Here is a 57,671-nt window from a genome sequence, read left to right as displayed (position 1 = left end):
GAATTTTTTCTTTTACATCTTCTGGAATTTCAGTGTCGCTAGCTTCCTGGACATCTCTGCCATAAATACCAAAAGCTGGAATACCTTTTTGAGCGTGTGAAGCCAATACTGCAGCGAGATAAACAGCTCCTGGCCGTTCAGTGCCATTGAAGCCCCAGATTGCATGTGGAATATCTGGTGACATATCCATGGTTTCACTACCATAGCACCAGCATGGTGTCACTGTGATAGTCGCGCAGACATTTGATTTTTTGAATAATTCATGTGATGCGGCTGCCTCAGGCACACGACCGATGGTAGATGGCGAAATAACACATTCAACAGGCTGACCGTCAGGATATTTCAAGGTTGAGCTAATCAAGTCAGCCACACTTTTAGCCATATTCATGGTTTGTACTTCTAGTGATTCCCGAACACCTTGGCGACGTCCGTCAATAGTTGGACGAATTCCAATACGTGGATGTTGAGTCATAATCATTTCCTCCGATGTTTCTTATTCTTTGATGCTTCCGTCACCATTATATTTGCGATAACCAGGGTGACGGCCTGTGACTTTATAATTGGCCCGCATTGCAAATAAGCGTTCCAAGGTTGGACGAGAAATCTCTTCCTCCTCAACCCCCTTAGTGGAAAGCAACATGCGTCCGTGGAAGGTGGTCTTAGCAACCAGCTCCAAGGTTTCCATCCGATAGTAAGCTGTAATTACATCACTTCCTACAGTCAATGCACCATGGTTTTCAAGTAACATGACATCATGTTCTGGTAAGTATGGGGTGATAGCATCTGGCACTTCCATGGTAGATGGCACACCAAAGGGAGTGATAGGAATTGCTCCTACTACAATGGCACTCTCGATTAAGGAATAGGTATCAAGCGGAATATGAGCCAGTGCAAAGCCAGTCGCAATTGGCGGATGCGCGTGGACGACAGCATTCACATCCTCCCGTTCTTCATAGCAGCGAATGTGCATCTTGATTTCACTGGACGGACGATAGCCGTCCTGAGCCTCAATAATCTCCCCTTTTAGATTGAGCTTGACGAGTTTTTCAGGCGTGATAAAGCTCTTACTGATACCTGTTGGCGTTGCAATAATGGTATCTTGGTCTAGACGGACTGAAACATTGCCGTCATTAGCGGCTACCCAGCCTAATTGCCACATTTTGTGGCATACATCACATATTTGTTCGCGGATTATTTCTTCTTGATGATCCATAATCTCACTCCTTTCTGGATTCATCATAGTATTTTTTGTAAGCGCATTCAATACCTATACCTCTAATTGATAAATAGCCAACTTTTATATAACAATATAGCCAAAACTGTTCATAATCGTTCAATCTAATGGTTACTATATTGATTTTTTTTCGTTTATTGTGTTATAATGTGACCATAAATGTTCATCTTTGTTCATCGGTGGAGGTCACTATGGTTTCTTTGGAACGAATGAGTCGAATTATAGACATTCTCAGCAAGCGAAAGATTATTGCAACCGCCCAACTTGAAGAACTTTTGTACTGTTCTACATCAACACTTCGACGGGACTTGATTGAGCTAGAAAAAGAGGGGAAAATCATCCGCTCTCATGGTGAGGTCATGCTGATTACGGCCAACAATGTAGAATATGTGTATTCTGCTCGCGCCCGTGAAGAAGAAAAAAGCAAGCAGCAAATTGCTGAAATTGCTTCAACCTTTATCACTCATAACCAGTCTATCTTCATTGACAGCTCTACGACTGCAGCCATGCTCATTCCGCATTTGGCACCTTTCCAGAACCTACGTGTCATAACCAATGGTATTGAAGCAGCCCGCCAGCTAAATAATTTTGAAAATGTCACCCTCTTCTTATCAGGCGGACATATTGGCTGCGGGACCAATTCTGCGCTGGGCGATTTTGCAGCCAACTTCATCAACAATTTCCATGCAGACTTACTCTTCTTTAGCTGCCGCGGATTGGATCGCTACGCTGCTTACGAAGCCAACCACAATCAGGCACATATCAAGCGGGAAATGATCGCTAATAGTGACAAGGCAATTCTATTGGCCGACCACTCTAAGTTTAACACCAGTCATTACTTCAAACTTTCCAACTACTCTAGTCTGGATTGCATTATCACCGACCAGCCACCAATCGAATCCTTCCAAAACGCTGTCGGCAGCCAGTGCGAAATCCTCTGGTAAGCAACTTTTATAAAACACAAACTAGACCGAGATATGCTTATCTTGGTCTAGTTTTTTGTCTATCTTTTTCATTATTGAGTCAAAGAATAACAGCTATCTATCAAAAATAAACAATCTGGACACAATCCAGATTTTAAATCATATACTCTACACTATAGCTGGCATCCGACAGAATGCGGGACAGAAACTGTTTGGTCCGCTCTTCCTTTGGACTGCTGAAGAATTCCTGAGGAGGATTTTCTTCGATGATGTGACCTCCGTCCATAAAGATAACATGGTTGGCCACATCACGAGCAAAGCTCATCTCATGGGTCACAACAACCATGGTCACTCCCTCCTGAGCCAACTGTTTCATGACGCTGAGAACTTCACCGACCAATTCCGGATCTAGAGCCGAAGTTGGTTCATCCAGCAGGATGACATCTGGCTTGACAGCAATGGCACGCGCAATCCCAATCCGCTGCTGCTGGCCGCCTGATAGCTGAGAAGGATAGTAGTCTTTGTAGGCCAAGAGGCCCACGCGATTCAAGGACTCTTCCGCAATCTTAAGCGCTTCTTCCCTCGGTATCTTACGAGCTATCACTAAGCCTTCTAAGATATTTTCAAGGGCTGTTTTATTGGCAAAGAGATTATAATGCTGGAAGACAAAGGCCGTCTTTCTACGAATTTCCAAAATCTCCTTTTTGCTGAGCTTAGCCAAATCATAGTCCTTACCAGACAAAGTCAACTGGCCGCCATCCGCTTTTTCTAAGTGATTCAGACAGCGCAGAAATGTTGTTTTCCCAGAGCCTGACGGTCCCAGAATAACTACAACGTCACCTTGATTGACCTTGAGACTGACATCTGCCAGCACCTGGTGCTCTCCAAATCGTTTGGAGATATGTTTTACTTCTAACATAATCTTTCCTTCCTAAGCAAGAGCGTAGCGCTTTTCCAAGCCCCTAAACATCCACTGAATCAAGCCACAAATAATGAGATAAATAACAAAAATCACCAGATAAGACTCTGAATACTGGTAAGAATGGGAGGCCTCTATCTTAGCCAAGGCTGTGATATCCTTGACTGTCATGACAAATACCAACGAAGTTCCCTTGACTAGATTGATAACCAGATTGGCCAGATTGGGCAGGGCTGAGCGCAGAGCCTGAGGAAAAACAATTCTCCGATAGGCTTGAAAATTCGTTAAACCAATCGCTTGAGCCGCTTCTAACTGCCCTTTATCCACTGTTAATATGGCAGAGCGCAGTATTTCCGACAAGCTGCCTGTCGTCATCAGGCTATAAATGATGAAAGCATAGTAAAGCGGATTGAACTTAAAGACGTCTACCTGACTGCCCAGACTTTTAAAAATTTGATTCAGTAAGCTAGGAAAAAGACTATAGAAAAAGAGAATGAGCAAAATGGGAGGCGTCGCCCGAATAAAGGCCAGATAAACCACTGAAAAGGTCCGCACACCTCGAACTTTATAAATCTGCCCTAAAGCCAAGAGCAAGGCTGGAATAAAGCTGAGCAGAATAGCCACCACCATAATGATCAGGGTTACCGGTATGCCTTTCAAAGTAACCAGAAAGGTATTTACAATATAATTCAAATCCATGCTTTACCTCTCCTTGACTATCAGACTTTTTTCCAGAAGCTGGGAAGCAAGCGAAACCACTAGGGCAATCCCCCAGTAAATCAAGGCCACCGCTGTATAGGTTTCGAGGGAATAATTGCCTAGATTACGGCTGATGAGATTTTGCCCCGCTCCCATGACATCAACTGCCCCAATCGTATAAGCTAGCGCAGCATCCCGCATGAGATTAAGAAGGGCAGTAGTCAGATTGGGCAGGGCGATGCGAAAAGCCTGTGGCAGGACAATACGCAGAAAAGTCTGCACCGGTGCCAAGCCAATACTGAGACCTGCCTCGGTCTGTCCCTTGGGAACAGCAAGATAAGCTGCCTTGAAGACTTCCGCAATCATGGCCGCAAAGAGCAGAATCATGGTGATGATGACAAACACAGTCCGCGACCAATTATTGATATCCAGCCCCAGCCACCATTCTAAAAACTCTGGAATGCCATAAAAAACCAAGAAAAGTAAGACAATAGGCGGTGTACATCTAAGGATAAATATATATCCTCTAGCTAGGCCAGCAAAAGACTGCTCCTCAGAAATCTGAGCCCAAGCCAACAGACCACCCAGCAAGGAGCCAATCAAAGCTGTCACAAACATAATCCATAAAGTGGTCGGCAGAGCCTGCAGCAGACTAGGCAGCAGGCCAAAGACACGGGATAAGTCATACGAGACCATAATTTTCTTCTCCTTCGACAGTGATTAGATAGAATAAGCTTCTCTTGGGCGGGCACTTTCAGCTTGGAGCAGCCATGCTCTCGCCTAGTTATCCTCTTTGAAAATTCCTTCAAACAGCAGCAAGGTCAGCTTAGAAGCCACCAACTCTATATTCAGCCAGCTTCTCAGTCAGCCTTTTGATTTTCCGTAATCAGCAGACAGCAGCCACTAATCCTTGTCCACATAAGAGAAGACATCTTCTCCGAAATACTTTTCAGATAGTTTAGCCAAGGTTCCGTCCTTTTCCAGTTCCTTAATTGCCTTCTCGTATGCCTTAGCAAATTCTTCATTTTTTTCGTTTTTATGAAGCAGGGGATAGGTCGGAATCCCCTTGTAAGGGAACCAAGTCAGTTGATCCGCATACTGATGGTAAGAACCTTCTTTGTCTGTCACAGCTTTTTCAAAAGACAGCTTGATATCAAAGAAAGCATCGTAGCGCCCTTCCAGAACCCAAGCATAAGCATCAGCTACCTTGAAGGACTCTGCTGCAGTCAAATCAATAGGAGCACCGCTATGCTTCTGATTATATTCTTCGATAACGGCCCATTGAGCATTCTGCGGAGAAATCGGTACCAGCTTGCCCTTTTCCTTGGCAAAATCATCAATGGTTTTGTATTTTTCAGCGTCTTCCTTGCGGATAGTGAAACCGATAATGCTAGCACCGATTGGGCTTTCTGGAATGATGAACTTCTTCGCCCGCTCTTCGGTATACCATGCTCCCTTGGTTCCAATATCATATTTCCCAGATTCCAGACCGACTAAGAGATCCTCATCACTGGTACCAGTATATTCAAACTGATAGTCTGGCAGCTTCTCATCAATGGCCTTGAGAACAGCAACCTCATAGCCATCTGACTCGCCTTTTTCGTCCACAAAGTCATAAGGAACATAGTTCTGTGTATGTGCCACTTTCAAAGTTGTGACCTTACCACTGCCTGACGCAGAGCTGCTTGTCTTGCTAGATGAAGCACCTGTCAAGGTCCGCCCCAAATAAGTCGCAGCTACAATAGCAATCACTGCTGCTCCACCAATAATCCATTTTTTCTTGCTCATTCTTTCGTCTCCTTCTTATGCTAAGCTTGCTGCTTGGCGAACCCACTGAATCCGCTCTGCCTTAATATCGCTTGGAATAGTACAGTCAGCCCCGATAATCAAAGCTTCCTTGCCAGCCTCTGCTATCAGCCGCTTGGTCTCGTCTTGAATAGCCGCTTGGCTGCCCGTGTAGAGCAGGCCGTCCTTGCCATTTTCAAAGCCACCGAGAACAGTCCGGCCGCCAAATAATTTTCGTCCCTCCGCTAGGCTGATGCCTTCTGGCCCCACTGCCCAGTTGATGACTTGAGCTGGATAATCTGTGAAAAGATGAATATCGTTTCGCGCGCCTTCGTAGCCACAAATGTGCAGGATATTCACTCCGCCAGCCGCGTTGGCTGCTTCCAGCACCGCCAATTCACTAGGAGCAATAAAAGTCTTATAGTCTTCAGCCGACACCCGCGCATCCTGGATGCTCTGAACGCTAAGGTAGATTCCATCCGCACCAGCTTCCTTGATAATCCGCTCCGTCAGAGCCGCAATATCTTGAGCAATCACGTCCAGCACCCGCTTCGTGAGCACCGCATCCTCTGCCAGGAAATCTGCAATGATGTCATCTCCACCGGCAACCTTGCCGACCAGCCATTTGAAGTAGGTCACTGGCGCAAAAATATTGTAAATAGCGACCAAGTCCTCTGTAAAGCTAGCCTTAATCTTCTGAACCAACTCCACCTGCTCACTAATCCAAGGGTGATCAGCACCTAGCGGCTCAATATCTGCCAACTCCTTGATAGATTGGACTTTTTTCAAGCGCTCGTTAGGATAAGCAAAATAACCATCACTCATCAGCTTGATAAAGTCTGGCTCTACTTCTGCCAGAAAAGCTTGATGACCAGCCAGATTTTTCTCAATAATGACCTGATTCCCAAAACCAGCCAACCACTCCTCCTCGCTGGTAAAATGATGCCAGAAACCAACTGGCACTCGGTCAACAGGCTCTCCTCTGAAAGCTTTCAGTACTAATTCTCTTTTTGAAGTCATCTTCTCTCCTTTTTCTATTATTCCTATCTAGCCAATGAGTTGTTTGTTAGCTTTTTAATTAGGCTAATTCATCTTTTTAAGTAAAATTCTAATCCGACAAGAGCAGAGCAGCGATATCATCGGGCTGCATCAAGCCAGTTGACTGCTCTGGCAGTTTCTTGAGCACCTGCAAATCATCTTCTTTTTTGTCTGAAGACTGATGGGCATAAATCTGACTGATGCTCAGAAAGGTTCCTATTATCAAGAATATCAGAGCAAGAGCAGCAAGCCTTTTTTGATACCGATTCATCTATCTTCCTCCTTGAAAGAGTTGAAAAATGCTATTTATGGCTTTGGCAAGTCCGTCAGAACTGACTAGCTGCATGACGAATCCAGTCCAGCCTTTCTATTTCGAAATCATCTGGTACTGTGCAGTCAGCCCCTAGAATCACTCCCTGACTGCCAGTTTCAGCCAGCAGTTGCTTGGTCTCAGCCTCTAATTCTGCACGAGTGCCTGTATTTAGAAGAGCTGCTCTACCATTTTCAAAGCCGCCCAGGACAATCTGACCGCCAAAGAGCTTGCGCCCTTCCGCTAAGCTGACCCCCTCATGATGGGTTGCCCAGTTAAAGACTTGAGCCGGATAGTCTTTGAACAGTTCCAAATCATTGCTGGCCCCTTCAAAGCCGCAGATGTGGAGAATATTCTGACCGCCAGCCGCATTGGCTGCTTCTAGGACCTTAACCGTACTAGGCTCAATATAACGACGATAACTGGCCGCATCTACTCGGCCGTCTTGGACTTGCTGAGTACTGAGATAAATTCCCTCAATGTCCGCTTCCTCAATAATCCGCCTAGTCAAAATAGCAATATCGCCAGCAATGACATCTAGAACATGTCCTGTCAGCTCAGGATCGTCTGCTAGAAAATCTGCAATTTCTCTATCTCCTCGTGACCCTTCCCGGCGGAACCAGCGCTTGAGATAGGAGACCGGCGCAAAGATATTGTAGAAGGAAGCGAGCTCTTCTGGATAGCTTGCCTTTACAGTCTTCACCATCTCAATCTGCTGCTCAATCCAAGGATGATGCTCACCGATAGACTGGATAGCTACCAAGTCCCGAATAGACTCAATTTGATCCGAATAAAGCGCGCTAGGATACTTAAAGAAGCCATCGCTCATAATCTTGACAAAGTCTGGCCGTGCAGCTCGAACATAAGCAGCATGCCCCTCAACACTTTTATTGAAAATCACTGGATTGTCCAGGCCCAGCATCTTTTCCTCTTGGCTTACAAAGTGAAACCAGAATCCAACAGGCACTCGGTCAACTTCTTCACCCCGAAAAGCTCTCAGCACTAATTCTTTCTTGCTGGCCATTACTTCCTCCTTCTTTGAATTTGTAATATATCTTACCATCCCCTCCTTCTCCTGGGAAATATATTTTCCCTATCAGCCTGATTAAAAATATTTATCAAAGCAAAATAAAAAAGCTAGACTAAGCTAGCTTTTTCAAGGCTTTTCAGACCCTGCTGAATAACCTTATTTTTTGTACCCCTTTTAGATAAGGACCATATATATTTTCTATGGATGAGATAGGTAATTTTTATAGGCAATGGCCCTCTGTGCTTATTCTACAGTGACAGACTTAGCCAGATTACGCGGTTTGTCAACATCCAGACCACGGTGCAAGGTTGCAAAGTAAGCAATGAGCTGTGTCGGTACCACCATAGAGATTGGTGACAGGTATGGGTGAACCTGATTGAGCACGATATCGTCGCCTTCTTTGGCTACATTCTCCTCAGCAATGGTCAACACCTTGGCACCCCGAGCTACGACTTCTGAAATATTGCCCCGAGTATGGCTAGCCAAGACTTCGTCTGAAAGCAGGGCCAAAACTGGTGTTCCATCTTCAATCAGAGAGATCGTACCGTGTTTGAGCTCACCAGCCGCGAAGCCTTCACACTGGATATAAGAAATTTCTTTGAGTTTTAAGCTAGCTTCCATCGCCACATAGTAGTCTTGACCACGGCCGATATAGAAAGCATTGCGAGTTGTTTCTAGAAGGCCGCGGACCTTATTGTCAATCAACTCTTTTTCTGACAAAGTGGACTCAATAGACTGCGCAACTAAGGACAGCTCGTGAACCAAGTCAAAGGCCGCCGCTTTCTCAGAATCATTGGCATCGCCAACAGCTTTAGCCAAGAAAGCCAAGGTTGCAATTTGAGCTGTATAGGCCTTAGTAGAAGCAACAGCAATCTCAGGACCTGCATGCAGCAGCATGGTATGATTGGCTTCCCGAGAAAGCGTAGAACCTGGAACATTGGTCACGGTCAAACTTGGAATACCCATTTGATTCGCCTTGACTAAGACCTGACGGCTATCAGCTGTTTCACCAGATTGGCTGATAAAGATGAAGAGAGGCTTCTTGCTAAGGAGCGGCATAGCATAGCCCCACTCAGAGGCAATTCCCAGCTCAACCGGTGTATCCGTCAGCTCTTCCAGCATACGCTTAGAAGCATAGCCAGCATGGTAAGAAGTTCCAGCCGCAAGGATATAGAGACGGTCAGCTTCCTGAACAGCCTTGACAATATCCGCATCTACTGATACTTGCCCCTTATCATCTGTATAAGCGCTGATTAGCTTACGCATCACAGTTGGCTGCTCATCGATTTCTTTGAGCATATAGTATGGATAAGTTCCCTTACCGATATCGGACAAATCTAGCTCAGCAGTATAGCTTTCACGCTCCAGAGTATTCCCGTCATAATCCTGCACTTCCACACTGTCTTTACGGACAATAACCAGCTCTTGGTCATGAATTTCCATAAACTGATTCGTCTCACGAATCATGGCCATGGCATCTGAACAGACCATATTGTAGCCATCACCAAGCCCGACTAGTAGTGGAGATTTATTTTTAGCAACATAGATAACATCTGCATCTTCTGAATCCACCAAAGCAAAGGCATAAGAACCACGGATAATGTGAAGAGCTTTTTTAAAGGCTTCTAAAAGAGACAAGCCTTCTTCTTCAGCAAATTTGCCAATCAGATGCACAGCAATCTCTGTATCTGTCTGCCCCTTGAAGTCATGATCAGCTAGGTAAGTATTCTTAATATCAAGGTAGTTCTCAATCACACCGTTGTGAACCAAGACAAAACGGCCAGTCTGTGAAGTATGAGGATGGGCATTGTTTTCACTTGGTTTTCCATGAGTAGCCCAACGAGTATGTCCGATACCAGTAGTCCCAGCAACATCAATGCCAATTTTAGCATGTAGGTCAGCGATACGACCGACCGACTTGATCAGACTAGAAGTTTTCCCTGTTGTTACAAAAATTCCAGCTGAGTCATAACCTCGGTATTCCAGCTTTTCTAAGCCCTGCATCAAGATATCAGTTGCGTTGCGATTTCCGACAACTCCGACAATTCCACACATAACATTACTTCTGATTTCTAGTCTTAGAAACCAGCCCTTCTTATTGAAAATTGGTATAGTCTTCTTGGAGTCCAAAAACTCCAACAAAGCTAGTATACACACTGTTTTTCACTTTGTCAAGTATGAAATTGGTATAGTTTTCTTTAAGGAAAGTATGCTTGGATTCTCTCTTCACTAAACAGCCCCTTGAAGCATTTAGAAAAATGGACAGATATAGTAAAAATGACTTTCTCTATGACTAAAAATTTGGAAAATAGAAGCTCAACATACCACAGACCTGTCTTTGATGATTCTCACAAAGCAAGGTACAGAAAAAGAGACTCAAATGAGCCTCTTTCTTTTACTATTGAATTATTTAGCGATTTTCGCAAAGTATTCAAGAGTACGTACAAGTTGTGCAGTGTAAGACATTTCGTTGTCGTACCATGATACAACTTTAACCAATTGTTTACCGTCAACGTCAAGAACTTTAGTTTGAGTTGCGTCAAACAATGAACCGTAAGACATACCTACGATATCTGAAGATACGATTGGATCTTCTGTGTAACCGTATGATTCGTTTGAAGCTGCTTTCATAGCTGCGTTCACTTCATCAACAGTAACGTTCTTTTCAAGAACTGCTACCAATTCAGTAACTGATCCAGTTGGAGTTGGAACGCGTTGTGCAGATCCGTCAAGTTTACCGTTCAATTCTGGGATTACAAGACCGATAGCTTTTGCAGCACCAGTTGAGTTAGGAACGATGTTTGCAGCACCAGCGCGAGCACGGCGAAGGTCACCACCACGGTGTGGTCCGTCAAGGATCATTTGGTCACCAGTGTAAGCGTGGATAGTAGTCATCAATCCTTCTACAACACCAAAGTTGTCTTGAAGAGCTTTAGCCATTGGAGCCAAGCAGTTTGTAGTACATGAAGCACCTGAGATAACTGTTTCAGTACCGTCAAGAACGTCGTGGTTAGTGTTGAATACGACTGTTTTAACATCGTTTCCACCAGGAGCAGTGATAACAACTTTCTTAGCTCCACCTGCGTGCAAGTGTTTTTCAGCAGCATCTTTCTTAGCAAAGAAACCAGTTGCTTCAAGAACGATTTCTACACCGTCATTAGCCCAGTCAATTTGTTCTGGGTCACGTTCAGCAGAAACTTTAACGAATTTACCGTTAACTTCAAATCCACCTTCTTTAACTTCAACAGTACCGTCGAAACGACCTTGAGTTGTGTCGTATTTCAACAAGTGTGCAAGCATAACTGGATCTGTAAGGTCGTTGATGCGAGTAACTTCAACACCTTCTACGTTTTGGATACGACGGAAAGCAAGACGACCGATACGACCGAAACCGTTAATACCAACTTTAACTACCATTCGTGATTTCCTCCTTATGAAAATCAAAAAATTTTTATGTGAAAAGAGTAACTTGAGTTGCTACAAATCACCTTTCAACATTTCTATTATATACTTAATTGAGGTAAAATGCAACTGATTTCATTGTTATTAACAAGTATTATGAATTCTTTCACTAACTTTCATTTCGACTTTCATTGATTTGAAAAAGCAAAGCAGTATCTTTTGAAAATGTAGAAATACAACTTACAAAAACATTCATTTCCCCTTTTTATTGAGGGATCGGTTCTCTAAAAAATAGAAAAAGCACCCGCAATCGCGAGTGCCAGGGTTGGCTCAAAGCTCAAGCTTCACCTTTATTTTTCTTAATGATTTCTTCTTGTACTGACTTAGGTACATCTTCGTAGTGGTCAAATACCATCATGAATGTACCACGTCCTTGAGATGCAGAACGAAGAACTGTTGCGTAACCGAACATTTCAGCAAGTGGAACGTAAGCACGAACGATTTGGCTGTTACCGTGTGCTTCCATACCATCTACACGTCCACGACGAGCAGTTACGTGACCCATAACATCACCAAGGTTTTCTTCTGGAACAGTGATTGTTACAAGCATCATTGGCTCAAGGATAGCTGGTTGTGCTGATTTAGCAGCTTCTTTAAGGGCAAGTGAAGCCGCGATCTTGAAGGCAGTTTCAGATGAGTCGACATCGTGGTATGAACCATCGTAAAGCTTAGCTTTAACGTCAACCATTGGGTAACCTGCAAGAACACCGTTAGCCATAGATTCTACCAAACCTTTTTCAACCGCTGGGATAAATTCACGAGGAACCACACCACCGACGATTGCGTTTTCGAATTCGAATCCTTTACCTTCTTCGTTTGGAGTAAATTCAATCCATACATCACCGAATTGACCTTTACCACCAGACTGACGTTTGAAGAATCCACGTGCTTGAGTAGAAGCGCGGAATGTTTCACGGTAAGATACTTGAGGAGCACCTACGTTCGCTTCAACTTTGAACTCACGACGCATACGGTCAACAAGGACGTCAAGGTGAAGCTCACCCATACCAGAGATAACTGTTTCACCAGTTTCAACGTTTGTTTCAACGCGGAATGTTGGATCTTCTTCAGCCAATTTTTGAAGGGCGATACCCATCTTATCTTGGTCAGCTTTAGATTTTGGCTCAACCATCAATTGGATAACTGGTTCTGGAACGTTGATTGACTCAAGGATGATTTTAGCTTTTTCATCTGTCAATGAGTCACCAGTTGTAGTATCTTTCAAACCAACGGCAGCAGCGATATCACCTGAGTAAACAGTGTCAATTTCTTGACGGCTGTTAGCGTGCATTTGAAGGATACGTCCGATACGTTCACGTTTACCTTTAGAAGTGTTCAATACGTATGAACCTGATTGAAGAACACCTGAGTAAACACGGAAGAATGTCAAACGACCTACGAATGGGTCAGTCATGATCTTGAAGGCAAGAGCTGCGAATGGCTCTTCGTCAGATGCTGGACGAGTTTCTTCTTCGTCTGTATCTGGGTTGATACCTTTGATCGCTGGGATGTCAAGTGGGCTTGGAAGGTAGTCGATAACCGCATCAAGCATCAATTGAACACCTTTGTTCTTGAAGGCAGAACCACACAATACTGGGAAGAATTCAACGTTGATAGTCGCTTTACGGATACCAGCTTTCAATTCTTCGTTAGTGATTTCTTCACCTTCGAGGTATTTCATCATCAATTCTTCGTCAGTTTCAGCAACTGCTTCAACCAATTTTTCACGGTATTCTTGAGCTTGGTCAAGGTATTCAGCTGGAATATCTTCTTCAAGGATATCTGTACCAAGGTCGTTAGTATAGATTTCAGCTTTCATCTTGATCAAGTCGATGATACCACGGAAGTCATCTTCAGAACCGATTGGCAATTGGATTGGGTGTGCGTTTGCTTGAAGACGATCGTGAAGTGTGCTTACAGAGTAAAGGAAGTCAGCACCGATTTTGTCCATTTTGTTGGCAAATACGATACGTGGAACTCCATACTCAGTTGCTTGACGCCAAACTGTTTCAGTTTGAGGCTCAACACCTGATTGTGAGTCAAGAACGGTAACCGCACCATCCAATACACGAAGAGAACGTTGTACTTCGATTGTGAAGTCCACGTGTCCTGGTGTGTCGATGATGTTTACGCGGTGGTTGTTCCATTGAGCTGTTGTCGCAGCAGATGTGATAGTGATACCACGCTCTTGCTCTTGCTCCATCCAGTCCATTTGTGACGCACCTTCGTGAGTTTCACCGATTTTGTGGATTTTACCAGTGTAGTAAAGGATACGCTCAGTTGTAGTTGTTTTACCAGCATCGACGTGGGCCATGATACCGATATTACGAGTTTTTTCAAGTGAAAATTCGCGAGCCATTTGGTTATTTCTCCTATTAATTTATTTTACAGTTTATTATAACATTATTTAGCAAAAACGGATAGGCAGGACCTACCCGTTCTCAATGCTTATCTTGTTTGTGTTGGTCTCAACTTGTGAGATAATCAGTTGAATGACAGTTAAGAGCTGACCGAGCTCAATTGAACTCGGGCTAAAAGTCTGGAGAAAAAGATGAATCTCATTGGTTGCAGTCGCAACCTGCTTCGATTCCCTATTTTCTCTGGGACTTTCTTAACGCTTTCGCATCCTATCTTACCAACGGAAGTGTGCGAATGCACGGTTAGCTTCAGCCATACGGTGAGTGTCTTCACGTTTCTTAACAGCTGCACCAGTGTTGTTAGCAGCATCCAAGATTTCTTTTGCAAGACGGTCTTGCATTGTGTGTTCACCACGAAGACGAGCGATTGTTACCAACCAACGAAGTCCAAGTGTTGTACGACGTTCTGGACGAACTTCAACTGGGACTTGGTAGTTAGAACCACCAACACGACGTGCACGTACTTCAAGTACAGGCATGATGTTTTCCATAGCTGTTTCAAATACTTCAAGTGCATCGTTACCAGTAGCTTCTTTGATTTGCTCAAAAGCACCGTAAACGATTGAAGCAGCTGTACCACGTTTACCATCAAGCATAACGCGGTTGATAAGACGAGTAACTAGTTGTGAATTGTAAAGCGGATCTGGCAATACGTCACGTTTTGGAGCTCTATTTTTACGACTCATTTCTCTTTATCCCCTTTCCTTATGCTTTTGGACGTTTAGTACCGTATTTAGAACGGCCTTGTTTACGATCGTTAACACCTGCAGTATCAAGTGCACCACGGACGATATGGTAACGTACCCCTGGAAGGTCTTTTACACGTCCACCACGAAGAAGAACCACGCTGTGCTCTTGCAAGTTGTGTCCGATACCTGGGATGTAGGCAGTAACTTCGATAAGGTTGCTCAAACGTACACGAGCGAATTTACGAAGGGCTGAGTTAGGTTTTTTAGGTGTCATTGTTCCAACACGAGTTGCAACACCACGTTTTTGTGGTGAAGAAACGTTTGTTTGAACTTTTTTATGACTGTTGTAACCAACGTTCAAAGCTGGTGATTTAGATTTTTCTACTTTTGATTTACGCGGTTTGCGAACCAATTGGTTAATTGTAGGCATCTACATTCTCCTGTATTTTTTTAATTTTGGTGATGATACACTTGGTGACAGCTACCATCTGCGTGTACTTTTGCAACATTTGTCAGCACGTCTCTGTACACTTTTGAGAGACCAAAAGTAAAAAGTACCGTCTATCATTATAGCACGACGATACTTTTCTGTCAATACATTTTTTCTATTTTAAGCTTATCTCTGCTTATTAGATTGCTGCTAACTTATTGCTGCGGCTGAGCCACTGCTTCTTCTGATACAGCAGCTGGATTTTCATAAACACCAGCCTGAGCCCCTTCTGGGTCAATCAGGACAGCTATTGCATGAATACGGCTTTGGAATCTAGCCTTAGTAGCTGCATCTTTGACCTTCTCTGCTGCAGTCTTAGCTAGCTGTAAATCTTCCAAAGTTTGCATGGTTTCAAGCTGTTTAACCGCTTCTTCTGCAGCCTGAACTGCTTGCTCCTCTTCCTGAATTTCTTTTTCCTGTGCTTCTTTTTGAGCAGAAGACAGTTGTAAAGAAGAGCTGCTTGATGCGATGCTGGAAGCCGAACTAACTGAATTCCTATTGGTATTAGACTGCCCCTGCACAAAAACCATGCCAGTAATCAGAATCCCAAATAAAATCGACAATACTCCTAAACGAATCCACAACGGACTGTGGTCAAACTTTTCTAAAACTGTTTTCATCTATAATCTCCGCCCTTTTCCCTAATCAAAAATATTTCCAATTTCCACATCAATGGTATTCGCCTTGACATCAATATTGGTTACTTTCAAGAGCGATTTATAGTCCAGATAATCGCGATTAGCCTGCGCGTTGTCCGCAAAGACAGCTACACCTGCCAACTCAGAGTCAAACTCAGACAAGAGGCTAATCATCCCTGTAATGGTCCCCCCGCCTTTGAGGAAGTCATCCACAATCAAGACACGACTGCCGGCCTTGAGACTTCGCTTGGACAAGAACATCTTTTCGATACGATCTCCGCTGGAGCCCGATACGTAGTTGACACTGACCGTTGATCCTTCTGTAATCTTTAAATCCCGACGAACGATGACAAAAGGTACATTGAGAACATTGGCTACTGCATTGGCCAAAGGAACACCCTTAGTTGCAACCGTCATGACAGCATCAATCTGTTGATCTTTAAAACTTTTGGCAATAATCCGTCCGATATTATTCAAAATGGATGGAGTACTGAGCAGATCAGATAGGTAAATGTAGCCCCCCGGAAGAATCCGATTGCTTTCCGACAGCTGATCACAAAGACCTTGTACAATGGTCTTAGCTTCTGTATCTGAGATGGACGGGCTAAAAATCACTCCTCCACCAGCACCAGTAATCGTTTCGATAGTCCCAATTTCAATCTCTTCAAAGGCTCGCTTAATAATGACAATATCTTCTGAAATAGAAGATTTGGCAGATTCGTATTTTTCTGCAAATGTATTTAAGCTCGTTAATTCATAAGGATGGTTAATCAAATAATTGGAAATAACCACCATACGCTCACTTCTTCTTAATTTCATTTTTTCACCAATTAAAGTTATTTTATTCATTATACCATAACAGAAACAAAAAAACGAACATTCTTTTCCAAGTAATGTCCATTTTTCGTATTTTACTGTTCAAGTTTTGGTTTGTAGAAAGAACGGCCTTCAAGAGCGAATATTTTATTGCTCATTTCACCTGGATCCACAAGTCCTAAGGCAGCAGTCATCATCATCATCTCCGCATCCAGATTATCAATCATGTGCAGAATTTCTGCCTCCATAATCTTAGGCCGTACAGGACTGCCATATTCCAAGAGACCGTGGTGGCTGAGAAGGACATGGCGCAGGACAATAACCTCTTCCTTACTATCGTCAATTTTCAGCTCCATCAGGGTCTTGGTCAATTCTTCATCAATCAAAGCAATGTGGCCAATCAGATTGCCTCGCACAGTGTACTCGGTATTTTCCGGACCGCTGAGCTCAATAACCTTAGCCAAGTCATGAAGCATAATCCCAGCAAAGAGCAAGCTTTTATTAAGCTGAGGATAAATGTCTCCGATAGCATCTGCCAGCTTGACCATGGTAGCGGTATGAAAGGCTAGCCCCGACTCAAAAGCATGGTGATTGGTCTTGGCAGCTGGATAAGAATAAAACTCCTTGTCGTATTTGCTATAAAGTGATCGGACCACGCGCTGCCAGACCGAATTCTCAATCTTGAAAATCATCTGAGATAAATAGTCTCGGATTTCTTTCTGGTCTACTGGCGGCTTTTCCTTGAAATCCGCTGGGTCATTGGGCTCTCCAGCCTTAGGAAGACGCAGGGTCAGTTGATTTACCTGGGGTGTGTTATTGTAAACTTCTCGTCGGCCTTGCATATGCACGACCTTGCCAGCAGTGAATTCTTCGACATTATGTGGCTGGGCATCCCAGAGTTTGCCTTCAATTACCCCTGTATCGTCTTGGAAAGTGAAGGCCAGATAATTTTTCCCAGCCCTTGTCTGACGGACTTCTGCTGACTTGATCAGATAGAAACCTTCAAACAGTTCATCTTTTTTCATTTGATTAATCTTCATTGTTTTCCCTTTCTTCTGAAAAATCAAGTAAGTCCAAATCGAGGTCTTGGTCAGACAGCTCAATATGGCGTAAGGTTCTTTCGATAGCTCCTGTCCGCCGGGTTAAGAGTTCATCAATATTGCCCGAAGCATGCTGCAAATGTTTCTGTGCCTTGGTCAGAATTCCACCGAACTTGTTAAACTCGGATTTGACAGAGCCCAGAACCTTGCTGATGTCGTCCGCACTTTTTTGAATATTGAGCGTTTTAAAGCCGACAGACAGTGAATTGAGCAGAGCAGAGAGGGTAGATGGCCCCGCAACCACAATCTGCTCCTCCCGCCGCAAACTGTCAAAAAAGGCTGGATTGCGGACAACTTCCGAATAGAGACCTTCCGTTGGCAGAAACATGATACCAAAGTTGGTCGTAGCTGGCGGTGCCAGATATTTACTCTTAATATCCTTGGCAAAGCGTTTAACGCTTGCTAAGAGAGACTTGCGGTAGAGCTCAATCTCTTCCTTGCTGCCAGACTCATAAGCATCTTCCAAACGGTAGTAATCGGCCAGAGGAAACTTAGAATCAATGGGCAGATAGACATATTCATGCTCCGTCTGTCCCGGCAGTTTAATGGCATATTCGACACGCTCGCTGGATCCGGCCACCGTCACAAACTCTCGCTCATACTGACTGGCCGTCATAATGTCCTCAATAATCTGCCCCAGCTGCAGCTCCCCTAAAATCCCCCGGGTCTTGGTATTTGAAAGAACCTTGTTCAGCGTGCCGACATCTCGGGCAACACTCTGCATTTCTCCCAGACCGCGATTAACAGACTCCAATTGCTTAGAGACCGTTTCAAAAGAAGTCTGAAGACGAGTCTGAAGTGTCTTTTCCAGTTTTTCTTCAACAGTCTGCCGCATCTGCTCTAGACGTGTTTCATTGGACTCTTGGATCTGCCGCATACGCTCGTCAGTTTTATCCCGATTCTTGGTCAGATTGTCACTGATTTCCAAGCGCAGCTCTGTCAAGTTGCGGTGCAAATCTGTCCTGACCTCGCTCAAACGGTCTCCCAGAGCTAATTCCAGCTCTTTCTGAGCCGTTTGCTTTTTCTGACTTTCCTGCTCCAAGCGATAGTCCAACTGATCCGATAGATGATCTGCCTGATTTTCCAAGACTTGCTTTAGCGTCTCGGTCTGCTGACTAAGCTTTTGCCATAAAAGAAAGGTCAGCACTAGATTTCCCAAAAGAATGAGGATGATTATAAACTCCATATCAGCTCCTGTCTTTGCTGTAAATGACGACTGTATAGCCGCTATCAAAGTCCAAATAAATGGGTCTATCTATAAATTCGTTAGAAGCATACACTTTTTTGAAAAAAAAGTTATCTTTATTGAGCGGATATTTGGCGCCCTCAATCGTTAAGGCAGCATCATCCGACGGCAGAAAGGCCAGATAACGCATGCCAGCTACTGGTTTGATTTCATGGCGCCCCTTGGGAACATAGGTCAAAAGATTCTGTTCGTCTTCCAGAAAAATCTTCTCCATATAAGGTGCAATTATTTCATTACTGGGCAGGAAAACATTGGCCAAGGCATGATCCAGACGGCCGCCAAAGGCGCCGAAAATGGTCAAACGGGCATCTGGATAGCGCTCAAAACAAGCTAGAACAGCTAACTCCAGGTCCGTATCATCCTTTTCAGGATGGGCCTGAACGACTTCCTTGGCACTATCTTTTATGCGCAGCAATTCTTCCTTGCTCACAGAGTCAAAATCTCCGACAGCCAAGTCAGGACAAACTCCCTGCTCAAGCAGAAAGAGGCTTCCACGGTCTACTCCGACCAAAACATCAAAATCTAAGCTAAAATGCTCCAAGTTCCCGCCAGCAAACAGTGCAATCTTAGTCATGCAGGGCATCCCTTAAGGTCTGAACTTGATGATTGACATCACCTTTGAAGACATAGCTGCCTGCTACGAAGACATTGGCACCGGCTTCTTTAGCAATCCCAATGGTCTTATCGTCAATACCGCCATCTACTTCAATATCAAAATTCAGCTGATTGACTTCACGCAGAACGACCAGCTCACGGATCTTATCCATGGTTTCTGGCAGAAAGGCCTGACCGCCGAAGCCTGGATTAACTGTCATCACAAGGACTTGATCAACCAAATTCAAAACGTTTTTGACTGCTTCGACTGGTGTTCCCGGATTAATCACAACACTAGGCTTGACTCCTGCTGCCCGAATCTTCTGCAGCGCTCCGTGGATATGAGGTGTCGCTTCGGCATGGATGCTGATAATATCTGCACCGGCACGAGCGAATTCTTCGATATGGTGCTCAGGATTGGAAACCATCAGATGGCAATCAAAGACTAGCTTGCTGTGAGGACGCATACTGGCAACAACCCCAGCCCCAAAGCTGATATTGGGTACAAAATGACCATCCATAATATCAATATGGGCATACTCAGCGCCTGTTGCTTCTAACTTTTTCAGTTCTGATTCAAAATTAGCATAGTCCGCACTTAAGATTGAAGGGGCAATTTTGAATGATGTCATAGTTCTTCTCCTTATTTAGAATTTTTTTTTGCAACTTTTTTATAGATTTCCCGACGATTTTCAATCTCGCTGAGAAACTGCAGGTAATTATCAAAGCGGAATGACGCTATCTGGCCGGACTCGACTGCTGGCTTAACGGCACAAGCCGGCTCGTGAGTATGGGTACAAGTACGAAACTTACAGGACTGGCTGAACTCAGCAATCTCTGGAAAAGCTTGATTGAGATCTTCAGCTGTAGTCACCTCGTAGTCCAAAGACGAAAATCCTGGCGTATCGGCAATCTTACCGCCATTTAGATTGTAAAAGCTGACAGCCCGTGTTGTATGACGGCCACGGCCCAGACTTTCAGAAATCTCTCCTGTTTCTAGCTGCAGGTCTGGGGCGATTTTATTGAGCAGAGTGGACTTTCCGACCCCAGTCTGTCCCATGAAAACAGTGATTTTCCCTGTCAGCAGCGGCAGCAATTCCTCAGTCGTCTTAATGACCTCATAGCCGATGGACTGATAGGCCTGCACATAGACATCCAAGCTCTGCTCATCTTCAAGCAGGTCTAACTTGCTGATGTAGATAATAGGATGAATCCGCTTATGCTCTAAAAGCACCAGAAAACGATCTAACAGATTGGCATTGAAATCTGGCTCTTTCGCGCTCATGATTACAACTGCCTGGTCAATGTTGACAATCGGAGGCCGCACAAGACTGTTCTTTCGCTCTGCTATTTTTAAAATATAGCCTTCCGAGTCTTTTTCTGCTGAAAATTCGACTTCATCACCGACATAAGGTGTCTGCCCTTTTTTGCGAAAATTACCCCGCGCTCTGGTTTGATAAACCTGTCCGTCCGATTCTACATAATAGAAACCAGCCAGAGCCTTAATGATTTTTCCTTGCAAGATTGCTCCTTAAAAGTTAATACACTCATTATAACAAAAAAAGCGAGATTTAGCTTGCTTGTTTTGCATAGAAGACATTTCTTAAGGTTAGGTTCATTTTTCATAGAAAACAGTTGTTTTAAAATACTTGTGATGAAACTGACATGATAAAAGCGAACAAGCTCAAAAGAACCTGTTCGCTTTTTCATATCGAATGAGATGCTCACTGTAATTTTCAGTAAGTCATAAAACTGATTAGCTGCGTTTTGCCTTAGCCATCAGCATTCCTCCTGCGAGAAGCGCTGCTAGGAAGCCAAGAATAGTAACAAGGAGATTTTCTTCCTGTCCAGTACGAGGAAGAGCTTTACCTCCGACTTTCGGAGCTTGACCACCTGGCTTGTTAGTTATCGCTCCGTCAACAACCTCTTTCTTAGCAGGGATATGACTAAAGGTCAGCTGAGTACCTTTGATCTCAAGCTTGTAGCCATCTACTGGATCAGCCGCAACGCTATAAACAATTTCCTTGCCATCCTTGTACTTAGGAAGGTCGCTAAAGTTATACTGCCAACCATTTTCTTCTGACACAACCTCTTCTTTGATTGGTTTGCCATCTGCCAAGAGGCGAACAGTAACCTTAGAAGGTCGCACCTTATCTTGATTTTCAGCATCTGACCATACCGCAGTTCCCTTAACAGCAATCTGTGTTGGTTTATAGCTGTTAGTCAAAGTGAAGCTGCCATCTGTTGCTTGTTCTTGGCTACTGCTATAACCCTCAACTGTCACTTCTTCAAGGACTGTATAGTTGATTTTCTTGCCCTTCTTATTCTTAGGCAGATCTTTAGACTCAAACTTCCAGTCAGTAGCGGCTGTCACTTCCAGCTCATCTACCACCTTGTCTCCGTCCAAAATCTTTACCTTGATAGATGCTGGGCGCTTGCCGTCTTGATTATTAGCATCATCCCAAACCTTTTGACCAGAGACTTTAACAGTTTCTGGAGTGTAGGAGTTGGTAATAGTGAACTTATCAATCTTAGTTTCATATTGAGCAACCGCATCTTCCTTAAGTGTGTAGGCAATCTCTTGACCATTTCTATATTTAGGCAGGTCTTTAGATTCAAACTTCCATCCGTTAGCAGCTGTTACTTCAAGTGTATCAACAATAGTGCTTCCATCCATTACCTTAACTGTAATAGATGTTGGGCGTTTGCCGTCTTGATCGTCTGCATCATCCCAGACTTTCTGACCAGAAACTTTAACCTGCTCTGGAGTATGAGAGTTAGTGATTATCTGACCTTCTACTTTCGGACTGTAACCTTTTTCTTTCAAAGCGGCTACTGTTGCATCATCCTCTTTGACGGAGTAGGTGATCTTCTGTCCCTTGTCAAACTGAGGCAGATTAGTGAAACTTGCTTTCCATGTGTTGGCATCTGCCTTATCAGCAACTGTCAAGGTTAATGTCTTACCTGCGACAGCAGCTGGCTCTTCACCATTTACTGAGCTATACAGTTGCACTGTGATAGAAGCTGGACGCTTGCCGTCTTGGTTATCAGCATCATCCCAGACCTTCGTAACAGCATATTCTGTACTTTGAGGAGTGTAAGAATTAGTAATGGTGAACTTATCAATCTTAGTTTGATAGTCCGCAACTGCTTCTTCAGTAACAGTATAGGCAATCTCTTGACCTGCTGCATACTTAGGAAGGGCTTTAGACTCAAACTTCCAATCGTTAGCAGCTGTTACTTCCAGCTCATCTACGACAGTATCGCCATTTTTCACCTTAACCTTAACAGAAGCTGGACGCTTGCCATCTTGGTTATCAGCGTCATCCCAGACTTTTTGACCGGAAATCTTGATCATCTCTGGAGTGTAAGAGTTAGTAACTGTGAAATCTTTGATTTCTTTAGTGTAGCCAACTACATCATCTTCCTCGATAGAGTAATCAATCTTCTGACCATTTTCATAGACTGGCAGATTTTCAAATTTGGTTTGCCATTGATCAGCAGCAGTCACTTCCTTGCTAGCGACTTCTGTCTTGACACCGCCGACGGTCTTCATCAGCTTAATGCTAATCTTAGTTGGACGTTTACCGTCTTGATTGTCGCTGTCATTCCAAGTCTTGCTAGCAGTAATTTCTGTCTTTTCTGGTGTATAAGAGTTAGTGATATTGTAGCCGTTAAGACTGGTTGAATAACCTGGCACAGCTTCTTCCGTTACTGTATAGGTAATTCGTTGGCCATCCTGGTAGACTGGCAAGCCAGTAAAGTTGTAAGACCAGCCTTCTACCTCTCCGACTGTTTGTGTATTGACTTTTTGACCGTCAGCTAGCAGATTAACTGTGATAGAAGCTGGACGTTTGCCATCCTGGTTATCGCCATCTTCCCAAGTCTTGCTTCCAGACACAGTCGTTGTCTCTGGAGTGTAAGAGTTGGTAATGTTGTAACCATCCACTTTGCTAGTATAACCTGGTACAGCTTCCTCACTTACGGTATAAGTGATTTCTTGGCCTGCTGCATATTTAGGTAAAGCCTTAGACTCATACTTCCATTCGTTAGCGGAAGTCACATTTTGCTCATCAACAACCGTATCACCATTCAGAATTTTAACCTTAACAGAAGCTGGACGCTTACCATCTTGGTTATCTGCATCATCCCAGACTTTCTGACCGGAAACCTTGACCGTTTCTGGAGTGTAAGAGTTGGTGATGTTGTAGCCGTCCACCTTGCTCGTGTAGCCTGAGACAGCTTCTTCTGCAACAGTATAAGCAATTTCTTGGCCTGCTGCATATTTAGGAAGAGGATTGGATTCATATTTCCAACCGTTAGCAGCCGTCACTTCCTGCACATCGACAATATCTTGTCCTTTCAAGATCTTGACTCTAACAACATTTGGACGCTTGCCGTCTTGGTTTTCCGCATCATCCCACTTCTTCTGACCGGAAATCTTGATGGTTTCTGGCTTGTAAGTGTTGGTCACCACAAAGCCGTCAGCAGCATTGCCAGTTACCTGAGATTGATAGTGAGGGACCGCGTCTTCTTCCAGAGAATAAACAACTTCTTGTCCCTTTTCATATTTGTTCAAGTTGGTGAACTCGGTTGCCCACTGGTCAGCTTCGGTCAGAGTTCGATTCGCAACTTCTGATTTCTGACCACCAACTTCTTTATAAAGTTTTACAACAACATTGGCAGGACGTTTGCCGTCTTGATTTTCAGCGTCATCCCATTTTTTGCTAGCTTTGATAGCGATTTTCTCTGGCGTACGACTATTGGTAACAGTGAGATTTTCCTGATCTACTTCTGGAGCATCGTAGCCATCAAGCTGAACTTCACCGATTGTATAGGTGATTTTTTGACCATTTGTATCAAAGATTGGTAAATCACTTGTCTGAGCTGTCCACTCCGCATCAGTACTGCCACCAGTTACGGTCACTGTCTTATCAGCCAGTTTTTGACCGTTAGCGTAGACATCTACAGCAATAGAAGCTGGACGCTTGCCGTCCTGATTGTTTTCATCTTTCCAAATTTTCTTGACTGTCAGCTTTTTGCTGGCATTTGGATCAACCGTGTTCTTGACTGTCTTAACCGCTCCATCAGCCTTGATAGTCACTTTCATCGGATTGCTGTCCAGTACATAGCCTTCCGGAGCTGTTACTTCTTCTACAGTGAATTGACCTTTCTTGATTTCTTCACTTGAGAAAGGTTGTGTAGAAACCCGACCGTTAGCATCTGTTGGCGGCAGAGTAATCTCTTCACCGCTAGGAGTTGTCACCTTAAAGACAGCACCTTCCAGCATTTTGCCAGTCTTAGAATCTTGCTTGTAGAGAACCAGACTGTTGCTGATATCAGCTGTGATGACACCGCCCTCTGTAATCCGGCTGCTGCGCTCTATCGTAGAACTCGTCTGACTAGGACGATCGTCTCTGAATGGCAGTTTTGTATTATCAACTTCCATCTCAGCCGTATTGGATACTAAAGAACCATCAGCTGGTGAAGTAGTCATATAGTTCAACATAAAGGCACGATTGCCTGGGTTATTGATGGTTAGAGTAAACTCTGTATAAGTGTCATTATAGGCAACTGTATAATCTTGACCTTCTTTCAAGATAACAGAATTCGCAATACTTGATAAACTCTGCGTGTACTCCCCTTGGCGAAGGACAAGTTGCTCCGGAACAAATTGCATTGGTGCACTGCTATCTGGAATGACATCCTTGATAACAATCGGAGAATTATAAGTCTTTTGCTGAGTATTGATACGAACAGTCCAGTTGTGCGAGTAGTCACCGCTCTTTCCTAGAATAGCCGAATTATATGGCTTCTTAGCAATGACTCCTCCAATCTTAGCGTAGTTTTCACCAGCTGTTGAAAAACTGCTCTGTTTGCGCTCGTTAATGGTTACCTTATGGCTCATCGCACCTTGAGTTTCCTCAGGCTTATAATTCCAATCCTGTTCAGCGCCTACTGTTGTCGCCTGAAAGTCGAAAAAGAAGCTTCCTCTTACACCAGTAGCAGTTGTTTTAGCTTTGTAATCTGCTAAATTTTGAATAGTGACTGTAATAAGGCCACCCTTACCCGAACCATTCGACGTCATCTTAGCAGCTCCAAGCTGGACCTGCGTTTCATTATCTGTCAGAGTAAAAGTTGTACCATCAGCAATGGTTGCACCGTTCGGTACTGTAAAGGTAAAGGTATCCCCATCCTTGAGCTTGTTATCGTAAGCAGACAAATCAAAAACTAGCTCATAGCGATAATTCCCCCCTTGGACCAAATTGTAAGCACCGTTAACCTTGGTTGCTTCGCGGCCATTAGAATGATCCCAGATTTTAATATCTGTGATTGCATTCTTCAAAGCATCAGCTTGAGCAGTTGTTGTAAATAGCTTCAAATCCAGCAAAAACAGAAGGGGCAGCATCAAAAATAGCAGCCATTTTTTCAGTTTCATAACATTCTCCTTTTTTATTTCGTTACCTAAATAAGTAATTAATCTAATTGTAACAAATACTTACTATAATGGCAATATCATAGAACTATTTTAGTAAAGAAAAAATAGAAATTTTTCCGCTTTTTTTACTGTATGAAAAAAACTGATATTCTCTATTGGCATTTTCACAAAAATAAGTTATAATAGAATCTCAAGCGGAGGTGGTGGAACGGCAGACACGCATGCTTCAGGCGCATGTGCCCGTACGGGTGTGAGGGTTCAAATCCCTTCCTCCGCATAAAAAGCAATCCTATCATGATTGATAGGATTTTTTGTTATTATGAAGCAGAATTACACTGCTGAGAAAAGCCAGAAAGGTCAGTCCCCCTGTTAAATACTTCTCTAATAGACTAGCGGTAACAAAGAAATTGAAAACAGTGGCCAAAAAGAGAAAAACAGTTCCGCTTAAGATGATCTTTCTCAGAACAGAAGACTTTAAGCTACTTCTTAGCCAGCCTCCAAACGATAAATAACTGAAACTAAAGAAACCCCACAGCAAGAAAAGCAGGAAGTTGACAGGACGCAGCCATAAAGGAAATACTATATAAGCGCCGCCAAATAACAAACGTCCTAGCAGTAGAAGGAAATGGAGTAAAGACTGCGAAAACCAGAGCAAGGCAGAAAACAAAGACAGACATTTCACTTTCATATTTACCTCATTAGCAAAATAGAAGACCAGCTATATAGAGCGGATCTTCTATTTTTTTATAATTCTTCAGACTTCAAAGCGTCTGCCAAGCGCGCAAATTCCTCTAAACTCAGAGCTTCTCCCCGAACACTTGGAGATAAGTCAGCTCGTTCTAAAGCTGCTGTTAGTTTGCCTTTAGTCTCCTCTGACTTTCCAAAACAACTGGTCAGGTTATTCCATAGGGTCTTCCTGCGGTGGACAAAGCTGGCCTTGGAAACCTTGAAAAAGAATTTCTCGTCCTGTACCTCAACAGCTGGCTGGTCTCTGCGCACCATCTTGAGAATAGCCGAATCCACATTTGGCGCAGGCACAAATACTGTTCGCGGCACAATAAAAGCAACCTTGGCCGTCATGTAATACTGTACCGCAATCGACAAACTACCGTAGGCCTTGGTATTAGGCTGAGCTGATATCCGATCCGCTACTTCTTTTTGCATCATAACGACAAACTCACTAAAAGGAATCCCGCTTTCAATCAAATGCATAAGAATAGGCGTCGTAATGTAGTAGGGCAGATTTGCCACTACCTTGATAGGCAGGTCTGGATTTTTAAACTCTGCTATGTACTGGGCCAAATCAACCTTGAGAATATCCTGATTGACCACTGTCACATTGTCAAAATCGCGCAGAGTATCCGCCAAAATCGGTACCAGCCGATCATCAATCTCAAAGGCCATGACCTCTGCAGCATTTTCCGCCAAAAATTCCGTCAAAGCCCCAATACCAGGCCCAATTTCAATGACATTGACATTTTTATCAATCTCGGCTGTATCCACAATCTTCTGGAGGATGTTGGTATCAGTCAGGAAATTCTGACCGAAAGATTTTTTAAAAGTGAAACCGTGACGCTCCAGAATGGCACGGGTCACACTATGGTCTGCAATTCTCATTTTATTACGAATACAGTCTGCTGTATTCTTCCTTTCTTTTCTTCTATACCAGCATGTTTCAGAGGACTTGGATATGGCTCCAGTTCTCCTATTGAATCCTTATATTTGGCTTATAGAGCCCTTTATCTAAATTTTATCATAGATTTTTTAAACACAATATCCTTATCCAAGAGTTTCAACAGGGGAGTTACGTATTCAGGATTCGGAAACTTAGGACCAAAAATGACTTCACCGATTTGAATTGGATTTTCCCGTTCTACATAAAGTTTACCCATTCCAGAAGACTTATCAATCTTGATTTCTGTATTCTCAGAATCTAGGTTAGCATAGCGTAAGATACGCAGTTCGTTCTCATATTTGTAATCTACAGATTTAAACAAGTAACGAATTTCCTCTATACAGTCAGAAATAGCTTTTTGATAAAATTCATCCTCCTTATTGGAATTCTCATCTAGTTTTTCCTTTAAACCATTTAACGATGTCTTTAACTCTTCAATTTCAGCACTATCAAAGAGTTCTGTTTGTTCTAGTTCAAAGTTATTATCTGTATAACTGACGTAAGCTATTCGGTAGAGATAATCAACATTTCCTTTTGAAACATTACCTTTTTCTTCAGAATTCGCTTCAGTTCCTTCATCATTAACAGTATCGACGGAATTCTCACTCTCACTCCGAAAGATAGATTTTTCTAAACCACTATTTAATTCAGATTTCATTAAATACATCTTATCAGAAAATTCTAAAGAGAGCTTTTCTTGACGCCAAGAGACATCATTGAAGGATGTGAATCTAGAAAAGTCATCCTCCCGAAGTACAATACAAACACCTTGGGCATCATCACCATACTGGGACCACATAGCTAAATCATCCGTTTTACTAGTAAAGCTCATTAAAAACCATGAACTTGGCTCCAAAGCATCTCGTCTATCTAAGCCCAAGATCTTTTCTATGATGATACCTTCTTCAGGATCATTCATATAATTAGCGTTATTCAAACGAGTTTTTCCAGATATGGAAAAGTTTGATTCCTCCTTCTGGTCCAATAAGCTTTGAAGTACGCTTCCTCTAGTGTAATGGCCAAACTTAAGATTTTCCTTTCTATCTTCATCTTTCAATCCCAGTTGATACTTAATTTTTTGAACATATTGATAAATCGACAGCAGATTCTTTAATTCATCCGACTCTTCTTTATAATGCTCTGCCCATGGTTGTAAAATAGCATATTTAGTATTCTTTAAAAGACCTTCTCTTAGGATAAAGTTGAATAGCTTATACTCCTCGCTGTCACAAACATTATCATTACTAAAAAATCGATCATCAAAATTTTGTAACATAAATGTGGAGAATTGGTCATAGAGTTGTTTAATTATTTTTGTAGCTTGAAGACATTCACTTAACTCTGTTTGGTGTTCAAATAAGCTCGCTAAAAACATAACATATATAAAAGCAATTTCTTCAGATTCTTGGAAGCGTTCACGTTCATGCAATTCCTTTAATTTCTTAGCAGTAGTCGCCAGTTCATTCAACTCAGTCTGCTTGGTTGATAAATTGAACAAAGTCATAGCATACATTTCTGCTATATCAGGCGAGTCAGGGAATTGTTGATGCAAGGCCTGTAATTTCTCAGCAGTAGCCTCCCGCTCTTTCAACTCAGGCTGCTTGTCTGATAAAATAGCCAAAATCTTAGCATACCCCAAAGCTATATCAGGCGAGTCAGGGAATTGTTGATGCAAGACCTGTAATTTCGCAACAGTAGCCTCCCGCTCTTTCAACTCAGGCTGCTTGTCTGATAAAATAGCCAAAATCTTAGCATACCCCAAAGCTATATCAGGCGAGTCAGGGAATTGTTGATGCAAGACCTGTAATTTCGCAACAGTAGCCGCCAGTTCTTTTAACTCGGTCTGCTCGGTTGATACATTGACCAAAATCATAGCAAAGGCTTCTGCTATATCAGGTGAATCTGGAAACTGCTCATGCAAGGCCTGCAATTTGTCAACTGTACCCTCCTGTTCGTTCAACTCAGGCTGCTTAACTGATAAATTAAACAAAATCTTAGCATAATTCAATGCTATATCAGGTGAATCTGGAAACTGCTCATGCAAGGCCTGCAATTTGTCAACTGTACCCTCCTGTTCGTTCAACTCAGGCTGCTTGAGTGATAAATTGAACAAACTCTTAACAAAGGCTTCTGCTATATCAGATGAATCTAGAAACTGTTCATGCAAGGCCTGCAATTTATCAACAGTTGCCTTCAGTTCGTTCAACTCAGGCTGCTCAACTGATAAATTGACCAAAATCATAGCATACGTTAACGCTATGTATTCCAATTCAGGATATTTCTCATAAATTTTTTTTGCTTTTTTTGCTATAGCTTCATAAGAAGACTTATCTATTTGTTGCTCTGTTGATAAGCGAACAAGTTGTTTGCCTAATTCTTCTAAACCTTGTCCTAAATCATATTCTTTTTCATTCATTTTTCATGCCTCTCCATCGTTTCTTCCACTTCCGCCAAGGTCACACCAAACAATTCCAAACGTTTGAGCAGTTGCTTGCCATTAGAATAGCCGATGCGGAGTTGCTCGCCCAGATACTCTCGACGCTGACGGCTGTCGCTTCCCATAAGCAGACCTAGTCGCACAAGGTCGCCTTTGGTGATGTCAAAATTATCCTCATCATCAAAATATCCGACCAGCCCAGCTAACGCATGCTGTAAATCCTCAAATGAAGCATGCTCTACCCCAAGCGATTTACCCTTGTTCTTAGACTTGGGAGCCGCCTCATCTCGACGAAGAAAGGCATGCTGAGCAGTTGGCACTGCCTCCATAATCATTCGACGGATACGCTCACCATTGTAGTCTGGATCGGTAAAGACAATAACACCACGCAGCTGGTGCAGTTTCTCTATCCTCTCTAGGTCTTCTTCATTGATAGCAGAACCTCTCGTCTCGTAAGTGTCCACTTGGTAAAATCGCTGCAGATTGGCTGTATCATCCTTGCCCTCAACGACGATTACTTGAGGGATTTTTATCTTCTCAGTCAAGCCCAAACACCTTCTTTGCATTATCATAGGTCGTCTGTGCTACTTCGTCGGCAGTCAGTCCACGTAGCTCAGCAATTTTCTCTACCACATAGCGAGTATAGGCTGTTTTGTTTTCTCGGCCACGCTTGGGAACAGGCGCTAGGTAAGGCGCGTCAGTCTCGACGAGGATTTTGTCCAAAGGTAGGTTCTGCGCAGCTTCTTGAATATCCGTCGCTTTTTTAAAGGTAACGACTCCAGAAAAGGAAATCATCATCCCTAGCTCGATAAAGCGCTCTGCCATTTCCAAAGAACCCGAATAAGAGTGCATAATACCGCCTCGAGGACCTACACCCTCACTCTTGATAATCTCATAAGTATCCTCCAATGCGTCACGTGTGTGAACGACAAAGGGCAGGTTCAGCTCTTTGGAGAGCTGGATTTGGCGTCGAAATACCCGCTCCTGAACATCCTTGGGCGCAGTCATCCAGTGATAGTCCAGCCCAATCTCGCCCAGAGCCAGCACCTTGGGGTGACGAAGCTTGTCCAGCAGATAGGCTTCCACCGCCTCATCATAAGTCCCAGCCTCAGTCGGATGCCAGCCAATCGTAGCATAAAGCTGATCATAGCTGTCGGCCAACTCCAAGGCGCGCTCAATGGTTGGTCGGTCAAAACCCACAATATTTATTTTGCTGACGCCCATTTCAGAGGCCAACTGGAGCTCCTCTGCTTCTCGACCAGCAAATTCTTCCACATTTAAATGTGTGTGTGTATCAAAAATTTTCATGCTTTACTTCCTTGTCTTTCCTGTCCTTTATTATATCAAAAATGACCTAAAAAATCAGAAGTCGCTTCAAAGCAGAAAAATAAGATAGCTGCCATTCAACAGCCATCCGAATCCGCCTTCAAGTTCTCCATTGGAATAATCAAGTAGAAAGACAGTGCCAGCATTAACACAAGCGGGAGGAGAATATAAATAACCCCCAAACTGCTAGCAAGAGCTATTAACAGCATGGATAAAACACTCGGAACAGCCATGCTAAATAGATTAATAGCTGACTGGATGGCTCCCATGGACTCTTCTGGTATTAGGCTGAAGACAGATTTCTGCAATCTAGGACTCAGCAGACCGACTGTAACAGAGCAAGCAAAGCTTGCTATCAGGACAAGTAAAAAGTTTTGCCAGAAAAAACCGCAAAGAATAAAACCTTCACATACTTGGCTACTATACATAGCAAGCTTAGTCGAAAGTTTTTTCAGCAAACTGCCACTCAAAATATTCCCTAAGATTAGACCAGCGGAACTTAGAATAATTAACATGGCAATGGACTGACCAACCTGCAGATTCCAAAAAGGCCTTTTCAGCAATAAAAGAGTCGCTACTGGCGTCAGAATATTCAGAGTGACCTGCCCAAAGGTTGAAACCAATAACAACCTCACAACGTTTTTCAATCCCAGCAAGACTTTAAGAGACTCCAATAAATGCTGCCAATAATTCTCTCTATTTAGATTCCTTGCATTACCTAGCTCCGGTTCTAAGTCCTGTAAGTTTTGACTAATATGCCAAAAGCCTAGGTAAGCTAGCAAGAATGTCAGAGCATTCAGTCCTGCCAAAGCTCCAATACTCATCCAAGCGATGAGAAAACCACCAGCTAGATTCCCCAAAATATGAACCAGACTCATACTAGCCTGCCGAAAGCCCATAGCAGAGGTCATATCTTGCTCAATCACCTTTACATAAACCGGCGTCAGCATGGCACCTGAAAAATAACTCAGACTATCCGACAGAAAGTTAATCAAGCAAATCACAAGCAGAATCAAGAAAGAGAAGTCTTGTCCAAGCAGCAAAAACGTTACCAAGCTATATAGCACGACCTTACTAAACTGTATAAGCAGGTATTTATGAATACGATTCTTTTGAAAGTCCGCCGCAACTCCCGTAAAAACTTGAATTAACTGGGGTAGCGTTTCAGAAAGAGAAATCAATAAAACCGCAAGTGGAGCAAAGGAATAGGCGGAAACATAGTTCATCAAAGCCAAATAAAAAACAACGTCTCCAAAACCTGAAATCCATTGATTGATGAGCAACTGGCGAAAATTTTTGTTTTTTGTAAAAACAATCATACGACATCTCCTTTACTCTTGTTAGATTTTTGTTTAACAAATCATAGCAATAAATTAGTCAATTGTCAAATTTTTATTAGATTATTATTTTACAAAAAGAAGACCTAGAATGAATCCAGGTCTTCTCAAACTATTTTAGGTCTTGTTTGAGCTTCTCTATAATTTTTTGAATCAGTTCTTTGTTGACCGTGTATTTAACAGAATCATCATCCACCACAAGCTCCAGCAAGCCAGAATTTAGCAGCTTCTGCGTATGGAATGAGATAGAGGCTCTTGTAAGCCCCAGTTTTTTAGCTATATCTTTATTCTTGGCATGCGGCTGAATCAATTCAATCAAGACTTTATAGCGTGTTTCATCACCAAGAGTTTTTAAGGTCAGAGCCAATGTTTCATCATTAAGCTCCGATTCCGCCTTTGATAACTGGGAACTTCTCGTCGAAAGGACTAAGGAATAGGAAGTGAAATCAGGAACCTTTTCGAGAAAAGAGTCAATAAACATGGGTGACAGAACAAATATTTGTGTGTCCTTTTCAAAGAGCTTGGCATTCTGCTCTTCGTCATCCATCACATCAGATAGGCTAAATTCTTGTTCAAAAGCTAGTACTTCCTGCTCAAACTGCTCATAAATAGGCTGATAGAGCTCGAACACTCTTTCCAACAAGGAAACTAATTGGTTCCGAAGCTTCTCTGGATGCTGAATAGCTTGGTACCAGTACCATTTATTTTCCGGAGACTTATCACTATTCTCTATAAAAGCCAGCAGATTCTCAGGACGTTCCTTGGCAACTTCCCCAGCAGAAAGCTTAAGTGATAAGCAATAGATGATTTGCTTTGCGTCTAGTTTTTTCAGACATTCTAACAAGTCATGCAAATTGGCCGGATCTTCTCCTTTTTCTAGCAAGTAGAGGTAGAGGAGCGGAGCCAGTCCCACCGTAGCTCCTTCAAACAAACTAACCGCAACAAGCTCGCTTTTCAAAGGAAGTAAAGCCTGATAGAGCTTATCATAGTGCGGCTGTACATCAAGAAGCAGCTCCTTTTGATTCTGCCGTAAATCCTTCCACATATGTTTATCATCCCTTGAAACGATGGCAGGCACCATGAGAAATTCATATAACTTACTACGATAGTGAACAAGCTTTACACCCACAGATTCTTCCCTCCTTACACATACTCCGCTTCTGACCAGAAAGAGTATACAATTCCTGTTTTTCATTATACCAAAAATCAGGCGAAATATTCATCGTCTTCCACTCTGTTCATCTCCTGACAAGAAATCCATCTCTATACAATAAGAACTTTTTAGAATCTTTCATCTAGTCCTTAAGACTGATTTTATCTTTTTTCGATGGTTTTTTATTGATTATCGATAAGAGTCGTGTTATAGTTACTAAGAAATGAAACGTTAGTCGGAGGAAATTATGACAGACAAAATGAAAAAGACTGCTGAAGATATGAGCATTACTCTTACAAAAATCAGTATCAGCCTTTTATTTATTGCTTCCATTATCCTGATTGCTCTTGGACCTTGGGTCGTCAATCTAGTTATCAAATTTCCCTCTCCTTTCTTTCAAGGGGAGACGCGTTTTTGGATCTTGCTGCTGCTCGGCTATGTCCTAGGCTGCCTAGCGCTGGCCTGCATTGTCCATCTCTATCGGCTCCTTAGCCGCATCGGTAAAAATCAGGTCTTTATCACACAAAATGTTCAGTACATGCGCTATCTTGGCTGGGAAGTCGGCACTGTCGCTCTTATCTCCCTCTTTATGGGACTGACAGCCTATTTGCCCATGCTCTTAGTCACTGTTTCTTGCAGTATCTTGACCCTGATTATCCGTGTCATCCGCAACGCCTTTGGCAAGGCCATTGAGCTGCAGGATCAAGTGGACTACACTATTTAGGAGGTCTTATGATTCAGATAAATTTAGACCTTGTCATGGCGCAAAAGCGCATCAGTGCTGGCCGTTTAGCAGAGCTGATTGACCTAACACCAGCCAATCTATCTATCCTAAAAAATAATCGAGCCAAGGCCGTCCGCTTTTCAACACTCAACGCTCTCTGCCGTGAACTAGACTGCCAGCCTGGCGACATTTTGGAGTATATCCCTGACGATGAGGAGGAGAAATAATTATGGAATATCCAGCACAAGAGCAGATGAATGTCCAGCCTTGTCTGCCCGCAGAAGCAGAACGACAGACCATCTTCACAGGCCTAGAGGATAAGCAACTGCGATTCTTTAAAATCAGCTATCTAATCCTCTATCTTTTAACCTACTTTTACTCTGCAGTATTTTTTAATTATCAAACTGCATCCTTTTTCCCTTTTGCAATTGGTCTTATATTGCTAAGCGAAGCCCTAATCAGGAAATTGGCCTATCCATCACTGCAGATAAAAAATCTTGGCAGCAGATTAGAGGCTAGAAGCTTTCTGATCATGACGCTAGCTCAAGCTCTGGCTTTAAGTCTCTGGGGGCTTCATCGTCAGCTAGAATTGTTTCAATTTCTAGCCATCCACATCTCATTCGCTTTCTATATTCTGTCCCGCACCGGCTGGTTAAGCCAGGGGCGTTTGGGTATCCTGGTCTGGTTTGATGCCATTCAAGTCTTCTGTATCCTGCCCTTTAAAAATTTCATTGCTGCTATTCTAGTCTTTATAGAAGGCAAGCAGCAGGACTCTTCCGACTGCTCTGATAGTCTATCTTCAAAGAAATCCCAACAGCTCGCGATTATTGTCAGCAGCTTCTTTGTAGCAGGAATCTTGGTCTACTTTGTCTGGTCCCAGCTAAGTCAGGTTTCAGACAGCTTTGCCTCCTTCTTCAGCAATACCGCTGATATTATTGAGAATCTACTTGACTCCCTCTTTTCAAGTCTTGATAGCAGCATGATTCTCTTCAAGGCCTTCCTGGCTGTTCCTGTCAGTCTCTACTTGTATGGCCTCCTAGCCGGCAGTCTGTTAGGCAAAAAAGATACTAAACTTAGCTACAAAAAATTCCAAGCAAGTATCCGCCCTTTGCGAGTAGCACCCGCTTTCGCAGCCTACATTATCATCGGCAGCCTCTGCTTGACCTATGCGCTCTTTTTCCTGACGGGTCTGGGTGAGCTCGGTCAGCTCCTAAGCGCCGGAACAGTAGCTCAGTCTATTTCTCCCCAGAATGCTTCGACTGTTGCCGTAGCTGGTTTCTGGCAGCTGGTTCGGGTCTCTATCCTTAACTTTGCAGTCCTAGGCGTCTTCTATCTGATTGCCAAAAAACCGCTCTGGGACCAGAAAGGGACACGATCCGCAGCTACTATTCTCTTTATCTTTACGGGTCTGCTGGCCTTGCTAGCTGGCTGGAAATTATTTGGCATCTATATCTACCTTTACGGACCAACACCGCTGCGCTTGATTTCGGCTTGGTTCATCCTAGTTCTCTTAGTCTGGTGCCTACTGACCCTGATTCGTTTCTATAAACCTATCCAAGCTATCCGCATCGGTATCTTTTACGCCCTGATAAGCTTTACCTTACTCTGCTATCTGTATCCAATACTTTTACCAGTAGCAAAATAAGCAACTGTACTTAACTATACACAAAAAACCAGAAAGAAAATCAATTTCTTTCTGGTTTTATTCTCCTTTTTTACATCATTTACCGGTGTTCGATAATAGACCGCTCACCTTTCTCATTCAAAGGAAAAAAATTATATTCTCAAATCACAGGTCAGCAAATGATCATTGACCATGCCAATGGACTGCATAAAGGCATATACAGTCGTAGAACCAACAAAAGAAAAACCTTTCTTTTTGAGTTCTTTACTAATTTTATCGGATAGATCCGTTCGAGCGGGCACCTCTTCAATACTAGACCATGAATTGACAATCGGTCCATTCTTTACAAAAGACCAAATATAAGAATCCAAACTACCATATTCTTCTTTTAGTTTTAAATAGGCTTTAGCATTTTTTATAACTGCCTTTATTTTCAGCTTATTTCGTATCACTCTTTGATCACTAAGCAATTCTTCAATCTTCTGCTCGTCATAGTTGGAGAGTATTTCAGGATTGAAGTTTTCATAAGCCTCTGTCATAGCATCCATTTTTGACAAAATAGTTTGCCAGCTCAAGCCCGCCTGCTGACCTTCCAAAATCAACATTTTAAAGAGTTTATGCTCGTCATGCACAGGTCGCCCCCAGTCATGGTCATGATAATTTCTCTCAAGCTCACTATTTTCAGCCCAATTGCATCTTTTTATCTCAACCATCTATTTTCTCCTTATAGTTTGATTTTCTCAACTTGATTATTATCTAAGACCAAGAAAGCATCAGAAAAAGAGACTTCAAAAACTTGCAAGGAGTTTATGTGTTGCTCAATAATATCTTGATAATAAGGATACTTCTGGACAAAAACGCTTCTTATATCCTCAATAGAAAGTTGGCTTTCTTTGACTCTTCCTTGAATCCGGACATACCTCCCATCACCTTTCGGGACTGTTGTAAGAGCAATACGATTATTGATTGCCAGCTCTTGGATTTTATGACTATTTTTAAATGAGATAAAGAACAATTTCTTTGTCTCCTCATCATAGTAAAAATTTACAATTCTTACATTTGGGATATCCTTTACAGAAGTTGCTAGGGCCATTTCTGTCTGTTCTGCCAATAAGGCCTTAAAATATTGCTTCATATTTGACTCCTTTATTATTTTCTCTAAAACTAGTATAATATAAAAAGGTATCATTATTTGAAACCATTTTATAAAAATATGGAGCTTAGCATGAATAAATCTCAAAGAATTAACGATATGCTTATTTTTCTCAATAAGAAAAGACAATTCAACCTAAAAGATATTATGAATCGATATCACATTTCAAAAAGTACTGCCCTTCGTGATATTGCCAGCCTTGAAACGCTAGGCATTCCAATTTATTCTGACTTAGGTCGGAATGGCAGTTATAAAATTCTTAGCAACGACTTGTTATCTCCTATTATTTTCTCCATAGATGAAATTTCTGCCTTGTATTTTTCCATGCTGACTCTGGAAAACTACAATATGTGCCCTTTTGATATAGACCTGCAAAAATTAAAAGAAAAATTTGAAAACTCAATTTCAGAACAGCAGTTAAGCAAGATTGCAAAAATTGAAAAAATCCTTCAACCAGAAGTCAGAAAAACAATCAACAACTCTCAGTTGCGAATCATTCTTGATATTTTATTACATAGGCAGGAAGAATTTTTTCCAATTAAGTATGAACAGCAGTCTCTTCAGGTTCAATTTATCAAACTATTTAGTCTCAAAGGGGACTGGTATGTGGAGGTCATAAATAAAGACACTGGCCAAAAAGAGGAACTGTACTGCCAGTCTATTGACTTTTACCCATAAATTAAATACAAAAAAACCAGCGGTCTCGAGTCTCCGCTGGTTTCTTGATAAATCGTTTGGATTAAGCAGCCAAAACTTTGCGTCCTTTACGACGGCGAGCTGCCAATACACGACGACCGTTTTTAGTTGACATACGGTGGCGGAAACCATGTTTACGCGCACGACGGATTTTACTTGGTTGATAAGTACGTTTCACGATGAATACCTCCTCATAGATTTTGTATTCGTTTAGCCGGCTAGTTGTGATCAGTTACTAAACATACTTTACTATTCTATATGATTCCGGGGCTTTTGTCAATACTTACTTAAATAACTTTCTCTTTGTAAACGTAATCATATGATCCGAGTTGCCTCATAAAAGGGAATCAAGGCTGTCATGGCCTCCTGCAGCTGGGACAGCACCTGCTCTCTTGAAGCGGCCTGAGAAAGGGAAATATCGTATTTGACTAAGACCTTACGAACCTGACCGACTGCCAGCTGCTGAGTAAGGAACTGGCGATTTTCCTCAGTACCTTCAAAGCGCTGACTCACACCATCAATCTGGGCAAAATAGTAAGCTGGCGACTGAATAGGCAGATTCAGTACCCGATTTTGCTTGTTGAGGCTGTTCTCATCTTTCTTACGCTCCATAAAGCTCACCTCTAGTGACACTCCAAAATCTTCTGCAGTCCCATACAAGCGCAGAGCAAACATCGGTTCTGTGATTTCTCCATAGCCTTTAAGATAATTCCAAAAATGGGGCCGCAGTATCTGTGCCTGATTCATCCACTGGCTGGTTCGCTCCAAGGTCAGCTTAGGATAGAGGCTCTGAAAATCCTTGACCAAATCCGCAAACTCCTTACGTGCCGCCTGGCCCTTAGCTCTCAACTCCAACATAGACTCACGCAGCTGCCCTGCCTTGTCTGGAGATATATACTTAGCCCCTTGATGAGGCAGATAAGTTTCAATAGCTGGAAAAAGTGACATAAAAAATCCTTTCTTTTTTACTCTTTATAATAGAATACTTCTGAGTTATTAACATTAACACTTTGCGCAATAAGAATCCTGTCCCTCTTACGATTAGAAGCATCCATTATTTTTTGATTATCCAAAGTCATAGACATATCTACACCAGCAGGAATAAATAATATTGCTGCACCCGGACCACCATAGGATACACCACCCTCTAAATAGGAGTTGACTATTTTAAACTGATTTCCTAATTTTAGCCCATTAGTCACCAAACCATTTTTATCAAAGGTCAGTTCTTCTCCATTTCCATTTTTCCACGTACCTTCAATACTTGAGAATTCACCGTTTTGAATGCTCGATAAATCCATTTGAGTTGAAATTTCTGGATTGTCCTCTGCTCCTACGGAGCTTTTTGATTGATAAGATTCAATATCTTTCCAAGTCAACGAAGCTAGATCAACTTCTTTTTTAGAAGCTAACCCAAAAACTGAATCTACGCTTTTTTCAGAATTTGAATCTACACCTGCTATTTGAAAATCTGCTTCTTTTAGCACATCTATACCACTATTATCAGATCTCAGTCGATAAAGATAACCCTTAGCATCAGGACTTAGAGAGTGCCATTGAGCATAAAAGACTGTTCCATCTGTGTATATTGTGACGCTTTCTCGACTTCCACCTGCTGAAGCTACTTTTGATTGAGCTAAATAAGTTGATGTTCCTTGATTCAAATAATAAATAGCCGCTAAATAATAAGCCCCATCAGAATTATGTCCTGTGATTAATTCATTCGTCCCATTTTTATCAATATCATAGAATGTGTATATCTGCGCACGGCCTTCAGAAGTATCTTTTGTTAATTTATCCAAAGTCGAAGCATATAATTTTTCATCTTGTTCTACTGAAATCGAAGAACTCTTTTGCTCTTTGTCCAATGTATTCTTACTCGAATCAGGAGTATTATCCTGATTCTCTATTTTCTTTTGACCACAGGCAGCAAGTAATGCTAACCCTACAATAATTAGAAAAACTCTCTTCTTCATAATTCTTTCTCCTGGTTTATTACTACAAAAACCAGCATCTCTGCTGGCTTTCTTTTTATTCGCTGTCAATATCCACAACGACATAGCGGTTTGGCTCGTCACCTTCGGAATAGCTAGTCACGCCATCGATGCGAGAGATGATGCGGTGGATAATTTTACGCTCGCTGTTAGACATAGGGTCTGTGTGCTGACCGCGTCGGTCTTCCAAAGCCCTCTGAGCCAGTTTCTGCGCATAGCTTTGCAGCACTTCTGCCCGATGCTCAACATAGTCATTGACATTAATGGAAATATAGAAGCTCTTAGAATATTGGTTATAAAGATAGTTTTGCGCCAACAGCTGCAGAGCTTTCAAGACTTTTCCGTGGTAGCCAATCACGCGCCCCGGTTCATTGGTATCAATTTGCATGTTGATAGTTCGGCGGTTGTGGCTACTGGAAATGCCAGCCTCGACATCCATCTCATCAACGATTTTCTGAACATAGTTCGTTACGTTTTCAACTACTTCTTCAATATCGTAGTCTGCTTCGACTTGGATGCCTAAGTCAGCAAAAGAGCTTTCTTCTGTTTCTGTTGGCTCAGCCTTATCTTTAGCTGCTTGTTCAAAAGAGATAACCTTGCTATCGTCCGCTTCTGCTTGAGCAACTGCCTCATCAATAGCTTGGTTGGTCTTGAGAAGATCAATAGTGCCAGTCTCTTCTAAAATCGTATTGGCTTGCTTGTCATTTTTGAGAATTTCAGCCTTGACCTCATCTGAGATAACTTCGCCTTCTCCTTCGACCTTCTTGATGGCAGCTACCACACGGCCCAAATCAACCGTTGCTTCACTGACAGACTGCACAGGCTCATTCTGAGCGTTAATCTCTTCGGGAACACCTTTTACAGCCTTTTGATTGGCCTTGACAACTGTCGTCTCAGCAATCGGCTCGACATCCACCTGAGCTGGCTTCTTGCCAAACAAGCCTAAAAAGCCTTTTTTCTCACGTGAAATAACAGTGATATGCGCTCTCATCCGTGGAATATCCAACGTTTTCAAACCATTTTGAATGGCTTCTTCAACACTTGCTCCTGTAAAAATAACCATTGCAAGAGTCCTCCTTCTTACTTACTTTTTCTTTTTCTGTGCTTTTTTCAGGGCACGTTTCTTTTTCTGTTCCAATTGACGCTCTGACCGTTCCTTGGCTTCCCGCTCAGCAATGATTTTAAAAGGATTGCTCAGCAGCAAGGTCTGAACCACCTGATAAGCATTTGAGACCGCCCAGTAGAGGGCTACCCCACTCGCTGCATAGAAGGCAAAAAAGAAAATCGCAACTGGCAACAGGTACATCATGACTGTCATCCCGCCATTTCTCTCAGGCAAGGCTTTGTTTGAAAGCCACGTACTGAGGAAAGTGAAGAGAGCCGCCAAAAGCGGAAGAATAAAGGTCGGATCTGTCGCTCCTAGATTAAGCCAGAGGAAGTGACCTGTTTTCATAAATTCAACCCGAGTCAGGGCTTGAAACAGAGCCAGGAGCACCGGCATCTGGATAAAGAGCGGAATGAATGAGGCGTAGGGATTGACTCCCATTTCTTTGTAGAGCTTTTGAGTTTCCTCAGCCAAGGCTGTTCTGCTCTCCATGTCCTTACCAGGATACTTTTCCTGCAGTTGCTTGATATGTGGCTGTACTTCCTGCAGCTTACGTGAAGAAGTTGTCTGGAATTGGAAGACCGGCAGGAGAACTGTCCGGATAATCAAGGTAAAGAGAATAATCCCAATCCCCTTGCTTCCACCAAAGGATAGAAACCGAATGGTGTCCGCAAAGAAATAGACCAGCTTCTCCCAGAAGCCATTTGAATCGGCCGTTACTTGACTGGTTCCGCAGGCTGTGAGAAAGAGCAGCGAGGCAACCAGCAAAATCCCTAATTTACTTTTCTGTTTCACAAAAGAATCCTTCCTGATAAAGTTTAGCAATTTTTAATACATGCAATAAATTTTGTTCAACTTGGTGGTAGTCCAGCTCCTCTACTCCCTTGCGAGCGATAACGACGAAGTCTGCCTGGACTAACTGTTTCTGATGTTGCATCAAGACATGGCGGATTTTTCTTTTAATACGATTACGAACTACTGCATTCCCTAGCTTTTTACTGACGGAAATTCCTGCTCGAAAATGCTTCTGCTCTTTTTCTAACATGTAAACGACAAATTTTCGATTAGCAAAACTCTGTCCTCTTTTAAAAATCGCATTAAAATCTTTTTCGCTCTTGACGCGATAGTTTTTTCTCAAAACTCAACTCCATCCACCAAAATTATATCTATTATACCATATTTTTCGAAAATGCCAATAAGAGCCGCTATGACGCTGTTTTTGCAAATATTTAAAAGGTCGATTCACTTAAAAAACACCGCAATTCCCTTGCGGTGTTCCCTATATCTTATTCCTTTTCCAGCTGTTTCTTCGCTCTTTCCAACTCCTGACGGATCTGTGCAAATCCCGTTCCGCCAATGGAATTCCGCTTTTGTACAGCAGTTTGTGATTCAAGAGCTTGATAAATATCCTCCTCAATTAGCGACGACACTTCCTGATAGCGGCTCAGCGGGATATCCTGTAGATAATAGCCTGCCTTGCTGCATTCCAGCACCAACTTTCCGACAATCTCATGGGCTTCCCGGAAAGGCAGTCCCTTCTTGGCCAGATAATCAGCCAACTCCGTCGCATTGGAGAAGTCTTGCTGAGTTGAGACCAGCATTTTTTCTTTGTTTACTGTCATACTAGACAGCATACCCGCCATAATATCCAACGATTTTTGAATGGTATCTACTGTATCGAACATGCCTTCCTTGTCTTCCTGCAGGTCCTTATTGTAAGCCAAGGGCAGGGATTTCATAACCGTCAGAAGACTGAAGAGATGGCCATAGACCCGGCCGCTCTTCCCCCGAATCAGCTCCGCCATGTCCGGATTTTTCTTTTGCGGCATAATGGAAGAGCCAGTACTAAAGGTATCTGATAGACTGACAAAGCCATATTCATAGCTGCACCAATTAATCAGCTCCTCACAGAGACGAGACAGATGCATGATGAGAATGCTGCTGTTAGATAGAAACTCCAAGATAAAATCTCGATCACTGACCGCATCCAAGGAATTGTGGTAAATGCCTTTGAAGCCCAATAAATCAGCCGTCAGCTCCCGGTCAATTGGAAACGTCGTCCCCGCCAGAGCGGCTGCTCCCAAAGGAGACAAATCCGTATGCTCCAGATTAAAGGCAAAGCGCTGACTATCCCGGCTGAACATCTGATAATAGGCCAGCAGATGATGGGCAAAGCTAATCGGCTGGGCATGCTGCAGATGGGTATAGCCTGGCATGATGGTATCTACATGCTCTTCTGCCAAGTCCAGCAACACCTGACGCAAATTCAAGAGTTTATCCTCAATCTGACCGAGCTGATACTTGAGATAGAGGTGCATATCTGTCGCCACCTGATCATTACGGGAGCGAGCCGTATGGAGCTTACCAGCTACTGGCCCAATCTCCTCGGTCAGAAGAGCCTCCATATTCATATGAATATCTTCATTAGCAACATCAAACTCAAGCTCTCCAGCTTGATAGCGCGCCAACAGCTTTTCCAATCCTGCCTGAATAGCAGCCGCTTCCTCTGGAGCAATGATTCCTGTCTGCCCCAGCATTTTGACATGGGCTAGGCTGCCCTGCAGATCATAGGGAGCCAGACGATAGTCAAAGCCAATGCTAGCACCAAACTCTTCTACCCATCCCTCCAGAGAGGCTTCAAAACGTCCGCCCCACAGTTTATGATTCGCCATAGGAAAGCCCCCTTCTATTTGTCCTTGTGAGCCTGAACCTCTGCGTGAACCTTGGACGGAAGCCCCCACAGCTTGATAAAGCCAATTGCGGCATCCTGGTCAAAGGTATCTGCACTAGTATAGGTAGCCAGACTTTCGTCGTAGAGAGAATTGTCAGACTTACGCGCTACGACCGTCGCCGACCCCTTATAAAGTTTCACCTTAGCTGTGCCATTGACCACCTGCTGAGTGGACTTGAGATAGGCAATCAAGGCTTCTGTCGCTGGATTAAACCAGAGGCCATTATAGATGAGATTGGACAGTTCGTTTTCGATAATCGGTTTGAAATGAGCCAATTCTCTGACTAGAGTCAGATCCTCAATTTCCTTGTGGGCAGCCAAGAGAGTCACCGCCCCAGGGCATTCATAGATTTCCCGAGACTTAATCCCTACCAGACGATTTTCCACATGGTCAATCCGACCAACACCGTGTTGTCCAGCTAGGTCATTTAGCTCAAGGATCAAGTCCGCCAGCTTCATCTTTTTACCATCTAAAGCAACTGGCACACCCGCCTCAAAGTCAATATTTACATAGACTGGGCTGTCTGGCGCTGCTTCTGGCGCAACTGTCAAATCATAGGCGTCTTCCGGTGCTTCATTCCAAGGGTTTTCCAAGACACCACACTCATTAGCACGTCCCCAAAGGTTTTGATCGACTGAGTAAGGACTATCCAGATCTGCAGGAATTGGCACACCATTAGCTTTAGCATAATTGATTTCTTCTTCCCTAGACCATTTCCATTCCCGAACTGGAGCAATCACCTTGAGACTGGGATCCAAGGAGGCGATAGCCACTTCAAAACGAACCTGATCGTTTCCTTTTCCGGTACAGCCATGGGCAATGGTTGTCGCCCCTGTCTTGTGAGCAATTTCAACCAATTTCTTAGAAATCAAAGGTCGACTCAGGGCGGACACTAGAGGATATTTTCGTTCGTAGAAGGTGTGTCCTTGCAGAGCAACCAAGACGTAGTCTTCCGCAAACTCGTCTTTAACATCAATAACATGTGATTCGATAGCGCCAACTTTCAGCGCCTTGTCATGAATGAAATCCAAATCATTTCCTTCACCTACGTCCATACAGACCGCGATCACATCATAATCCTTGTCCAGCCAAGTAATGGCCACCGAAGTGTCCAAGCCGCCGGAATACGCTAAAATGACTTTCTCTTTAACCATGCGATTACCTCTATCCTTCTACATTTTATTTTTAAACATTCTACTGTATGAAAATGCGAATGTCAAGAGGAAATTTAATATTTATTAAAATAAAAGCAGTTTATCAATTTTTATTCAAAATCAATATATTATATACTGGACTCAAAATAAGAAAAAAGAGTCTGTCAAGACTCCTTATTTTACGCGGTAAAAAACATCGGGATGTTCGGAAACACTCTGGGTGATGATGAAACGATCTTGACTGGTATCAGTCGGATCTGTCCCATTGACAGTCTCCCCAGCTGGCAGACTCTTTCCTGCTGGGATTATAAGAAAGGCAGCACCGGTTTGGTTTTTCCAACGAATCCCTGCTCGGTAAATCCCATTTTCATCTGGCCCAGAGTAATCTCCTGCCTCAAGCTTGGCAACATCTGACTCAATACCTGACGCATCGAATGTATAACTGTTCCCTTTGGCATCCTGCCAAGTACCAATCATGCTGGAAAAATCCCCAGAAGCAATAGCCTTCATATCCAAACTAGAAGTTGATGCCGTCTCTTTCTCTCCTTTGCTAGTTTCCTTGGCAGACTTTTCAGCTTCAGTTTCCGAATTCTGCTGAGAGTCTGTATCAGAAGTTTCCTGATTATCCGCTTGACCATCAAGTTCGCTCGAATTGGCCCCTCTTTCAGACTTTTTAGAAGATGCAGAACTAGTCGAACTTGCTTTAGAATTGTTGGAAGCAGGGGTCGTCTGCTCTTTCTTTTGGTTACAGGTTACTAGCACGAGTAAGGCTACTAGCCCTCCAACCAAGATAATGATCCATTTTTTCATTTTTCTCTCCTTAAGATATTTTCTTATTACAATTGTGACATAAAAACAAAAATTTGCAAAGTAAAAACCAGCTCGAAAGCTGGTTTATCTTATTGAATTTGATTCAGCATGTTTTCGATATGCTGGATAGATTTTTCACGACCCAGCAGGTAAATCGTATCTGGCAGCTCTGGTCCATGCATTTCACCCGAAACGGCAATCCGAATCGGCATGAAGAGGTTTTTGCCCTTGATCCCTGTCTCTTTTTGGACAGCCTTGATTTGTGGGAAGATATTCTCCGTCACAAAATCTGCATCAGACATAGCTTCTAACTTTTCTTTGAAAGCTGTCAACACGGTCGGTACCGTTTCACCAGAAATGACCTCACGCTCTGCATCTGTCAACTCTGGAAAGTCCGCAAAGAAGAGGTCTGTCAGCGGCACGATTTCGTCTACAGACTTCATTTGTGGTTTGTAGAGTTCCACAAGCTTTTCTGCCTTATCTGTCAAACGGCCCGCTTCTTCCAAGTACGGCTTAGCCAGAGCGAAGATTGTGTCAAAATCTGCATTCTTGATGTATTCGTTGTTCATCCAGTCCAGCTTCTTCTGGTCAAAAGCAGCTGGGGACTTACTGAGACGTTTTTCATCAAAGAGCTCAATCAATTCTTGACGAGAGAAAATCTCATGCTCGCCACCAGGATTCCAGCCCAGCAGTGCAATAAAGTTAAAGACTGCTTCTGGCAGGTAGCCCTTCTTGCGATAATCCTCGATAAACTGCAAGGTATTGGTATCGCGCTTGGACAGTTTCTTGCCTGTTTCAGAGTTGATAATCAGGGTCATGTGCCCAAATTCTGGAGCTTCCCAGCCCAGAGCTTCATAAACCATGAGTTGCTTAGGCGTGTTGGCAATGTGGTCATCTCCACGAATAACATGTGAAATTTCCATCAGATGGTCATCAATAACCACAGCAAAGTTGTAGGTTGGGTAGCCGTCTTTCTTCTGGATAACCCAGTCACCACCGATATTGCCGCCCTCGAACTCAATTTCGCCCTTGACCATGTCAGTCCACTTGTAGACACCAGCTTCATTGACAGCCAGACGAACCGTTGGAATAATGCCCGCTGCTTCGCGCTCAGCGATATAGGCTGCCTTTTCTTCCTCTGACATGCCTAGAAACTCATTAATATAACGTGGTGTTTCACCAGCTGCTTCCTGACGTTCGCGGTCAGCCGCTAATTCTTCCTCAGTCACATAGGACTTGTAAGCCAAGCCCTTGTCCAAAAGTTCATTGACGTATTTTTGGTAAATATCCAAGCGCTCAGACTGGCGGTAGTTTTCGTGAGTCTCAGGACTTTCATCCCAGTCAATACCCAACCAGCGTAAGTTTTCAAGCTGTGAGCGTTCTCCGTCTTCTACATGGCGCTTGCGGTCTGTGTCCTCGATACGGATAATGAAGGTTCCGCCATGATGACGAGCATAGAGGTAGTTAAAGAGCGCAGTCCGCGCATTTCCGATGTGTAAAAGTCCAGTCGGACTTGGTGCATAACGCACTCGAATCGCTTTTGTCAAAGTTCCATTCTCCTATTTGTATTTCGGGGAATCATTCCCACTCCGATTTTCAAACGTAATCATTATATCATACTCTGAGGGCATAATACGACTTTACAGTCTATATTTACGACAGGCGCTCTTCCAGCTGGAAGTCGATAGGAAGCCAGGCCAGTACATTCTCCATCTGCTTTTCCCAGTAATACCACTCATGCTTACCTGGACTGTGGCTGTATGTAATCTCCAAGCCTAAGTCTTGCAGGTTTTTTACTGCCTCCTGATTAGCCGCGTAGAGAAAATCCTCTTCGCCGCACCATGCCCAAAGCTTGGTCTTTTTATCAGACTGCTTGGCTATGCTCTCCAGCGAATGGGGGCTGCTGGTCCAGTCTTTATAGTCTCCAAAAACTCCTCGCCAATAGGCTGGTGTTGCCATCTCAGCATTATCTGGACGAGCATCAAGAAAACTCAAAGCGCCAGAAAGACTAGCCGCGTATGAAAAGCGGTTAGACTTGAGAGCCAGCTTAAAGGATCCGTATCCGCCCATGGAAAGACCAGCAATGAAATTCTTCTCCCGCTTATCTGACATATTTGGGAAAAAGCGCTTGAGCACCCGAGGCAGCTCCTCAGCGATGGCTTCGTAATAGTTAAAACCGTACTGAGTATCGGTGTACCAGCCGTTGCTGGTATTCGGCATGACAACAATCAGATTCGTCGAGCGAACCAGACGCTCAATATTTGAGCGCTTGAGCCAGCTATTGTGGTTACCGTTCATACCATGAAGCAGGTACAAAACAGGAATATCCTTATCGTCCGGCTTGTCCACACGAGCTGCGTCCGGATAGAGGACATTGACACCCCATTCCATCTCCAAAGCCTCAGAATAATACTCTATTTTCATCACTGCCATTCGCATTTCTCCTTCGTATCTTCCTGACAAGAAAAAGCCGAAGCCCGACTTTTCTTGTATTTGTGTTGAGATTTTTACCGCACTTCCATAACGACCGGCAAAATAGCTGGACGACGCTTGGTTTGGTCAAAGAGATATTTGGCCAGACTGTCACGGACAGCACCCTTCAGCTCGCCCCAGTCAAAGCTATCCTGCGCCAGATAGTCCTCCACGGTTTTATTGATAATGTCAGAGCTTTCACGCAAAATATCTCTGCTCTTCTTGACATAGACAAAGCCACGGGTGTGTACTTTAGCCTTGGAAATGATTTTCTTTTCCTTCCGGTTAACTGTGAGTGCCACGATGAAAATACCATCTTCAGATAAGACCTTGCGGTCGCGCAGGACAATATTGCCTACATCGCCAATCGCATTCCCATCAATCATGACATCTCCAGCTGATACTGCACCAGCAGGCACAAAATCACCATGGTCATATTCCATGATGCTGCCACGCTTAGGAATGAAGATATTTTCCGGCAGCATGCCAACTTCCATGGCAGCCTTGGCATGAGCATCCAAGCCGCGGTACTCACCCTGAATCGGGAAGAGGTACTTAGGCTGCAGCAGGTTAATCATGAGCTGCAAATCACGCGCATTTGCGTGACCCGAAACCCGCAGGTTTTGGGTAATCAGCTTGACAATGCCCCCTGCCTGATAAATCATATTTTCTACACGAGCTACGACCGCTTCCTTGGCAATAGACGGCGTCGTGACGATGTAAATCAAATCGCCTTCCTTGATTTCCACATAGCGGTGACGTCCGATCGACATCTTGCGCAGGCCATTGATAGGCTCACCCATCCGGCCAGTCTCCAAGATAATCAATTCATGATCTTCAAACTTAGACATTTCCTTGGGCTTGATCAAGAGGCGTTCGTCCACCAAGGACAGCTTCTTGAGGCGGATAGCCGTACGAACGATATTTTCAATATCAAAGCCTGTCAAAACTACTCGGCGGCCAGTCTCAGCAGCTGCATCAAAGACCTGCTGGATACGAGACAAGTTGCTGGCAACCGCCGCAACAATCACACGACCATCCCAGTCAGCAATTGTATCTTCGATTTCCTTGCCAACCTCGCTCTCACTAGCCACCTGAACACTACTGTCCGCATTGGCTGAATCACTGAGCAAGGCCAGAACACCTTCGCGGCCAATTTCAGCTAAACGACCAAAGTCTGTCGCGTAGGAGGGGCTTGCAGACTGGTCAAACTTGAAATCACCTGTATAAACGATGCTGCCTTTTCTGGTCTTGATGACAATTCCCAAACTCTCAGGAATCGAGTGGGTCGTCCGGAAGAAGGAAACCACGGTTTTGCCAAATTCAATCTCAGTATTTTCATCAATCACATGGAAATCATTGAACTTCTTAACTGCATCGTTATTTTTAACAAAAAGTTTGGCTAGCTCAATCGTCAACTCTGATCCAAAAACTGGCACCTTAGCATCTGCCAGAAGATTAGGCAGAGCACCAATCGCATCCGCGTGGCCGTGCGTCAGAAAGACACCCGCAATCCGCTCCTTGTTTTCAAACAAATAGTCCATGTTGGGAACGACATAATCCACACCCAACTGCTCATTTTCTGGGTACTTCAACCCAACATCCAATACAAAAATGGAATCATCCACCTCGGCAACGTAGAGGTTTTTACCATTTTCACGTACGCCACCCAAAGCAATCAGTTTAATATTGCTCTTGCTCATTTTTTCTCCTATTCAATTTTCAGAACCTCACTTTTATCAAAGATTCCTTATTTTATTACTAACGGTCCTTGGCTAGCCAAGTCGAATTACAGTCTTGCAAACCTAAGGTTCGCATATCTAACCTATTATAGCATTTTTTCAGCTTTTTTCAAAACAAAGAAAAATTGTTTTTCCATTGTCACTTAGAATGGAGCTATTTTTCTAACCACGAAAAAACACACCGACAGCAAAAAAAGAAACAGCCGCAAACTGTCCCTTTTTAGGGTTAGGCTTTGCCAGTCAGATTAAAACGGACAAAATAAACCATTATCGCAGCTGTAACCAAGAAAGCCAGCCCGACCGTTGCTAGAGCATGAGCAGAAAAGAACAGCAGGCTAGCTATCAAGCTTAGAATCGGAAGCGCTACCTCTATAAGCAGAAACCTCATTGAGAATCTACGTTCTAGCTTATTACAAGGAGTGTAGGGCAGAAGACAGACAGGAGGGAAATTTTCATTGCCGAAATGCTCGGAAAGCCCAATCAACTTCTACCCAAAAGTGATAATGTCCAGAAGAAACAGCCGCTCAATCAAATGAGGAAAATCGATGGGGCTGAGATCAGCCGAGACAAAACCGTGATTGGGATTACTGAGAAAGCCGGGCAGGATTTAGGTCGCCAAAATTCCAATCACTGCTACCCAAAGACCGATATGGCAAGGAAAGATCAGAGGCAGAAAGAGGCAGGCCGTACAAATGACATAGTCGGCTTCATAGTCAAACAGTTGGTGGCGGCATTTTTCTTTTTTCATATTCATACTCTTTCATAAATCCTAAAAACGATTCGCCCATATAGCCAAGCGCTGGTAGAAAAAGAGCCAGCAGTCTGCAAGAAAATTAAGGCCCAGCACAATGTAGAGGCCGCGAAGATTTTCCTTAGCATAGACCGCGCTAGCGTAAATCAGTTCCTGACCACCTAAGTGATAATTCAACAAGTCCATCTCTTCTAAATAAATAAGCTTACTCCAAAATTCACTGCCTAGATAAATTAACAGAATATAATTTGCTACTCTGATTACTGGATACAGATATGATGCCAAATAGTAATGTGCATGCTTTTGAAGATGCCAGCGTCTCAGCCATTCTCGTCTATCAAGCTGAGGTCCTGCAAGAATAAAAGTGAGGACGGCCGCTGTCTCTACAACATCTTTGAAGGGATAGAAGCTCCATTTGAGAATAGGCTCAAAAGAATCAATACCTGTAATCCCGTAGCTTTTAATCACTAAACTATCCAAGAATTGATAATTGAAGATAATGAATAACATTAAAAATAATATTAAAAACAAGAAAAAGAAATAACCTTTTTTCCACCTTAAAAATCTTTTATACTTCCGACTCCGCCGAATCATCTGCAGCTTGAAATTGGGATTATTCGGTATATTCTCCGCAATAGGCTCACCGCAGGCCGGGCAGATGACATAGTCGGCCTCATAGTCAAACAGCTGGTGCCGACATTTTTCTTTTTTCAGCTTCATTTTCTCTTTACCTTTCCAAAAACCCGAATATCAAGCTGTATGATATTCGGGTTTCTCACCTTTTATTGGCTCACTTGGTCTTGCAAATTGCTTATCACCAGTCAACACCATAGTATCGGAGCATCCGCTTGCTGACCCGCATGCCATTGTACTGAATCAGCGAAATCCAGCGGTATTTGTCAATCAAATCTTTAGACACCATTCTGCGACTGCTCCGCAAAGACAATCTGACTTGGCAAGACACCGCTCAAAGAGAAAAACAGAAGCAAAAGATACATTTGAACTTTTCTTATAATCGGCATAATCATACCCTCCTAATAATGAAAAGCAATGATGACACTTGAAAAACTGCTCCTACAATAACCTCCCTCCTAACTGCTAATTGTTTTCCAATCATCATTCCTAATATAAATATACAATGGAAACCCTTTCCTGTCAACGGTATCTTATACTTGCAAAGTACAAGAAAACAGCCCCCAGAGGGCTTTCACCCCAGATACACGGCATGCCAATCGTAGCAAAAAAACGACCTCTAGCTTTACTCGGCTAGAGGTCTGGTTTACTTCGCTGGTATGAGAGCAATCAGTTCATCCAAGGTGTAACTGAATAACAATTTTTTTGATTTATTGTTTTTATTATTTTTTATAAACTTTTAATTCCTTCAACCGCTAATGATTTTCTTTTTATCTTAGCATTGGAAATCTCTATAACATAATAAAGCACTATTGATTGAATTCTCGAAGTTTGAAAACCATCTAAAAGCTTCTACTTTCTATACTATCGTTACAATCAGGCAAGCTAAGCAGGCCTGTCTGACAATTCAACCAATATGTCAAGTAAAGCAACTACTTATGTATCACAAACAACTATACCAACAAAGTAAACTTAAAAGCGAATGAATTTGGTTTCCTTTCTTCCTATTTCCTTAACTCTATTATAGTACTCTATCTAGATTTTTGCAAGCGTTTACACATTAAAAATACAAAAATATTTTAAGATTTTCGAAAAAGTAGTTACACAAAGAAAAAAGGCTGTCAAACTAGATGCTGTTTTGTTATTCGATTAATAATTCAGTATGTGTTGCTTTTTCAATCCAGTAAGAATGTTAAGAGTCCTCTACTAAGAACTTTGATTCTAATCGTAATTTTTTATGTTAAAATAAATAGCGGTTATATACCTCTTCCAGTATTTTATTTGGAATATGACTTATTTCATTCATTGCTTCGCATGAATTTATAATTTAGAGGACTTTAATAAGGGGAATACTATTATGAGAAAAATTTTAAAAGAGGATAAACTTTATTCTTTAGCTGAATTTAGAGATAAGCTCTACGATGATTTAGATTTATCAAGAAGCGATTTAGCTACCTTGTTATGTGCAATGTTGATTGCATCTATTGGCTTAAACATGGATTCCACTCCAGTTATCATTGGGGCAATGTTGATTTCTCCATTGATGACACCTATTATTGGAATTGGTTTTTCATTAGCAATACTTGATATGAAACTACTCAGAAAGTCGTTTAAAATTCTTTCTATTCAAGTTTTGTTAAGCCTCTTAGCATCTACGATTTATTTTTTTATTTCTCCAATTTCTTATGCAAGTTCAGAAATTATTGCCAGAACTTCACCAACAATTTGGGATGTAGTTATAGCTTTTGTGGGTGGGGTAGCTGGAGTTATTGGAGCACGAAAAAAAGAAGCAAATAACATTGTACCTGGAGTTGCTATCGCAACAGCTCTTATGCCCCCAGTATGTACTGTCGGTTATGCTATAGCAACGGGAAACTTTGAGTTTATGTTAGGAGCATCCTACTTATTTTTCATTAACTGTAGTTTCATTATGCTTGCTACATACATAGGGACGAGCTTAACTATGGTGAAAAATCATTACATTAAACACAATCAAGAAGCCTATAAAATGCGAAAAATATTAATTCTAGTTTCGCTTATTCTTATTATTCCAAGTTTGGTTTCAGCGACTACCTTAGTGAGAGAGACCTTAATCAATGAATCTATAAATAAATACTTATCTGATCAGTTTAAAGACAACACAATCCTAAAAAAGAACTATGATAAAGAAGATAATACTCTAAAGTTAACTATTTCAGGAAACTATCTTTCAGATGAGGAATTGAAAGAAATCCTTAGTAAACAAAACGATTATGGCTTGAAAAATATTTCAATTCAAATTTCACAATTATCCAATGATCGATTGACCGAAAAAGACATAGTCGAGTATATTATTCAATATAAAAATGACCATGAACTTCAAAAAATTGATAAGGAAAAGGAGAAGAAAGAAACTCCAACTAAAAACAAGGAATAGGAACAATTTTCCTAGCCAAATACACAAAAAAGAGAGAACAGGATTAAATGTTCTCTCTTTTTAGTTACTATAGTTAACAAAGACTTTTTATAAGGAAAATCAACTATTGGTTTTATTTTTCGTCTTTTTTAACCATATTTTTAACGCCTTCGATTGCGCCTTCAACAGCATCTTTGGCATCTACTGCAACTTCTTTAACTTTAGAAACTACTTTTTCAGCAGCTCCTTCTTTTTCTGTTTTTTTATCACCAGTTAATTTGCCCAGGCCTTCTTTTACAGAACCTTTAGCTTGGTTGAATTTTTCTTCTGTAGACATAATTGATACCTCCGTTATTAGTTTCAAATTTTAAAGCAATGAAAGAATATAAGAATTCCTAATCTTGGTTAGAGAATTAACGAACGCGAGCTTTTTCATTTGATGCAGCGTCTTTAACAGCCTCTACACCATCGCCAACTTTTTCTTGAACAGCTGAGAAGCCACCGCTAATGCCAGATTTTGCTTTTTCGAATTGCTCTGAAGCAAATTCGCCTGTTGATTCAGCAACGTCTGTTACACGATCTTGTAGGCTTACTGAGTCAGCTTCGTGTTGTTCTTTCGTTTTAATATCAACAACATTGACATTTACTTCAACAACTTCCAAATCAGTCATCTTAGAAACTTCTTCTACAACAACTTTCTTGATTTCTTTGTATAAAGCAGGAACATTCTTTTGATATTCTGCAACAACATTCAAGTCAACAGCTACTTGTTCTTTACCAACTTCAACATTGACACCATGAGTGACATTGTCAGAGTTGACCAATTTATCTTTTATGTTAGAGAAGAAGCCGCCGTCAACAGCCAGCAAACCTGAAACTTTCTCTAAAGAGAGACCGATAATTTTTTGAATGACCTTATCATCATAAGTCAATTCACCTTTTACTTCGTGAGCTTCTTGAGCAACTTCTTTTTTAGCAACATCTTTAACATCTTTATTTGACATGTTAAACTCCTTTATTTTTATTTAAATATATTATTTTTTTGAATATAATATCCGATTCCTGCCCCTAGAGTAGCGCAAATCAAGACAAATAGAGTCTTAAAGAAGCCAAAGGATAGGATAAAACACGCTAGAATAATGCCTGCTAATCCAGACAAGATTGGATATTGATATTTTTTAAACCATTCCATTTTTTACTTCCTTACTTTACACGACTAGTAGTTTTTTTAGCCACTTCTTTTGGCTTGAAGTCTGAGACAGAGATTTTAAGCTTGACATTATGATTGATTCCGAAGAATTCTGTCAATCCAGACGCAATTTCTTCTTGAATCAACTGACTTCTCTTGATGATGTTTTCCGAAGGAACGATTGCCCCTTTAACGGAAACCATGCATTTGTTTTTACGGCTATTTACTGAAACTGTAGGATCTTTAATTAAACCGTGTTCTGTTAACAGACTACGAACAAACCCTTCAATTGCTGAATTTTTCAGCATCAGTTTCCCATCCGCATCAGCTAGCTGAATTTCCAAACGTCTCTTAGGATAAAAAGATATCACTAACATCAGTAGTAAGATTAAGCTTGCTAAAACCACAGTGCCCCAGAAAACATACCTAGAAAGATAGTAGCCCACAAAAGGAATCTGCTTCCAAGTGAATAATTTCCAACCGAAAATCTGGAGTCCCAGACCGCTGACTTTATGAAAGTCTAGCAAAACAGGAATCAAAATTGTCAAGATTAAAATACAGAAAATAAGGGAAAGTATTTTTCTTGATTTTGACATATTGAATCCTCACATCATTAAATTTTAAATTGTATTTTGAAAAGTAAAAGACAATTTATGCCTTTTTACCTACAAAAAATGATACAACAGCTACTACAATAACTGCACCAATGATAGAAGGAAGCAAGGCCATACCAGCCAAACTAGGACCCCAAGTTCCTAAAAGTGACTGACCGACAGCAGAACCAACTAAACCTGCAACAACGTTTGCAATAATGCCCATTGAGCCGCCTTTTTTGGTGATTGATCCAGCAATAAGACCAATAAGACCTCCAACAATAATAGACCAAAGCATATTGATTCTCCTTTCTAATTTTTTCTAAATCAAAATTATTTAATAATATTTTTTACTATTATTTTTTGATTAATATAATTATATAATTTCCCAACTTGAAAGCATAATAATTCGGCTTGGATTTCTTTCTGTATTTATGTATCATAGATACATAAAATTAATAATTCCTTTTTTTATAAGCTTTTATCAGTATTTTTAGATATATTTTTGAGTTGTTAAATGAGGTTAAATGCATAAAATATGGTATAATTGCCTGATAATAAAAACACTATATAAAGAAAGATAATATTTTAATGCGAGAATTACTATCTAAAAAGAGCCACAGGCAATTAGAACTACTAGAACTACTATTTAAAAACAAACGCTGGTTTCATATTTCTGAGCTGGCTGAACTATTGAATTGTACAGAACGTTCAGTAAAAGATGATTTATCCCATGTCAAGTCTGCGTTTCCTCAATTGATTTTTCACTCTTCCACTAATGGCATACGTATCATTAATACCGATGATAGTGATATAGAGATGGTCTATCACCATTTTTTTAAGCATTCAACCCATTTTTCAATTTTAGAATTCATCTTCTTTAACGAAGGATATGAAACTGAGAATATTTGTAAAGAGTTTTATATAAGCTCTTCTTCACTCTATCGTATAATCAGTCATATTAACAAAATCATAAAAAAACAATATAATTTTAAAATTAGTCTCAATCCTGCTCGGATTATTGGAGATGAGATTGATATCCGTTATTTTTTTGCACAATATTTTTCGGAAAAATATTATTTTCTTGAATGGCCCTTTACAGATTTTTCAGTAGAACCTTTATGTAAGCTGTTAGCACTGGTCTATAAAGAAACTGCATTTCCTGTCAATTTTGCAACTCAAAGAATGTTAAAATTGCTCCTGGTTACAAATTTATATAGAATAAAGTTTGGTCATTTCTTGGAAGTTGAGAAAGATTCTTTTAACAATCAATTGCTAGAATCTTTCATGCAGGCAGAAGGAATCGAAGACATTGTAGCGAGCTTTGATTCTGAATATCATATCTCTTTGAATAAAGAAGTGATAGGTCAACTATTTGTCTCCTATTTTCAAAAAATGTTTTTCATTGATGAAAATCTATTTATGAGCTGCGCAAAAACAGACAGCTATGTAAAAAATTCGTATCAATTATTAAGTGATTTAATTGATCAGATAGAAAGCAAATATAATCTAAAAATAGACAATAATGACAATCTTATTTGGCATTTGCATAATACAGCACATCTGCATCGTCAGGAACTATCTACAGAGTTTATTCTGTTTGATCAAAAAGGGAATACCATCAAGAACTTTCAAAATATTTTCCCTCAATTTGTTTCAGATATTAAAAAAGGGATTGAACATTACCTAGAGACTTTGGATATCCATAGCACACCAATGAAAGTCAACCACCTATCCTATACTTTTATCACTCACAGCAAACATTTAGTGCTGAATCTTTTACAAAATCAGCCTAAATTAAAAGTTTTAGTCATGAGTAATTTTGATCAGTATCATGCAAAATCAGTAGCAGAGACCCTTTCTTATTATTGCAGCAACAATTTTGAACTTGAGGTTTGGAATAAATTAGAACTATCAATCGATTCTTTAAAAGAATCACCTTACGATATCATCATTTCTAATTTTATTATTCCACCCATTGAGAATAAGAGACTGATCTATTCCAATAATATTAATACGGTCGCACTCATCTCCTTACTTAACGCAATGATGTTTATTCGATTAGATGAGTGATTTAGACTATTTTTAAGTATAAAAATAGCATAAAAATCTAGTTATCCGCATAAAAACTGGACTTATCACACTTT

The 57,671-nt window shown here is 42.0% G+C and carries 57 protein-coding genes and 1 tRNA gene (1 of these 58 running past the window's edge); 8 read left to right on the top strand and 50 right to left on the bottom strand.

The features are described 5' to 3' along the window. Both RYK49_RS03445 and RYK49_RS03440 read right to left on the bottom strand, forming a co-directional pair. Positions 1-472, bottom strand: the 5' end (the start) of a protein-coding gene (locus RYK49_RS03445; protein WP_125445685.1) for an L-fucose isomerase. It extends 1,295 nt beyond the left edge of the window; 472 of the gene's 1,767 nt are visible here — the first part of the coding sequence; its start codon is at positions 470-472; its stop codon lies beyond the left edge, outside the window. Between the two features lie 21 nt (positions 473-493). Further along, positions 494-1,213, bottom strand: a complete 720-nt coding sequence (locus tag RYK49_RS03440) for a class II aldolase/adducin family protein (RefSeq protein WP_032906171.1) — start codon at positions 1,211-1,213, stop codon at positions 494-496. A 212-nt stretch (positions 1,214-1,425) separates the two neighbouring features. Between RYK49_RS03440 and RYK49_RS03435 the strand changes: the two genes are divergently transcribed. Then, positions 1,426-2,178, top strand: coding sequence for a DeoR/GlpR family DNA-binding transcription regulator (locus RYK49_RS03435; protein ID WP_314830746.1), 753 nt, complete (start codon positions 1,426-1,428; stop codon positions 2,176-2,178). A 133-nt stretch (positions 2,179-2,311) separates the two neighbouring features. On the opposite strand, the gene RYK49_RS03430 is transcribed toward RYK49_RS03435, so the two are convergent. The 20 genes from RYK49_RS03430 to RYK49_RS03335 all read right to left on the bottom strand — a co-directional run bounded on the left by RYK49_RS03430 (position 2,312) and on the right by RYK49_RS03335 (position 25,829). Next, on the bottom strand, positions 2,312-3,076 hold the full coding sequence (locus tag RYK49_RS03430) for an amino acid ABC transporter ATP-binding protein (protein WP_314864895.1): 765 nt from the start codon (positions 3,074-3,076) through the stop codon (positions 2,312-2,314). A gap of 12 nt (positions 3,077-3,088) precedes the next feature. Further along, complete coding sequence (locus tag RYK49_RS03425; RefSeq protein WP_002908663.1) at positions 3,089-3,775, bottom strand: amino acid ABC transporter permease; 687 nt, start codon at positions 3,773-3,775, stop codon at positions 3,089-3,091. A gap of 3 nt (positions 3,776-3,778) precedes the next feature. Continuing rightward, on the bottom strand, positions 3,779-4,471 hold the full coding sequence (locus RYK49_RS03420) for an amino acid ABC transporter permease (protein WP_002908662.1): 693 nt from the start codon (positions 4,469-4,471) through the stop codon (positions 3,779-3,781). 207 nt (positions 4,472-4,678) lie between these two features. Continuing rightward, positions 4,679-5,563: a transporter substrate-binding domain-containing protein gene (locus RYK49_RS03415; protein WP_223313785.1), complete on the bottom strand. Its 885-nt coding sequence runs from the start codon at positions 5,561-5,563 to the stop codon at positions 4,679-4,681. Between the two features lie 15 nt (positions 5,564-5,578). Then, a complete protein-coding gene (locus RYK49_RS03410) occupies positions 5,579-6,580 on the bottom strand; it encodes a uroporphyrinogen decarboxylase family protein (RefSeq protein WP_314830750.1) in 1,002 nt (333 codons plus the stop codon). A gap of 88 nt (positions 6,581-6,668) precedes the next feature. Continuing rightward, on the bottom strand, positions 6,669-6,869 hold the full coding sequence (locus tag RYK49_RS03405) for a hypothetical protein (RefSeq protein WP_314830751.1): 201 nt from the start codon (positions 6,867-6,869) through the stop codon (positions 6,669-6,671). Positions 6,870-6,924: 55 nt separating this feature from the next. Continuing rightward, a complete protein-coding gene (locus RYK49_RS03400; RefSeq protein WP_314830752.1) occupies positions 6,925-7,971 on the bottom strand; it encodes a uroporphyrinogen decarboxylase family protein in 1,047 nt (348 codons plus the stop codon). A 210-nt stretch (positions 7,972-8,181) separates the two neighbouring features. After that, positions 8,182-9,993, bottom strand: a complete 1,812-nt coding sequence (gene glmS / locus RYK49_RS03395; RefSeq protein WP_314830753.1) for a glutamine--fructose-6-phosphate transaminase (isomerizing) — start codon at positions 9,991-9,993, stop codon at positions 8,182-8,184. Positions 9,994-10,344: 351 nt separating this feature from the next. Beyond that, positions 10,345-11,355 carry a type I glyceraldehyde-3-phosphate dehydrogenase gene (gene gap / locus RYK49_RS03390; RefSeq protein WP_314864892.1) on the bottom strand — a complete coding sequence of 337 codons (1,011 nt, stop codon included), beginning with the start codon at positions 11,353-11,355 and terminating at the stop codon, positions 10,345-10,347. A 322-nt stretch (positions 11,356-11,677) separates the two neighbouring features. Next, positions 11,678-13,759, bottom strand: a complete 2,082-nt coding sequence (fusA, locus tag RYK49_RS03385; RefSeq protein WP_314864890.1) for an elongation factor G — start codon at positions 13,757-13,759, stop codon at positions 11,678-11,680. 273 nt (positions 13,760-14,032) lie between these two features. After that, positions 14,033-14,503 (bottom strand): 30S ribosomal protein S7, encoded by a 471-nt coding sequence (gene rpsG, locus RYK49_RS03380; protein ID WP_000087873.1) that lies wholly within the window; start codon positions 14,501-14,503, stop codon positions 14,033-14,035. Between the two features lie 19 nt (positions 14,504-14,522). After that, the gene (rpsL, locus tag RYK49_RS03375; RefSeq protein ID WP_001142332.1) at positions 14,523-14,936 is read right to left on the bottom strand and encodes a 30S ribosomal protein S12; all 414 of its coding nucleotides are present in this window, start codon (positions 14,934-14,936) and stop codon (positions 14,523-14,525) included. A 215-nt stretch (positions 14,937-15,151) separates the two neighbouring features. Continuing rightward, positions 15,152-15,616, bottom strand: coding sequence for a hypothetical protein (locus tag RYK49_RS03370; RefSeq protein ID WP_314830755.1), 465 nt, complete (start codon positions 15,614-15,616; stop codon positions 15,152-15,154). 21 nt (positions 15,617-15,637) lie between these two features. Further along, positions 15,638-16,453, bottom strand: coding sequence for a pur operon repressor (gene purR / locus RYK49_RS03365; RefSeq protein WP_032905583.1), 816 nt, complete (start codon positions 16,451-16,453; stop codon positions 15,638-15,640). Between the two features lie 92 nt (positions 16,454-16,545). After that, on the bottom strand, positions 16,546-17,490 hold the full coding sequence (locus tag RYK49_RS03360) for a 3'-5' exoribonuclease YhaM family protein (RefSeq protein ID WP_002893873.1): 945 nt from the start codon (positions 17,488-17,490) through the stop codon (positions 16,546-16,548). Further along, on the bottom strand, positions 17,480-18,736 hold the full coding sequence (rmuC, locus tag RYK49_RS03355; protein WP_314830756.1) for a DNA recombination protein RmuC: 1,257 nt from the start codon (positions 18,734-18,736) through the stop codon (positions 17,480-17,482). The genes RYK49_RS03360 and rmuC overlap by 11 nt, the downstream gene beginning before the upstream one ends. Position 18,737: 1 nt before the next feature. Beyond that, positions 18,738-19,370, bottom strand: coding sequence for a thiamine diphosphokinase (locus tag RYK49_RS03350; protein WP_314830757.1), 633 nt, complete (start codon positions 19,368-19,370; stop codon positions 18,738-18,740). Continuing rightward, positions 19,363-20,022 carry a ribulose-phosphate 3-epimerase gene (gene rpe, locus RYK49_RS03345; RefSeq protein WP_002893879.1) on the bottom strand — a complete coding sequence of 220 codons (660 nt, stop codon included), beginning with the start codon at positions 20,020-20,022 and terminating at the stop codon, positions 19,363-19,365. Before rpe ends, RYK49_RS03350 begins: the two co-directional genes overlap by 8 nt. Before the next feature lie 11 nt (positions 20,023-20,033). Further along, on the bottom strand, positions 20,034-20,912 hold the full coding sequence (gene rsgA / locus RYK49_RS03340; protein WP_314830758.1) for a ribosome small subunit-dependent GTPase A: 879 nt from the start codon (positions 20,910-20,912) through the stop codon (positions 20,034-20,036). Positions 20,913-21,146: 234 nt separating this feature from the next. Next, positions 21,147-25,829 (bottom strand): Cna B-type domain-containing protein, encoded by a 4,683-nt coding sequence (locus RYK49_RS03335; RefSeq protein ID WP_314864878.1) that lies wholly within the window; start codon positions 25,827-25,829, stop codon positions 21,147-21,149. A gap of 194 nt (positions 25,830-26,023) precedes the next feature. Here RYK49_RS03335 and RYK49_RS03330 point away from each other — a divergent pair. Continuing rightward, positions 26,024-26,106 (top strand) — tRNA-Leu (locus tag RYK49_RS03330). 15 nt (positions 26,107-26,121) lie between these two features. Here RYK49_RS03330 and RYK49_RS03325 read toward each other — a convergent pair. The 7 genes from RYK49_RS03325 to RYK49_RS03295 form a co-directional block, all read right to left on the bottom strand. Further along, entirely contained in the window at positions 26,122-26,517 is a 396-nt protein-coding gene (locus RYK49_RS03325) for a hypothetical protein (protein ID WP_314366707.1), read from the bottom strand. A gap of 56 nt (positions 26,518-26,573) precedes the next feature. Beyond that, complete coding sequence (rsmA, locus tag RYK49_RS03320; protein ID WP_314366709.1) at positions 26,574-27,446, bottom strand: 16S rRNA (adenine(1518)-N(6)/adenine(1519)-N(6))-dimethyltransferase RsmA; 873 nt, start codon at positions 27,444-27,446, stop codon at positions 26,574-26,576. A 122-nt stretch (positions 27,447-27,568) separates the two neighbouring features. Beyond that, complete coding sequence (locus RYK49_RS03315) at positions 27,569-29,746, bottom strand: DUF2971 domain-containing protein (RefSeq protein ID WP_314864921.1); 2,178 nt, start codon at positions 29,744-29,746, stop codon at positions 27,569-27,571. 170 nt (positions 29,747-29,916) lie between these two features. Beyond that, complete coding sequence (gene rnmV / locus RYK49_RS03310) at positions 29,917-30,486, bottom strand: ribonuclease M5 (RefSeq protein ID WP_314864875.1); 570 nt, start codon at positions 30,484-30,486, stop codon at positions 29,917-29,919. Continuing rightward, positions 30,479-31,249, bottom strand: coding sequence for a TatD family hydrolase (locus tag RYK49_RS03305; RefSeq protein ID WP_314864873.1), 771 nt, complete (start codon positions 31,247-31,249; stop codon positions 30,479-30,481). Before RYK49_RS03305 ends, rnmV begins: the two co-directional genes overlap by 8 nt. A 95-nt stretch (positions 31,250-31,344) precedes the next feature. Beyond that, positions 31,345-32,586, bottom strand: coding sequence for an MFS transporter (locus RYK49_RS03300; RefSeq protein ID WP_314864871.1), 1,242 nt, complete (start codon positions 32,584-32,586; stop codon positions 31,345-31,347). 130 nt (positions 32,587-32,716) lie between these two features. After that, positions 32,717-33,799 carry a helix-turn-helix transcriptional regulator gene (locus RYK49_RS03295; RefSeq protein WP_048773907.1) on the bottom strand — a complete coding sequence of 361 codons (1,083 nt, stop codon included), beginning with the start codon at positions 33,797-33,799 and terminating at the stop codon, positions 32,717-32,719. Between the two features lie 205 nt (positions 33,800-34,004). Here RYK49_RS03295 and RYK49_RS03290 point away from each other — a divergent pair, with 205 nt between their 5' ends. From RYK49_RS03290 to RYK49_RS03280, 3 genes are read left to right on the top strand one after another with little or no spacing between them, the layout of a single operon-like run. Next, positions 34,005-34,481: a DUF2975 domain-containing protein gene (locus RYK49_RS03290; RefSeq protein ID WP_048773904.1), complete on the top strand. Its 477-nt coding sequence runs from the start codon at positions 34,005-34,007 to the stop codon at positions 34,479-34,481. Positions 34,482-34,489: 8 nt separating this feature from the next. Then, complete coding sequence (locus RYK49_RS03285) at positions 34,490-34,708, top strand: helix-turn-helix transcriptional regulator (RefSeq protein WP_002899126.1); 219 nt, start codon at positions 34,490-34,492, stop codon at positions 34,706-34,708. Between the two features lie 2 nt (positions 34,709-34,710). After that, positions 34,711-36,126, top strand: a complete 1,416-nt coding sequence (locus tag RYK49_RS03280; RefSeq protein ID WP_048773902.1) for a DUF4153 domain-containing protein — start codon at positions 34,711-34,713, stop codon at positions 36,124-36,126. Between the two features lie 131 nt (positions 36,127-36,257). Here the strand turns inward: RYK49_RS03280 and RYK49_RS03275 are convergent, their stop codons facing one another. Beyond that, positions 36,258-36,818 carry a DNA-3-methyladenine glycosylase I gene (locus RYK49_RS03275; protein WP_048773901.1) on the bottom strand — a complete coding sequence of 187 codons (561 nt, stop codon included), beginning with the start codon at positions 36,816-36,818 and terminating at the stop codon, positions 36,258-36,260. An 11-nt stretch (positions 36,819-36,829) separates the two neighbouring features. Next, entirely contained in the window at positions 36,830-37,294 is a 465-nt protein-coding gene (locus RYK49_RS03270) for a pyridoxamine 5'-phosphate oxidase family protein (RefSeq protein ID WP_048774131.1), read from the bottom strand. Between the two features lie 24 nt (positions 37,295-37,318). Between RYK49_RS03270 and RYK49_RS03265 the strand changes: the two genes are divergently transcribed. Continuing rightward, complete coding sequence (locus RYK49_RS03265; RefSeq protein WP_314864919.1) at positions 37,319-37,936, top strand: HTH domain-containing protein; 618 nt, start codon at positions 37,319-37,321, stop codon at positions 37,934-37,936. A 61-nt stretch (positions 37,937-37,997) separates the two neighbouring features. Here the strand turns inward: RYK49_RS03265 and rpmH are convergent, their stop codons facing one another. The 14 genes from rpmH to RYK49_RS03195 all read right to left on the bottom strand — a co-directional run bounded on the left by rpmH (position 37,998) and on the right by RYK49_RS03195 (position 51,434). Further along, positions 37,998-38,132: a 50S ribosomal protein L34 gene (gene rpmH / locus RYK49_RS03260; RefSeq protein WP_002893904.1), complete on the bottom strand. Its 135-nt coding sequence runs from the start codon at positions 38,130-38,132 to the stop codon at positions 37,998-38,000. A gap of 137 nt (positions 38,133-38,269) precedes the next feature. Continuing rightward, complete coding sequence (locus RYK49_RS03255; protein WP_314864865.1) at positions 38,270-38,902, bottom strand: HI_0552 family protein; 633 nt, start codon at positions 38,900-38,902, stop codon at positions 38,270-38,272. A 17-nt stretch (positions 38,903-38,919) separates the two neighbouring features. Next, on the bottom strand, positions 38,920-40,014 hold the full coding sequence (locus RYK49_RS03250) for a DUF6287 domain-containing protein (RefSeq protein ID WP_314864863.1): 1,095 nt from the start codon (positions 40,012-40,014) through the stop codon (positions 38,920-38,922). After that, the gene (gene jag, locus RYK49_RS03245) at positions 39,986-41,011 is read right to left on the bottom strand and encodes an RNA-binding cell elongation regulator Jag/EloR (protein WP_002893912.1); all 1,026 of its coding nucleotides are present in this window, start codon (positions 41,009-41,011) and stop codon (positions 39,986-39,988) included. The genes RYK49_RS03250 and jag overlap by 29 nt, the downstream gene beginning before the upstream one ends. A 21-nt stretch (positions 41,012-41,032) precedes the next feature. Next, on the bottom strand, positions 41,033-41,848 hold the full coding sequence (locus RYK49_RS03240) for a membrane protein insertase YidC (RefSeq protein WP_314864861.1): 816 nt from the start codon (positions 41,846-41,848) through the stop codon (positions 41,033-41,035). Further along, positions 41,832-42,191, bottom strand: a complete 360-nt coding sequence (gene rnpA / locus RYK49_RS03235) for a ribonuclease P protein component (RefSeq protein ID WP_314864859.1) — start codon at positions 42,189-42,191, stop codon at positions 41,832-41,834. The genes RYK49_RS03240 and rnpA overlap by 17 nt, the downstream gene beginning before the upstream one ends. Positions 42,192-42,339: 148 nt before the next feature. Continuing rightward, on the bottom strand, positions 42,340-43,725 hold the full coding sequence (gene argH / locus RYK49_RS03230; RefSeq protein ID WP_314864858.1) for an argininosuccinate lyase: 1,386 nt from the start codon (positions 43,723-43,725) through the stop codon (positions 42,340-42,342). Positions 43,726-43,739: 14 nt separating this feature from the next. Continuing rightward, complete coding sequence (locus RYK49_RS03225) at positions 43,740-44,939, bottom strand: argininosuccinate synthase (protein ID WP_002928100.1); 1,200 nt, start codon at positions 44,937-44,939, stop codon at positions 43,740-43,742. A 174-nt stretch (positions 44,940-45,113) separates the two neighbouring features. Next, positions 45,114-45,749, bottom strand: coding sequence for a DUF6287 domain-containing protein (locus RYK49_RS03220; RefSeq protein ID WP_314864857.1), 636 nt, complete (start codon positions 45,747-45,749; stop codon positions 45,114-45,116). A gap of 89 nt (positions 45,750-45,838) precedes the next feature. Beyond that, positions 45,839-47,296 (bottom strand): glutamate--tRNA ligase, encoded by a 1,458-nt coding sequence (gene gltX, locus RYK49_RS03215; RefSeq protein ID WP_314864856.1) that lies wholly within the window; start codon positions 47,294-47,296, stop codon positions 45,839-45,841. A gap of 106 nt (positions 47,297-47,402) precedes the next feature. Next, complete coding sequence (locus tag RYK49_RS03210) at positions 47,403-48,182, bottom strand: alpha/beta hydrolase family protein (protein WP_314864854.1); 780 nt, start codon at positions 48,180-48,182, stop codon at positions 47,403-47,405. Between the two features lie 74 nt (positions 48,183-48,256). Next, a complete protein-coding gene (locus RYK49_RS03205; protein ID WP_002908617.1) occupies positions 48,257-49,924 on the bottom strand; it encodes a ribonuclease J in 1,668 nt (555 codons plus the stop codon). A 646-nt stretch (positions 49,925-50,570) separates the two neighbouring features. Next, complete coding sequence (locus RYK49_RS03200; RefSeq protein ID WP_173361642.1) at positions 50,571-50,711, bottom strand: hypothetical protein; 141 nt, start codon at positions 50,709-50,711, stop codon at positions 50,571-50,573. A gap of 21 nt (positions 50,712-50,732) precedes the next feature. After that, positions 50,733-51,434 carry a hypothetical protein gene (locus tag RYK49_RS03195; RefSeq protein WP_002928110.1) on the bottom strand — a complete coding sequence of 234 codons (702 nt, stop codon included), beginning with the start codon at positions 51,432-51,434 and terminating at the stop codon, positions 50,733-50,735. Between the two features lie 1,270 nt (positions 51,435-52,704). Here RYK49_RS03195 and RYK49_RS03190 point away from each other — a divergent pair. After that, positions 52,705-53,763: a TIGR00341 family protein gene (locus RYK49_RS03190; RefSeq protein ID WP_314864852.1), complete on the top strand. Its 1,059-nt coding sequence runs from the start codon at positions 52,705-52,707 to the stop codon at positions 53,761-53,763. A 112-nt stretch (positions 53,764-53,875) separates the two neighbouring features. Here RYK49_RS03190 and RYK49_RS03185 read toward each other — a convergent pair whose 3' ends face one another. The 5 genes from RYK49_RS03185 to RYK49_RS03165 all read right to left on the bottom strand — a co-directional run bounded on the left by RYK49_RS03185 (position 53,876) and on the right by RYK49_RS03165 (position 55,822). Beyond that, positions 53,876-54,079 (bottom strand): CsbD family protein, encoded by a 204-nt coding sequence (locus RYK49_RS03185; RefSeq protein WP_002908609.1) that lies wholly within the window; start codon positions 54,077-54,079, stop codon positions 53,876-53,878. A gap of 76 nt (positions 54,080-54,155) precedes the next feature. Further along, positions 54,156-54,746, bottom strand: coding sequence for an Asp23/Gls24 family envelope stress response protein (locus RYK49_RS03180; protein ID WP_314864850.1), 591 nt, complete (start codon positions 54,744-54,746; stop codon positions 54,156-54,158). A gap of 17 nt (positions 54,747-54,763) precedes the next feature. Continuing rightward, positions 54,764-54,934 carry a DUF2273 domain-containing protein gene (locus RYK49_RS03175; RefSeq protein WP_002905455.1) on the bottom strand — a complete coding sequence of 57 codons (171 nt, stop codon included), beginning with the start codon at positions 54,932-54,934 and terminating at the stop codon, positions 54,764-54,766. A gap of 11 nt (positions 54,935-54,945) precedes the next feature. Then, complete coding sequence (gene amaP, locus RYK49_RS03170) at positions 54,946-55,527, bottom strand: alkaline shock response membrane anchor protein AmaP (protein ID WP_314864847.1); 582 nt, start codon at positions 55,525-55,527, stop codon at positions 54,946-54,948. 55 nt (positions 55,528-55,582) lie between these two features. Beyond that, entirely contained in the window at positions 55,583-55,822 is a 240-nt protein-coding gene (locus RYK49_RS03165) for a GlsB/YeaQ/YmgE family stress response membrane protein (RefSeq protein ID WP_314864845.1), read from the bottom strand. Between the two features lie 293 nt (positions 55,823-56,115). On the opposite strand from RYK49_RS03165, the gene RYK49_RS03160 reads away from it, so the two are divergent. Further along, the gene (locus RYK49_RS03160; RefSeq protein WP_314864843.1) at positions 56,116-57,597 is read left to right on the top strand and encodes a M protein trans-acting positive regulator PRD domain-containing protein; all 1,482 of its coding nucleotides are present in this window, start codon (positions 56,116-56,118) and stop codon (positions 57,595-57,597) included. Positions 57,598-57,671 lie beyond the last annotated feature (74 nt).

The organism is uncultured Streptococcus sp. (genome assembly GCF_963525625.1).
Classification (GTDB): domain Bacteria; phylum Bacillota; class Bacilli; order Lactobacillales; family Streptococcaceae; genus Streptococcus.
The sequence above is the reverse complement of the archived record's forward strand: the minus strand, read 5'-3'. Positions and strand labels throughout refer to the sequence as shown.

What these genes read in the sequence shown, in the direction of transcription:
- RYK49_RS03225 (WP_002928100.1), bottom strand. Translation starts at nt 44,939, where the DNA reads ATGGTTAAAGAGAAAGTCATTTTAGCGTATTCCGGCGGCTTGGACACT.
- argH (WP_314864858.1), bottom strand. Translation starts at nt 43,725, where the DNA reads ATGGCGAATCATAAACTGTGGGGCGGACGTTTTGAAGCCTCTCTGGAG.
- RYK49_RS03165 (WP_314864845.1), bottom strand. Translation starts at nt 55,822, where the DNA reads ATGCTTTGGTCTATTATTGTTGGAGGTCTTATTGGTCTTATTGCTGGA.
- RYK49_RS03275 (WP_048773901.1), bottom strand. Translation starts at nt 36,818, where the DNA reads ATGGTTGAGATAAAAAGATGCAATTGGGCTGAAAATAGTGAGCTTGAG.
- fusA (WP_314864890.1), bottom strand. Translation starts at nt 13,759, where the DNA reads ATGGCTCGCGAATTTTCACTTGAAAAAACTCGTAATATCGGTATCATG.
- RYK49_RS03160 (WP_314864843.1), top strand. Translation starts at nt 56,116, where the DNA reads ATGCGAGAATTACTATCTAAAAAGAGCCACAGGCAATTAGAACTACTA.
- RYK49_RS03325 (WP_314366707.1), bottom strand. Translation starts at nt 26,517, where the DNA reads ATGAAAGTGAAATGTCTGTCTTTGTTTTCTGCCTTGCTCTGGTTTTCG.
- RYK49_RS03250 (WP_314864863.1), bottom strand. Translation starts at nt 40,014, where the DNA reads ATGTCGTTGTGGATATTGACAGCGAATAAAAAGAAAGCCAGCAGAGAT.
- RYK49_RS03370 (WP_314830755.1), bottom strand. Translation starts at nt 15,616, where the DNA reads ATGAAAACAGTTTTAGAAAAGTTTGACCACAGTCCGTTGTGGATTCGT.
- RYK49_RS03205 (WP_002908617.1), bottom strand. Translation starts at nt 49,924, where the DNA reads ATGAGCAAGAGCAATATTAAACTGATTGCTTTGGGTGGCGTACGTGAA.
- RYK49_RS03210 (WP_314864854.1), bottom strand. Translation starts at nt 48,182, where the DNA reads ATGGCAGTGATGAAAATAGAGTATTATTCTGAGGCTTTGGAGATGGAA.
- RYK49_RS03420 (WP_002908662.1), bottom strand. Translation starts at nt 4,471, where the DNA reads ATGGTCTCGTATGACTTATCCCGTGTCTTTGGCCTGCTGCCTAGTCTG.
- RYK49_RS03220 (WP_314864857.1), bottom strand. Translation starts at nt 45,749, where the DNA reads ATGAAAAAATGGATCATTATCTTGGTTGGAGGGCTAGTAGCCTTACTC.
- RYK49_RS03360 (WP_002893873.1), bottom strand. Translation starts at nt 17,490, where the DNA reads ATGAAGATTAATCAAATGAAAAAAGATGAACTGTTTGAAGGTTTCTAT.
- rsmA (WP_314366709.1), bottom strand. Translation starts at nt 27,446, where the DNA reads ATGAGAATTGCAGACCATAGTGTGACCCGTGCCATTCTGGAGCGTCAC.
- RYK49_RS03280 (WP_048773902.1), top strand. Translation starts at nt 34,711, where the DNA reads ATGGAATATCCAGCACAAGAGCAGATGAATGTCCAGCCTTGTCTGCCC.
- RYK49_RS03295 (WP_048773907.1), bottom strand. Translation starts at nt 33,799, where the DNA reads ATGAAAAACAGGAATTGTATACTCTTTCTGGTCAGAAGCGGAGTATGT.
- RYK49_RS03430 (WP_314864895.1), bottom strand. Translation starts at nt 3,076, where the DNA reads ATGTTAGAAGTAAAACATATCTCCAAACGATTTGGAGAGCACCAGGTG.
- RYK49_RS03200 (WP_173361642.1), bottom strand. Translation starts at nt 50,711, where the DNA reads ATGAAAAAAGAAAAATGCCGCCACCAACTGTTTGACTATGAAGCCGAC.
- RYK49_RS03405 (WP_314830751.1), bottom strand. Translation starts at nt 6,869, where the DNA reads ATGAATCGGTATCAAAAAAGGCTTGCTGCTCTTGCTCTGATATTCTTG.
- rpe (WP_002893879.1), bottom strand. Translation starts at nt 20,022, where the DNA reads ATGACATCATTCAAAATTGCCCCTTCAATCTTAAGTGCGGACTATGCT.
- RYK49_RS03400 (WP_314830752.1), bottom strand. Translation starts at nt 7,971, where the DNA reads ATGGTAAGATATATTACAAATTCAAAGAAGGAGGAAGTAATGGCCAGC.
- RYK49_RS03265 (WP_314864919.1), top strand. Translation starts at nt 37,319, where the DNA reads ATGGAGCTTAGCATGAATAAATCTCAAAGAATTAACGATATGCTTATT.
- RYK49_RS03410 (WP_314830750.1), bottom strand. Translation starts at nt 6,580, where the DNA reads ATGACTTCAAAAAGAGAATTAGTACTGAAAGCTTTCAGAGGAGAGCCT.
- rmuC (WP_314830756.1), bottom strand. Translation starts at nt 18,736, where the DNA reads ATGGAGTTTATAATCATCCTCATTCTTTTGGGAAATCTAGTGCTGACC.
- rpsG (WP_000087873.1), bottom strand. Translation starts at nt 14,503, where the DNA reads ATGAGTCGTAAAAATAGAGCTCCAAAACGTGACGTATTGCCAGATCCG.
- RYK49_RS03350 (WP_314830757.1), bottom strand. Translation starts at nt 19,370, where the DNA reads ATGACTAAGATTGCACTGTTTGCTGGCGGGAACTTGGAGCATTTTAGC.
- RYK49_RS03285 (WP_002899126.1), top strand. Translation starts at nt 34,490, where the DNA reads ATGATTCAGATAAATTTAGACCTTGTCATGGCGCAAAAGCGCATCAGT.
- RYK49_RS03190 (WP_314864852.1), top strand. Translation starts at nt 52,705, where the DNA reads ATGAGAAAAATTTTAAAAGAGGATAAACTTTATTCTTTAGCTGAATTT.
- RYK49_RS03440 (WP_032906171.1), bottom strand. Translation starts at nt 1,213, where the DNA reads ATGGATCATCAAGAAGAAATAATCCGCGAACAAATATGTGATGTATGC.
- amaP (WP_314864847.1), bottom strand. Translation starts at nt 55,527, where the DNA reads ATGTCAAAATCAAGAAAAATACTTTCCCTTATTTTCTGTATTTTAATC.
- RYK49_RS03175 (WP_002905455.1), bottom strand. Translation starts at nt 54,934, where the DNA reads ATGGAATGGTTTAAAAAATATCAATATCCAATCTTGTCTGGATTAGCA.
- RYK49_RS03300 (WP_314864871.1), bottom strand. Translation starts at nt 32,586, where the DNA reads ATGATTGTTTTTACAAAAAACAAAAATTTTCGCCAGTTGCTCATCAAT.
- RYK49_RS03315 (WP_314864921.1), bottom strand. Translation starts at nt 29,746, where the DNA reads ATGATTTTGGTCAATTTATCAGTTGAGCAGCCTGAGTTGAACGAACTG.
- RYK49_RS03425 (WP_002908663.1), bottom strand. Translation starts at nt 3,775, where the DNA reads ATGGATTTGAATTATATTGTAAATACCTTTCTGGTTACTTTGAAAGGC.
- RYK49_RS03335 (WP_314864878.1), bottom strand. Translation starts at nt 25,829, where the DNA reads ATGAAACTGAAAAAATGGCTGCTATTTTTGATGCTGCCCCTTCTGTTT.
- RYK49_RS03255 (WP_314864865.1), bottom strand. Translation starts at nt 38,902, where the DNA reads ATGTCACTTTTTCCAGCTATTGAAACTTATCTGCCTCATCAAGGGGCT.
- jag (WP_002893912.1), bottom strand. Translation starts at nt 41,011, where the DNA reads ATGGTTATTTTTACAGGAGCAAGTGTTGAAGAAGCCATTCAAAATGGT.
- RYK49_RS03305 (WP_314864873.1), bottom strand. Translation starts at nt 31,249, where the DNA reads ATGAAAATTTTTGATACACACACACATTTAAATGTGGAAGAATTTGCT.
- RYK49_RS03195 (WP_002928110.1), bottom strand. Translation starts at nt 51,434, where the DNA reads ATGAAGCTGAAAAAAGAAAAATGTCGGCACCAGCTGTTTGACTATGAG.
- glmS (WP_314830753.1), bottom strand. Translation starts at nt 9,993, where the DNA reads ATGTGTGGAATTGTCGGAGTTGTCGGAAATCGCAACGCAACTGATATC.
- purR (WP_032905583.1), bottom strand. Translation starts at nt 16,453, where the DNA reads ATGAAATTAAGAAGAAGTGAGCGTATGGTGGTTATTTCCAATTATTTG.
- RYK49_RS03435 (WP_314830746.1), top strand. Translation starts at nt 1,426, where the DNA reads ATGGTTTCTTTGGAACGAATGAGTCGAATTATAGACATTCTCAGCAAG.
- RYK49_RS03270 (WP_048774131.1), bottom strand. Translation starts at nt 37,294, where the DNA reads ATGATACCTTTTTATATTATACTAGTTTTAGAGAAAATAATAAAGGAG.
- gap (WP_314864892.1), bottom strand. Translation starts at nt 11,355, where the DNA reads ATGGTAGTTAAAGTTGGTATTAACGGTTTCGGTCGTATCGGTCGTCTT.
- RYK49_RS03415 (WP_223313785.1), bottom strand. Translation starts at nt 5,563, where the DNA reads ATGAGCAAGAAAAAATGGATTATTGGTGGAGCAGCAGTGATTGCTATT.
- RYK49_RS03290 (WP_048773904.1), top strand. Translation starts at nt 34,005, where the DNA reads ATGACAGACAAAATGAAAAAGACTGCTGAAGATATGAGCATTACTCTT.
- RYK49_RS03180 (WP_314864850.1), bottom strand. Translation starts at nt 54,746, where the DNA reads ATGTCAAATAAAGATGTTAAAGATGTTGCTAAAAAAGAAGTTGCTCAA.
- rpsL (WP_001142332.1), bottom strand. Translation starts at nt 14,936, where the DNA reads ATGCCTACAATTAACCAATTGGTTCGCAAACCGCGTAAATCAAAAGTA.
- RYK49_RS03185 (WP_002908609.1), bottom strand. Translation starts at nt 54,079, where the DNA reads ATGTCTACAGAAGAAAAATTCAACCAAGCTAAAGGTTCTGTAAAAGAA.